46 protein-coding genes, 1 tRNA gene, 7 pseudogenes, 1 riboswitch and 1 other annotated feature (1 of these 56 only partly in view) are annotated in these 57,671 nt (G+C 44.1%); of the genes and pseudogenes, 3 read left to right on the top strand and 51 right to left on the bottom strand.

Features of this window, described 5'->3' with window-relative positions; genetic code table 11:
* Nucleotide 1: 1 nt before the first annotated feature.
* From hslO to DXA18_RS07355, 5 genes are all read right to left on the bottom strand, one after another.
* Entirely contained in the window at nucleotides 2-886 is an 885-nt protein-coding gene (gene hslO / locus DXA18_RS07375; protein WP_118383350.1) for an Hsp33 family molecular chaperone HslO, read from the bottom strand.
* A gap of 61 nt (nucleotides 887-947) precedes the next feature.
* Nucleotides 948-1,715, bottom strand: coding sequence for a class I SAM-dependent DNA methyltransferase (locus DXA18_RS07370; protein WP_118383349.1), 768 nt, complete (start codon nucleotides 1,713-1,715; stop codon nucleotides 948-950).
* A gap of 59 nt (nucleotides 1,716-1,774) precedes the next feature.
* Complete coding sequence (locus DXA18_RS07365; protein WP_118383348.1) at nucleotides 1,775-2,104, bottom strand: cupin domain-containing protein; 330 nt, start codon at nucleotides 2,102-2,104, stop codon at nucleotides 1,775-1,777.
* A 291-nt stretch (nucleotides 2,105-2,395) separates the two neighbouring features.
* Nucleotides 2,396-4,672, bottom strand: a complete 2,277-nt coding sequence (locus DXA18_RS07360; protein ID WP_118383347.1) for a hypothetical protein — start codon at nucleotides 4,670-4,672, stop codon at nucleotides 2,396-2,398.
* A 53-nt stretch (nucleotides 4,673-4,725) separates the two neighbouring features.
* Entirely contained in the window at nucleotides 4,726-6,867 is a 2,142-nt protein-coding gene (locus tag DXA18_RS07355; protein WP_118383346.1) for an efflux RND transporter permease subunit, read from the bottom strand.
* 177 nt (nucleotides 6,868-7,044) lie between these two features.
* Between DXA18_RS07355 and DXA18_RS07350 the strand changes: the two genes are divergently transcribed.
* Entirely contained in the window at nucleotides 7,045-7,665 is a 621-nt protein-coding gene (locus DXA18_RS07350; RefSeq protein ID WP_118383345.1) for a TetR/AcrR family transcriptional regulator, read from the top strand.
* A 41-nt stretch (nucleotides 7,666-7,706) separates the two neighbouring features.
* Here the strand turns inward: DXA18_RS07350 and DXA18_RS07345 are convergent, their stop codons facing one another.
* From DXA18_RS07345 to DXA18_RS07160, 38 genes and pseudogenes are all read right to left on the bottom strand, one after another.
* Complete coding sequence (locus DXA18_RS07345; RefSeq protein WP_118383344.1) at nucleotides 7,707-8,363, bottom strand: ABC-2 transporter permease; 657 nt, start codon at nucleotides 8,361-8,363, stop codon at nucleotides 7,707-7,709.
* A gap of 2 nt (nucleotides 8,364-8,365) precedes the next feature.
* Complete coding sequence (locus tag DXA18_RS07340; protein WP_118383343.1) at nucleotides 8,366-9,208, bottom strand: ABC transporter ATP-binding protein; 843 nt, start codon at nucleotides 9,206-9,208, stop codon at nucleotides 8,366-8,368.
* Nucleotides 9,208-9,585, bottom strand: a complete 378-nt coding sequence (locus tag DXA18_RS07335; protein ID WP_118383342.1) for a GntR family transcriptional regulator — start codon at nucleotides 9,583-9,585, stop codon at nucleotides 9,208-9,210. Before DXA18_RS07335 ends, DXA18_RS07340 begins: the two co-directional genes overlap by 1 nt.
* A 137-nt stretch (nucleotides 9,586-9,722) precedes the next feature.
* The gene (locus DXA18_RS07330) at nucleotides 9,723-10,748 is read right to left on the bottom strand and encodes a branched-chain amino acid aminotransferase (RefSeq protein ID WP_118383341.1); all 1,026 of its coding nucleotides are present in this window, start codon (nucleotides 10,746-10,748) and stop codon (nucleotides 9,723-9,725) included.
* Nucleotides 10,749-11,051: 303 nt separating this feature from the next.
* Entirely contained in the window at nucleotides 11,052-11,564 is a 513-nt protein-coding gene (gene ilvN / locus DXA18_RS07325; protein WP_118383340.1) for an acetolactate synthase small subunit, read from the bottom strand.
* Between the two features lie 40 nt (nucleotides 11,565-11,604).
* Nucleotides 11,605-13,326, bottom strand: a complete 1,722-nt coding sequence (gene ilvB / locus DXA18_RS07320) for a biosynthetic-type acetolactate synthase large subunit (protein ID WP_118383339.1) — start codon at nucleotides 13,324-13,326, stop codon at nucleotides 11,605-11,607.
* Between the two features lie 78 nt (nucleotides 13,327-13,404).
* Nucleotides 13,405-13,674: a binding site (T-box leader), on the bottom strand.
* 84 nt (nucleotides 13,675-13,758) lie between these two features.
* Nucleotides 13,759-14,964 (bottom strand): glycosyltransferase family 4 protein, encoded by a 1,206-nt coding sequence (locus DXA18_RS07310; protein ID WP_118383337.1) that lies wholly within the window; start codon nucleotides 14,962-14,964, stop codon nucleotides 13,759-13,761.
* Nucleotides 14,965-14,969: 5 nt separating this feature from the next.
* On the bottom strand, nucleotides 14,970-15,458 hold the full coding sequence (locus DXA18_RS07305) for a dihydrofolate reductase (protein ID WP_118383336.1): 489 nt from the start codon (nucleotides 15,456-15,458) through the stop codon (nucleotides 14,970-14,972).
* 37 nt (nucleotides 15,459-15,495) lie between these two features.
* A complete protein-coding gene (thyA, locus tag DXA18_RS07300; RefSeq protein ID WP_118383335.1) occupies nucleotides 15,496-16,344 on the bottom strand; it encodes a thymidylate synthase in 849 nt (282 codons plus the stop codon).
* 176 nt (nucleotides 16,345-16,520) lie between these two features.
* Nucleotides 16,521-16,808: a DUF2325 domain-containing protein gene (locus tag DXA18_RS07295; RefSeq protein ID WP_118383334.1), complete on the bottom strand. Its 288-nt coding sequence runs from the start codon at nucleotides 16,806-16,808 to the stop codon at nucleotides 16,521-16,523.
* A gap of 373 nt (nucleotides 16,809-17,181) precedes the next feature.
* Nucleotides 17,182-17,613, bottom strand: coding sequence for a MarR family winged helix-turn-helix transcriptional regulator (locus DXA18_RS07290; protein WP_118383333.1), 432 nt, complete (start codon nucleotides 17,611-17,613; stop codon nucleotides 17,182-17,184).
* 123 nt (nucleotides 17,614-17,736) lie between these two features.
* Nucleotides 17,737-18,297, bottom strand: coding sequence for a folate family ECF transporter S component (locus DXA18_RS07285; protein WP_118383332.1), 561 nt, complete (start codon nucleotides 18,295-18,297; stop codon nucleotides 17,737-17,739).
* A 64-nt stretch (nucleotides 18,298-18,361) separates the two neighbouring features.
* Nucleotides 18,362-18,465, bottom strand: a riboswitch (THF riboswitch).
* Nucleotides 18,466-18,492: 27 nt separating this feature from the next.
* On the bottom strand, nucleotides 18,493-19,878 hold the full coding sequence (locus DXA18_RS07280; protein WP_199665557.1) for an MATE family efflux transporter: 1,386 nt from the start codon (nucleotides 19,876-19,878) through the stop codon (nucleotides 18,493-18,495).
* Nucleotides 19,859-21,136 (bottom strand): homoserine dehydrogenase, encoded by a 1,278-nt coding sequence (locus tag DXA18_RS07275; protein WP_118383331.1) that lies wholly within the window; start codon nucleotides 21,134-21,136, stop codon nucleotides 19,859-19,861. Before DXA18_RS07275 ends, DXA18_RS07280 begins: the two co-directional genes overlap by 20 nt.
* A gap of 30 nt (nucleotides 21,137-21,166) precedes the next feature.
* Complete coding sequence (locus tag DXA18_RS07270; RefSeq protein WP_118383330.1) at nucleotides 21,167-21,889, bottom strand: hypothetical protein; 723 nt, start codon at nucleotides 21,887-21,889, stop codon at nucleotides 21,167-21,169.
* 78 nt (nucleotides 21,890-21,967) lie between these two features.
* Nucleotides 21,968-22,040: transfer RNA gene (locus DXA18_RS07265), tRNA-Gly, on the bottom strand.
* Nucleotides 22,041-22,254: 214 nt separating this feature from the next.
* Nucleotides 22,255-22,425, bottom strand: a pseudogene (locus tag DXA18_RS07260) (DeoR family transcriptional regulator); the annotation flags it as partial.
* Between the two features lie 74 nt (nucleotides 22,426-22,499).
* Nucleotides 22,500-22,972, bottom strand: a pseudogene (locus tag DXA18_RS17365) (PTS fructose transporter subunit IIC); the annotation flags it as partial.
* 31 nt (nucleotides 22,973-23,003) lie between these two features.
* A pseudogene (locus DXA18_RS17605) lies at nucleotides 23,004-23,117 on the bottom strand (hypothetical protein); the annotation flags it as partial.
* 31 nt (nucleotides 23,118-23,148) lie between these two features.
* Nucleotides 23,149-24,069, bottom strand: a complete 921-nt coding sequence (pfkB, locus tag DXA18_RS07245; RefSeq protein ID WP_118383327.1) for a 1-phosphofructokinase — start codon at nucleotides 24,067-24,069, stop codon at nucleotides 23,149-23,151.
* A 227-nt stretch (nucleotides 24,070-24,296) separates the two neighbouring features.
* On the bottom strand, nucleotides 24,297-24,728 hold the full coding sequence (locus DXA18_RS07240; RefSeq protein WP_118383326.1) for an NUDIX hydrolase: 432 nt from the start codon (nucleotides 24,726-24,728) through the stop codon (nucleotides 24,297-24,299).
* Nucleotide 24,729: 1 nt separating this feature from the next.
* The gene (locus DXA18_RS07235) at nucleotides 24,730-25,830 is read right to left on the bottom strand and encodes a PD-(D/E)XK nuclease family transposase (RefSeq protein ID WP_118383358.1); all 1,101 of its coding nucleotides are present in this window, start codon (nucleotides 25,828-25,830) and stop codon (nucleotides 24,730-24,732) included.
* A 93-nt stretch (nucleotides 25,831-25,923) separates the two neighbouring features.
* A complete protein-coding gene (gene aspS / locus DXA18_RS07230; RefSeq protein WP_118383325.1) occupies nucleotides 25,924-27,717 on the bottom strand; it encodes an aspartate--tRNA ligase in 1,794 nt (597 codons plus the stop codon).
* 63 nt (nucleotides 27,718-27,780) lie between these two features.
* Complete coding sequence (gene hisS, locus DXA18_RS07225; protein ID WP_118383324.1) at nucleotides 27,781-29,052, bottom strand: histidine--tRNA ligase; 1,272 nt, start codon at nucleotides 29,050-29,052, stop codon at nucleotides 27,781-27,783.
* A pseudogene (gene hemZ, locus DXA18_RS17360) lies at nucleotides 29,037-30,511 on the bottom strand (coproporphyrinogen dehydrogenase HemZ). Before hemZ ends, hisS begins: the two are co-directional and overlap by 16 nt.
* Nucleotides 30,512-30,596: 85 nt before the next feature.
* Nucleotides 30,597-31,106 (bottom strand): MBL fold metallo-hydrolase, encoded by a 510-nt coding sequence (locus DXA18_RS07215; protein WP_334294371.1) that lies wholly within the window; start codon nucleotides 31,104-31,106, stop codon nucleotides 30,597-30,599.
* A 149-nt stretch (nucleotides 31,107-31,255) separates the two neighbouring features.
* The gene (locus DXA18_RS16770; RefSeq protein WP_330424457.1) at nucleotides 31,256-31,402 is read right to left on the bottom strand and encodes a hypothetical protein; all 147 of its coding nucleotides are present in this window, start codon (nucleotides 31,400-31,402) and stop codon (nucleotides 31,256-31,258) included.
* Nucleotides 31,399-32,244 carry a Gfo/Idh/MocA family protein gene (locus DXA18_RS07210; RefSeq protein ID WP_330424456.1) on the bottom strand — a complete coding sequence of 282 codons (846 nt, stop codon included), beginning with the start codon at nucleotides 32,242-32,244 and terminating at the stop codon, nucleotides 31,399-31,401. The genes DXA18_RS16770 and DXA18_RS07210 overlap by 4 nt, the downstream gene beginning before the upstream one ends.
* A gap of 19 nt (nucleotides 32,245-32,263) precedes the next feature.
* The gene (locus DXA18_RS07205; protein WP_118383357.1) at nucleotides 32,264-34,588 is read right to left on the bottom strand and encodes a RelA/SpoT family protein; all 2,325 of its coding nucleotides are present in this window, start codon (nucleotides 34,586-34,588) and stop codon (nucleotides 32,264-32,266) included.
* A gap of 132 nt (nucleotides 34,589-34,720) precedes the next feature.
* Nucleotides 34,721-36,480 (bottom strand): annotated as a pseudogene (gene recJ, locus DXA18_RS17355) (single-stranded-DNA-specific exonuclease RecJ).
* Between the two features lie 90 nt (nucleotides 36,481-36,570).
* Nucleotides 36,571-38,715, bottom strand: a complete 2,145-nt coding sequence (secD, locus tag DXA18_RS07195) for a protein translocase subunit SecD (protein WP_118383323.1) — start codon at nucleotides 38,713-38,715, stop codon at nucleotides 36,571-36,573.
* Nucleotides 38,716-38,734: 19 nt separating this feature from the next.
* On the bottom strand, nucleotides 38,735-40,129 hold the full coding sequence (scfB, locus tag DXA18_RS07190; RefSeq protein WP_118383322.1) for a thioether cross-link-forming SCIFF peptide maturase: 1,395 nt from the start codon (nucleotides 40,127-40,129) through the stop codon (nucleotides 38,735-38,737).
* A 137-nt stretch (nucleotides 40,130-40,266) separates the two neighbouring features.
* Nucleotides 40,267-40,407: a six-cysteine ranthipeptide SCIFF gene (gene scfA, locus DXA18_RS07185; RefSeq protein ID WP_118383321.1), complete on the bottom strand. Its 141-nt coding sequence runs from the start codon at nucleotides 40,405-40,407 to the stop codon at nucleotides 40,267-40,269.
* A gap of 73 nt (nucleotides 40,408-40,480) precedes the next feature.
* Nucleotides 40,481-40,855, bottom strand: a complete 375-nt coding sequence (locus DXA18_RS07180) for a TIGR04086 family membrane protein (RefSeq protein WP_118383320.1) — start codon at nucleotides 40,853-40,855, stop codon at nucleotides 40,481-40,483.
* Nucleotides 40,856-40,927: 72 nt separating this feature from the next.
* Complete coding sequence (gene spoVT / locus DXA18_RS07175; protein ID WP_118383319.1) at nucleotides 40,928-41,473, bottom strand: stage V sporulation protein T; 546 nt, start codon at nucleotides 41,471-41,473, stop codon at nucleotides 40,928-40,930.
* A gap of 85 nt (nucleotides 41,474-41,558) precedes the next feature.
* The gene (locus DXA18_RS07170; protein WP_243007065.1) at nucleotides 41,559-42,275 is read right to left on the bottom strand and encodes a sulfite exporter TauE/SafE family protein; all 717 of its coding nucleotides are present in this window, start codon (nucleotides 42,273-42,275) and stop codon (nucleotides 41,559-41,561) included.
* 145 nt (nucleotides 42,276-42,420) lie between these two features.
* Nucleotides 42,421-43,467 (bottom strand): glycerol-3-phosphate dehydrogenase, encoded by a 1,047-nt coding sequence (locus DXA18_RS07165; RefSeq protein ID WP_118383318.1) that lies wholly within the window; start codon nucleotides 43,465-43,467, stop codon nucleotides 42,421-42,423.
* A 294-nt stretch (nucleotides 43,468-43,761) separates the two neighbouring features.
* Nucleotides 43,762-44,415 carry an HAD family hydrolase gene (locus DXA18_RS07160; RefSeq protein WP_118383317.1) on the bottom strand — a complete coding sequence of 218 codons (654 nt, stop codon included), beginning with the start codon at nucleotides 44,413-44,415 and terminating at the stop codon, nucleotides 43,762-43,764.
* 114 nt (nucleotides 44,416-44,529) lie between these two features.
* Between DXA18_RS07160 and DXA18_RS07155 the strand changes: the two genes are divergently transcribed.
* Nucleotides 44,530-44,976: a GatB/YqeY domain-containing protein gene (locus tag DXA18_RS07155; protein ID WP_118383316.1), complete on the top strand. Its 447-nt coding sequence runs from the start codon at nucleotides 44,530-44,532 to the stop codon at nucleotides 44,974-44,976.
* Nucleotides 44,977-45,099: 123 nt separating this feature from the next.
* On the opposite strand, the gene DXA18_RS07150 is transcribed toward DXA18_RS07155, so the two are convergent.
* From DXA18_RS07150 to pth, 4 genes are all read right to left on the bottom strand, one after another.
* Nucleotides 45,100-48,705: an ABC transporter ATP-binding protein/permease gene (locus tag DXA18_RS07150; RefSeq protein WP_118383315.1), complete on the bottom strand. Its 3,606-nt coding sequence runs from the start codon at nucleotides 48,703-48,705 to the stop codon at nucleotides 45,100-45,102.
* A gap of 118 nt (nucleotides 48,706-48,823) precedes the next feature.
* On the bottom strand, nucleotides 48,824-49,858 hold the full coding sequence (locus DXA18_RS07145; RefSeq protein WP_118383314.1) for a peptidylprolyl isomerase: 1,035 nt from the start codon (nucleotides 49,856-49,858) through the stop codon (nucleotides 48,824-48,826).
* A gap of 74 nt (nucleotides 49,859-49,932) precedes the next feature.
* Nucleotides 49,933-53,274, bottom strand: a complete 3,342-nt coding sequence (gene mfd / locus DXA18_RS07140) for a transcription-repair coupling factor (protein WP_118383313.1) — start codon at nucleotides 53,272-53,274, stop codon at nucleotides 49,933-49,935.
* A 6-nt stretch (nucleotides 53,275-53,280) separates the two neighbouring features.
* Entirely contained in the window at nucleotides 53,281-53,862 is a 582-nt protein-coding gene (gene pth / locus DXA18_RS07135; RefSeq protein WP_118383312.1) for an aminoacyl-tRNA hydrolase, read from the bottom strand.
* A gap of 117 nt (nucleotides 53,863-53,979) precedes the next feature.
* On the opposite strand from pth, the gene DXA18_RS07130 reads away from it, so the two are divergent.
* Nucleotides 53,980-54,411 carry an FMN-binding protein gene (locus DXA18_RS07130; RefSeq protein WP_118383311.1) on the top strand — a complete coding sequence of 144 codons (432 nt, stop codon included), beginning with the start codon at nucleotides 53,980-53,982 and terminating at the stop codon, nucleotides 54,409-54,411.
* 52 nt (nucleotides 54,412-54,463) lie between these two features.
* On the opposite strand, the gene DXA18_RS07125 is transcribed toward DXA18_RS07130, so the two are convergent.
* The 4 genes and pseudogenes from DXA18_RS07125 to DXA18_RS17350 all read right to left on the bottom strand — a co-directional run.
* Nucleotides 54,464-54,727 (bottom strand): glyoxalase, encoded by a 264-nt coding sequence (locus DXA18_RS07125; protein ID WP_118383310.1) that lies wholly within the window; start codon nucleotides 54,725-54,727, stop codon nucleotides 54,464-54,466.
* Nucleotides 54,728-54,748: 21 nt separating this feature from the next.
* Nucleotides 54,749-55,401, bottom strand: a pseudogene (locus DXA18_RS07120) (HAD family hydrolase).
* Between the two features lie 54 nt (nucleotides 55,402-55,455).
* Nucleotides 55,456-56,232, bottom strand: a complete 777-nt coding sequence (gene sigG / locus DXA18_RS07115; RefSeq protein ID WP_118383309.1) for an RNA polymerase sporulation sigma factor SigG — start codon at nucleotides 56,230-56,232, stop codon at nucleotides 55,456-55,458.
* 120 nt (nucleotides 56,233-56,352) lie between these two features.
* Nucleotides 56,353-57,671: pseudogene (locus DXA18_RS17350) on the bottom strand (MBL fold metallo-hydrolase RNA specificity domain-containing protein); it runs 288 nt beyond the window's last position.

The following is a 57,671-nucleotide window of genomic DNA, read 5'->3' as shown; positions in this document are numbered from 1 at the left end:
TTTACTCTTCTTCGTTGCTCTCTTTCAGAATCTCTTTCAGCTCATCCACTGTATATTTGTAAGTGCTGTTACAGAAATCGCACTTCACTTCAATATCTTCACCATCATCGATCATTGCCTGGAGATCCTCACGTCCAACACTGGCAACCGCCTTTTCCACACGCTCTTTTGAACAGTTGCAGTGGAACTGTGTCGGAAGTGTATCCAGAACTTCAATTCCAAGATTGCCAAGAAGTGCTTCCAGCAGTCCTTCCGGTGTACATCCATGATCCAGCAGCTCTGTAACAGATGTTACATTCTTCAGGTTCTCTTCCAGCTTATCGATCGTTGCATCTTCTGCAAATGGCATCAGCTGAATGATAAATCCACCTGCACATTTTACTGTGTTATCTTTGTTCATCAACACGCCAAGTCCTACAGAAGATGGAACCTGCTCTGAATTCATGTAATAATATGTCAGATCCTTTGCGATCTCACTGGTCTCCAGAATGGTCTGTCCCACGTATGGCTCTTTCAGTCCCATATCTTTAATAACATTCAGCACACCAAGATCCAATGCATCAGCCACATTGATCTGTCCATTCTTTACCGGTACATCCACATCCGGATGAACTGCATATCCTTTGACATTACCCTGATTATCAGCTGTTACGGTAAGACCTCCTAATGGTCCGTCGCAGCGGATCTGCAATGTAAGAATATCGGTATCATTCTTCATCATAGCTCCCATCATTGTACCAGCTGTCAGCAACTGTCCCAATGCTACCGTCGCAGTAGGACTGGTATTATGACGCCTTCTCGCTTCCTCTACTACATCTTTTGTATAAGCTGCAAATGCACGGATCTGTCCATCTGCCGCTGTCGCTCTGACAATATAATCTGTCATATAAAAAACTCCTTTCTCTTCTGTCCTTGATCTAATCTATCTTTAAATTATACCTGCACATCTAATTCGGAACACCCTTCCCATGTTCTCTTGCTACCACACAGATACGTTCACTGGTCTCTGTCGGCGCCTTTCTCGTATAGGCATCATAAGCAGTCACAAATTCCAGTCCTGACCACTCTACAAGCTCCCGCATTGCATCCAATGTATAGGCTTTTTGATAATGCATTTCCTGGTATTTGCGGTACAGGTTGCTGTCCTGCTCTTTAATAAAGAGTGTCAGCTCGTACTCATTCATGCTTTCGTCTTCATAATAATAATTATCCCAGATAAAACTACAATCCTCACGATCTTCCGCGATGGTTTGTTCACCCAGAATCTCTTTGTATTTGTACTCTGTATTAAAATCGAAAATAAATATACCTTCCGGATCCAGATAATTATTCACCAGACGGAATACCTGCTCCAGTTCTTTCTCATCTGTAATATAATTCACACAATCACAGACACTTACCACAGCACGTACCGTACCATAAAGTTCAAATTCTCGCATATCCTGCAACAAATACAAGATGTCATGACCACTCTGTGCTTTCTTCTCCATGGCAATTTCCAACATCTCTGCTGATCCATCTGCGCCAATCATGTCATACCCCTTTGTAGCCAGGATCTCAGTAAGACTTCCGGTTCCACATCCAAGATCCAATACCAGTCCATCTTCAATATCATATTCCTGAAGCAGTTCTGCCAGGTATTCTGCCCATTCTTCATAAGGTACATTATCCATGAAAGTATCATAAACTTCCGCAAAGCTTGTATATGCTTCCATATTATTTCCTCACTCGTATAATATCTATACTATCTGTTCTGTCATTCATAATCAATCCGCTAGAATACAACAGTAAGAATCATCTTAAAGCGCTCTTCTCCGTATACTGCATGCGGTTTCTTTGCAGGCATGATGATCGTCTCACCCTCATGAAGGATAAATACATCTCCTTCAATCGTGAATCTTCCTGTTCCCTCCAGTACGGTTACCATCGCATCTCCGCCAGACTCATGTGTGCTGATCTCTTCGTCCTTCTCAAATGCAAATAATGTCACGCTGACTGCATCATTCTGTACCAGAGTCTTGCTGACTACCTGTCCCTGCTGATAAGTCAGCTGATCTCTTAATTCTAATTTCGCTTTTTTATCAATATTCTTATATCCAACCATAATTATAATTTCCTCCTAATATTGATTATTCCACGTGTTTTTTATCTTAACACAGAATAAATTCATATATCAACTCTATTAGTTAAGAAATATATAACCAGAACAAAGAATGTGCCTTGGCACATTCTCGCGCCTGCGGCGGTCGCTTGCGACATCTACCTTATCCGCCGCAGTGCGCATCCTCGCGGAGCGGTTTTTTCTTTACAGGAAAGCAATTTCCTGTAAAGTAAAACATCGGGAAACCATTGCTGATTTCCCGACATCTCCATGTGCCATATATTTTCGATGATATTAGTCGTCAATTCCCTCTGTCTCGATGATGAACTTTGTGCGTCCGCTCATATCAGACTTAATTCCTGCGAATGATTTGTAACCCTTACCTGCATCTGTAATAGCTTTCAGTCTGGTTGTCACATTTGCAATATCTCCATCAAAGAGTGATGTCAGCTTATCAATCGCCTCTGCCTTATACTCAGCCATACCTTCTGCCAATGTCTCATTGCCAGCCGCAAGTGCGCCTGCACCAGTCTTCAATGTGCCTGTTCCCTCATCCAGTGCTGTTGCTCCTGAGCCAAGCTGTGTAGCTCCGCTTGCAAGAACGCTTGCTCCGGCTGCAAGAGTACTTGTTCCGGCTTTCAGCTCATCAGATCCAGCTGCTAACTCAGCAACACCTGCGGATACCTTCTGTGATCCTACAGATAATGCTGCTGCTCCGGTCTGAAGCTTTGTATTATTAGATGTTAATAATCCCAGATTCGTATTTACACTCTGAAGTCCACCATTAACTGTTGCCGCTCCATCTGCCACTGCTTTTGAAGATTTCACAAGTCCTACTGGATTTTTCTCTGTTCCATCGCCCTTGTCTACAGCTGTCTGGATTCCTTTTGCCGTTCCATCTGCATAAGCAGCATCTGTTGCTGCATTTCCAGCCACCTGTGCAGTCTCATTTGCCAATTCCGTTGCGCCTGCAAGTCCATTTACGGATGCTGTTACTTTACCATCCAAATCAGCTTTTGTAACAGTAACCGTTGCTCCCACTTTCTTTACAGCATTCACTGCTGCGTCAATATTCTCATCTGCAACTCCCTCATTTTTCAACGCTGTTCTCAACTCACCGTCATCGAACGTTGCTGTCTTGGTCACATTAATATCTGCCACATTCGCTGTAGCCGTAAGTCCTGCTACAGTGTTTGCAAGAGTTGCTGCCTTAGTTGCTGTTGTTGATGCATTCTTATTCGCACTGTCTGTATACCCTGTCAATGTTCCTAAATTAGTACTTAATGTTTCAACACCAGCCTGCAGTGCTTTTGCGCCTGCTGCCAGTTCACTTCCACCCTGCATCAATGACTTAGGCTGTTTTTCACTCGTTGCTTCCATTCCGGCTTTCAGTGCTGCCACGTTATTCGTATAATCATTCACACCTGTGCTCAAATCTGCTGCACCTTCTACCAGTCCAGACTGATCTTTCGGATTGGTTACATCTTTCTTATGATCTACAGATGCCTGTAATGTCTTCAGACCTCCCTGGATATCGCTTGCACCATTATCCAGTGCTGTCACGCCCTGTACCAGTGTTGGGACTTTTGCTACCAATGTATTAGCACCTGTTGCAAGTGCTGCTGTACCGTTCTTCAGTGTTCCGGCTCCGTCTGCCAGCTGGCTTGCACCATCTGCAGCTTCTTTCGATCCATCTACCAGCTGATTAGTTGCATCTTTCAACTCATCGATAGAATTGCTCAGGTCGCTGAAATCATCAATATTATCTGTATCCAGATCCTGTAAGAAGTCTGTAGTAGCGACTGTGATAGATGGCTCTACCGTTGCATTCTTAACATCTGCTGTAATCGTTACTTCTTCCGGAAGCTCCAGATCACTGTCTTCCAGTTTCAGGTTATCATTCAGTCCCGGGAATCCCAGTCCTACTACAATCTGACGTTCTGCATCAGAGATGACTTTACCATTGTCGATCTGTACATTCTCGTACTGATCTGCTGGCAGCAACATTGCTGTGATCATGGTAAATGGTGTAAATACTTCCTCACTTGCTCCATTTACATCCTGTGTAGACTTGGATGTGTTAGAGTACTTGATATGGATCTCTACCTTACCATCTTTGCCCTGCAGATCCTCGGCGCTGATGTCTTTTCCATCCAGCTTGTAGCTGATCTTTACACCTACCGGGAGTTCCTTGTCTGTAGTTCCCTGATAGTAAATGTCATCGCCGACTGCTTCCCAGCTCAGTTCGTCGCCAGACTCTTTGTATTCCTCATCACCTTTGATATTCTTGATATCACTCAGATCAGAAGTATCTGACAATTTACCATTTCCTGTATTCTTCAGCCATTCTGTTACGGTTGTCTTCTTTACTTTACCGGATGGATCGGCTTTTACATATACAGATTCTTCCTTTGTTGTTCCTGTTTCTTCTGTATCATCACTCTTGGTGGACAGTGCGTTTTCTGCTACCTGTTCCAGCTTTTCAGTATCTACCTCAGCTGCCTTTGCAGTAATCGCACTTCTCTGATATCCACAAGTTCCAGCTGCACCGGCAGCTACTACAACTGCCATGCTCCAGCCATTCTTCTCATATTTTTCTTCTTGTTCATATCCGTAACCTCCTGTTATGCCTGTGCTCCATCTGTAAGAGCATCATTACTGTTATCATTATTATTCTGATTCTTCTTATTATCATCGCCAGACTGTGGAAGAAATCCCTTACTGGTCTTTACGATGACTTTATCAAATACCATGAACATAGATGGCAAGATGAATACTACTACAATCATACTGATGATTGCGCCTCGTGCCATCAATACACACAATGAACTAATCATATCAATGTTAGAGTACATACCTACACCAAACGTTGCTGCGAAGAAACTCAGCGCACTGACGATAATAGACTGTGCCGATACCTTATGTGCTGTAGTGATCGCATCATGTTTGCTTGCGCCGCGGCTTCGCTCTCTGCGATATCTGGTCGTCATCAGAATTGCGTAGTCAACGGTTGCTCCCAGCTGAATGGTACCGATTACAATGGAAGCTACAAATGGAAGCTGTGTGCCTGTGTAATAAGGAATACCCATATTTACGAATATTGCAAATTCGATAACACCTACCAGAATAATCGGAAGGCTGATGGACTTAAACAGTAACAGGATAATCACAAAAATTACACCAATAGATACTGCACTTACCATCTTAAAGTCTGTATCTGTAATATCAATCAGGTCCTTCGTCAAAGGTGCCTCACCTACCAGCAATGCTCCCTTATCGTATTTCTTTACGATCTTATTGATCTCATCTACCTGGTTATTAACTTCATCCGATGCTGTCTTATATACAGAATTAATCATGATCATCTGATATTTATCCGTCTTCAGCATACTGGTCAATTTGCTTGGAATCATATCTGATGGAATACCAGCTCCAACGATATTGTCAAGTCCAAGACTCCACTTTACACCGTCAACTTTATCAATCTCTTTCAGCATCTTATTAACACTTGTTGAATCTACAGAACTGTCTACCAGAAGGATATGGGTAGAGTTCATATCATAATCGTCTTTCAATTTCTCATTAGCAACGATACTCGGCAGATTCTTAGGCAGTGTCTCATCCAGATTGTAGTATACGCCCGTGTGGTTATTGCCATAAATAGCAGGGAGTAACAATATGAGGAATAATAATACATATACTTTATAGTGCTTTGTCACCTTATCTGACAGCCGGTTAATGTTCGGGATCAGCGGCTTATGGCTGGTCTTCTCGATCAGTTTGTCACAGCACAGGATCATAGATGGAAGAATCGTTACACATGCAAGCACTCCAAGTACAACGCCTTTTGCCATTACAATACCAATATCTTTTCCCAAAGTAAAACTCATAAAGCATAATGCGAAAAATCCTGCAATAGTGGTAACGGAACTACCGATTACAGATGAAAATGTCTGTGAAATAGCATGTGCCATTGCACGCTCTTTATCGCCATTATATCTCACCTGCTGTTCCTGATAACTGTGCATCAGGAAGATGGAATAATCCATCGTAACACCCAACTGCAAAACCGCTGCAAGTGCCTTTGTAATATATGATATTTCTCCAAAGAAATAGTTACTTCCCAGGTTATACACAATCGCCATTCCGATACTCAAAAGGAATAACACCGGGATTACAAAAGAATCCATTGTAATACTGAGGACAATAATTGACAGAACTACCGCAATCAATACATACAGCGGTGTCTCTTTCTCAGCTAAGTCTCTGGTATCTGTAACGATTGCTGACATACCACTGATAAAGCACTGCTTACCCGCAATCTTGCGGATCTGTGTAATGGCATCCATCGTACTGTCCGCTGATGTGGATTCATCAAAGAACACTGCCATCATCGTACCTGTCTCGGAATTAAATGCCTTATAGAACTTATCTGGCAGCATGCTCTCTGGGATTGATATATCCGATACGGAATCGTACCACAATACTTTTGTTACATGGTCGACATCTTCAACCTTCTCTTTTAACTTTGCAACATCCTTATCTTCCATGCCATCCACGATCAACATGGAAAATGCACCTGTTCCAAAGTCATTAACCATAATGTCCTGCCCTTTCATCGTCTCAATATTCTCAGGCAGATAGGTAAGTACATCGTAATTAATCCTTGTTCCAAAATATCCCATTGCAGATGGGATAAGCAGGAGAACAGACAGGATCAGAATAACGACTCTGTACTTAACAATTTTCTTCCCAACTTTAACCATTCTCTGACTTCCTTTCGTTTTATGACCATCAGTCATTTATTCAATTAGCACTATATCTTAAAAATGACCATCAGTCAATACTTTCTTCAAAAAAATATGACTTTTAGTCATTTTTATCCAAAACCACTTGCAATCCGAATCTGATTGGTTATAATTATCGTTAAGAGGTAATTTATTATGGGAAAAGTGGATGAGAACAAGAAACACAAAAGAGAAGCTCTTTTGAACACTGCATATGAGCTCTTTACCACAAAGGGCACCAATGCAACTGCCATCTCTGATATTGTCAGACAGGCAGGCGTGGCAAAGGGGACATTTTATCTGTATTTTAAAGACAAATACGATATCAAGAACAAATTAGTAGCACATAAGACCAGCGATTTATTTCAAAAGGCAGGCAGAGCCATGCGAGAAGCTCAGGTAAATGGTCTGGAGAATCAGCTGATCTTTATCATTGATCACATTATCAATACATTGGTAAAGGATCTGCCACTTATGAACTTCATATCTAAGAATCTGGTTATGGGTGCTCTGCGTAATACTCTCCTCACCGGAGAGTCCGATAACAGCGAGATTTATGACGAATTTATAGAACTGGTGGAAGAGGATGATTACAGTTATGACAATGTAGATGTTATGCTCTTTACCATTGTTGAGCTTGCCGGTTCTGCCGGATACAACTCTATTCTGTATCAGGAGCCATTGCCAATTGAAGAATATAAGACTTTCCTTTATCGAACTGTGCGATTGATTATTGAAAGTCACAGAATAACAACGAAAGAGGAAGCTATATCTTGACCAGCTTCCTCTTTCGTTGTACATTGTTAAATCAAACATATCTAAAATTCTCGTTTTTCCATCACATGAACAGAGATAAATATTGATATTAGCAGTACTGCCAGACATATCACGACTGCACCGACCGCTACCACCCCTTCTGACAGATTGTTAAAGTTCTGAAGAACATTTTCCATATCTGTACCCATTCTTTTACCAATCCACACCATGACATATACGATTGCAAAAAATGCAGCTCCCATTACTGCCATAGCAATTCGACTTTTCTCCGGTCCGAATTTGAGTTGTATTGGAAGCATAAAGCCACATATCAAAGCACCCATTCCCAGGGCTGCTGCCGCACTGATCACCAGATCTTCTGATGTTGCATTGGTTGACCGGACAATTCCAATGCCCAGAGTAACAATCAGAGACACTGCTGACACTATCAAAGATGTCAGTAAACAAAATAAGTATTTCTCCTCTACATATTTCCTGCGGCTGATCGGAAGTGCTAATAAATATACCATCCCATTATTATATTCATCATAGCTGATTGTTGATATACTAAATATCGTAGCCATCAATGTCATATAAGAAATCAGAAATCCGAGATTATTACTGGTTGCTCCAAACACAGCCAGAAATATACATAAGATATATATAAACTGCTTCTGCCCTTTCATTAACTTCCAATCTTTAATCAGCATTGCTTTCATATCTATTTCTCCTTCTTTTCCATAAGAATCAATTCATCAATACCACTTTTTTCTATAACAATGTCCGGATAATTTTCAAGATAAAACTGTTTTTCATTGGTGAGGCATCGATATCCGTATTCTTCCTTTCTGACCGCAATCATATATTTCCGATCAATTTTCCAATATTGTTCTTCCGTCACTTTCAATACCCCATATTTACCAAGTAATACATCCGTGTCTTCATGAAGTACAATCTTGCCATCATTGATCAGATAAATATCATCACAGAACCCTTCCAGGTCTGTTGCAATATGAGAACTGATCAGAATCGAACGATCTCCTGGCTCCATATATTCGCGCAGCATATCCAGAAGTTCTTCCCTGGCACTCACATCCAACCCGGCTGTCGGTTCATCCAGAATCAATAATTTTGCTTCATGGGAAAGTGCCAGATTAATCTGGAGTTTTCGCTTCATTCCGGTCGAAAAATCCTTAATCTTTTTATGACATGGAAGATTAAAACGCTCACATCGTTCACGAAATGATTTCTCATCAAACTTTGTATACAGATTCTTCATAACCGGTATCAAATCCTCCACGGTCAAGTATTCACTAATTCCAGAATCTGAAAGAACAACGCCCATCTGTTCCCGGTCTTTCTTTCCAAGATCCGCTACTTTCTTTCCAAAAACCTCTACTTCACCGCCATCTGCACGAATTAATCCCAGTATTGCTTTAAATGTCGTACTTTTTCCTGCCCCATTCTTCCCTGCTAATCCAGTGATCATACCATCTTCCACCCGCAACGAGCAATCCAGGTGAAAATCCTGATAATTCTTCTGCAACTGTCTAATCTCTATCATTATCCCTGATCCTCCAATATAATCTGAAATACTTCCATAATCTCCCGGTTACTCATGCCACAGCTTCTTCCCTTGCGAATTGCCTGTTCCAGATCACTCTCCACTTCTTTGCGCCGTTCCTCCAGCATAATCTCCTGCCCTGCGCAGGACACATAGCTTCCTTTCCCATGAACAGTAACGACAAAGCCTTCTGCTTCCAGTTCATCGTATGCTTTCTTCACCGTCAACGCACTGACTTTCAGTTCTCTCGCCAATGCACGGACTGATGGAAGTGCTGTATCTTCCTTCAGTGCTCCCTTCATGATCTCTGCCTTGATCTGCGAAACGATCTGTTCATAAATAGGCTGCATGGAGGAGTTATTTATAATCAACTTCACTGTATCGCCTCCTTGTATAAACAGTATATAACAGCAACCAACTGTTGTCAACTGTTATATGCTGTTTGTTTTCAGAAAAAAATAAGAAGAAAATACATTTCTGTACTTTCTTCTTATTAGCAATCAAATCATATATCTTACAGAATTCTGTGAATCCATCCTTCGGGAGCCTCGATTCTGCCCATCTGGATACCTGTCAGTGTCTCATACAGCTTCTTGGTAACAGGTCCCATCTCTTCCATACCGCTTGGGAAACAGATCTCTTTACCGTGATCTACGATCTTGCCTACCGGTGAAATAACCGCTGCTGTACCACACAGTCCGCATTCTGCGAAGTCTTTTACTTCATCCAGATATACTTCTCTCTGCTCTACTTCCAGACCAAGATAGTGCTCTGCGACATACATCAGAGAACGTCTCGTAATAGATGGAAGAATAGAATCAGACTTTGGTGTAACTACTTTATTATCTTTTGTTACGAAGATAATATTAGCTCCGCCCGTCTCTTCAATCTTAGTTCTTGTAGCAGCATCCAGGTATACATTCTCATCATATCCCTGCTGATGTGCATCTACGATAGCATGAAGGCTCATTGCATAGTTAAGTCCGGCCTTAACATGTCCGGTACCATGCGGTGCCGCACGGTCAAAATCACTTACTCTGATTGTGATCGGCTTAGCGCCACCCTTGAAGTATGGACCTACCGGAGTACAGAACATACGGAACTGATACTCATCTGCCGGCTTCACACCGATAACAGGGTTAATACCAAACATATATGGGCGAATATACAAGGTAGCTCCTGATCCATACGGTGGTACATATCCGGCATTAGCCTTAACCACCTGATCAACCGCATCAATAAACTGCTCTTTTGGAAGTTGCGGCATCTCAAGACGTGCTGCAGAATCCATCAGACGCTCAGCATTCAGATCCGGACGGAATGTAACAATGTGTCCATCCTCTGTCGTATATGCCTTCAGACCTTCAAAACATGTCTGTGCGTACTGAAGTACACCGGCACATTCATTCATTACAATGTTAGGATCATCTGTAAGAGCACCTTTGTCCCATGCTCCATCTTTATAATTTGCAACATATCTCTTATCTGTCTGCACATAACCAAAACCAATATTAGACCAGTCAATATTCTTCTTTTCCATGATTATCATTCCTCCGTTCTGTAACTAGTCATTTCATTTAATAAAGTCATTATAATACCATTAATAGCAAAATTCAAGAGTGCGCTCGGTTTTATTTATAACAGGTCAGCTATTCAGAACTACTGGTATAAAATGAATCCGATTGTGCTTGCACAAAAATGGATTCATTTTATACCATGTACAGCTCTGGATAGAGCTGCCGCCACACAAATGAGCAAAATAGCAAGCAACTCTGTTGCGTCTGGCATCAACGATGACAGATTTTGCGAATTGGCGTGGCGAGTTCTGAATTTCCTCACCACACTATTTCTCCATCATACTGATAGACTCGATTCCGACACTTCCACCGCGTACGACTTCGATACTGTTAAACTCTTCTTTCATCAGATTCACTACTGCATCATTCTTCGTAAAGCTCTGAACAAATTCCAGCAATACACTGTCTTTTCCATAGTCTACCACTCTGCCCTTGAAAGTCTCAGCGATCTGAAACAATTCTGCCTTATCGGCAGTGTCACATCTGCGCACCTTGACGTACATGATCTCTTTCATCCATACGAATGTATCTGTAAAATCAATCACCTTGATTACTTCGATCATACGATTGAGCTGTTTTTTAATCTGTTCGTAAGTCTCATCGTCTGCAATGGTCACGATGGTCATACGCGATACCGTAGGGTCTTCCGTTGTACCTACAGTCAGACTGTCCAGGTTATAGGCTTTACCTGAAAACAGTCCGGAAATCTTGGAAAGTACACCTGCCTGATTCTCTACGAACAGGGATATCCATCTTTTCTTCATTGTATTATGTGTCATACCGTTTATCTCCCTTCCACTACTGATTTACCGTCATACATTAGCAATCCATAATCAGGTCGCGAAGTGTACCGCCCGGCTCTACCATCGGATACACCAGATCTTCCGGATCAATCTCAAATTCGATAATATATGGTGTCTTTTTACTCTTCATTGCTTCGCGGAACGCCGGTTCAATATCCTCTTTCTTCGTTACACGGATTCCCTTTGCACCATAGCTCTCTGCCAGCCTGATAAAATCAGGTGTATACGGTGGGCATTCCACCTCTCCGCATTTACCGCGGCAGGCTGCTCCGGAATGAAGACAGGTCATGGAATATCTCTTTCCATAGAATAACTTCTGCCACTGGCGTACCATGCCCAGATTATTATTATTGAAAATGCAGGAAATAATCGGTAATTCTTCCAGTACAGCTGTTGCTAACTCCTGGATATTCATCTGCATACCACCGTCTCCGGAAATGGATACGACCGGAGTATCAGGATTACCGATTTTTGCTCCAATAGCACCTGGGAGACCGTATCCCATAGTTCCAAGTCCACCGGACATCAAGAGCTGTTTCTTTTCTGTAATCTCCGCAAACTGCGCTGTAAACATCTGATGCTGTCCCACATCCGTTACCAGGATCAGCTCATCAAATACCCGGTTAATAGTCTCGATAATATCCTTCGGAGTCATGATCGGCTTCTCTTTTGCAGCCAGCGGATGTTCTTCCTTCCATGCCCCAATCTGCTCTATCCACTGTTTTGTCTCACAAGGTTCTACATATTCCAGCATTCTGGTCAGTGCATCTCTTGCATCTGCAACGATCGGTACATCGACTTTTACGTTCTTAGAAATTGCTGCTGTGTCAATATCAATATGAATGATCTGCGCTTTCGGTGCAAAAGAATGCAGCTTACCGGTAATTCGGTCATTGAATCTGGTTCCGATTGAAAACAACAGATCACATTCACTGACCGCCATATTACAGGCATACGCACCGTGCATACCAAGATTTCCTATATATAATGGATGATTTGTCGGAATCGCACCTCTTCCCATGACCGTTGTAACAACCGGAACATTGGTAATATTCACCAGTTCCGTAAATTCTTCGGAAGCATGTGAAATCTTCACACCGCCACCTACCAGGAATAATGGGCGTTTCGCTTTATTCAACATCTTCATCGCACGTTTTAACTGTCCCACATGCGCCATCGTATTCGGCTTATAACCGCGGATATTAACTTCTGACGGATACTCCGGATCACCAAGTTCAGCCATTACATCCTTTGGAAGATCAATAACAACCGGTCCCGGTCTTCCGGATCTCGCAATGTAAAATGCCTCTTTGATAATCCGTCCCAGATCATCACGATTCTTAACCATGACTCCATACTTGGTAATACTTCTGGTTATACCAACAATGTCTACTTCCTGAAATGCATCATTACCGATCAAAGGTCTTGATACCTGTCCGGTAAAACATACCAACGGTACACTGTCATAATAAGCGGTAGCAAGTCCTGTCACCAGATTCGTTGCGCCAGGCCCGCTGGTCACCAGACACACGCCCACCTTTCCTGTCGATCTTGCATAAGCATCTGCCTCATGAACCAGTGCTACCTCCTGTCTTGGAAGAATCACTTTCGTGTAATCCTGCTTATATAATTCATCACTGATATCAATAGTACAGGCTCCCGGATATCCAAATAATGTATCCACACCCTCTTCTCTCAGTGCCTTTACAAGCAGCTTATTTCCACTGATTTTTCTCATATACGTATACCTCCTTATCTCTGTATCCTGCCTCTCATAACCGGTAAATATTACGAAAAAGAAACGCCCTAAGCTAACGCTTAGGGCGAATATACTATCCGTGTTACCACCTAATTTCAGAGATATCATCTCTGCTCTCTGTCAGTACAGAATGCCCCCGGCATCCGATACCGCTCCCCATAACGCTGGAACTGCGTTGAAACCTACTAACCGTCTTATTATAATTATGACAGCGTTCAATCCACTGCTCAAGGGCTACTTCCATAAGTCCATCTTGAAGATTCACACCACCCATCTTCTCTCTTGGCTTCTGGCTACTTATGTACTCCTCCCTGTCATAGCATTTATCAATGATTCAGAACCTTAATCGCTCCGAACTGTTATTGAAATTATTATATCTCGATGCCCTCTGTATTGTCAACCTTCGTTTTATTAATAACACAGCACCTTGCGACAAATATTCTCCCATGAAATCCGACTCAGATCCGGAACTCCCTGATATGGCATCTTTCTGCTCTCTTCAATCAACTGCGCCAGTCGTTTTTCAAACTTCTCCAGGCTGTCTGAAATCGGATCATCTGTATTCACCATCTCCGGCGGCTCCAGATATAATATCGGAGCATTCTCCACATTTGCGCTTACCCAGGGACGGATGCCCGGAAGATCCGTTACGATCACCTTACAGCCACACGCCATTGCTTCTATTATAGTAAGCGGCAGTCCTTCGCTGTAGGATGCCAGCACAAACAAATCACTTCGATTATAAGATGCTACCAGATCAGCCTGCGAAAGTCTTCCCAGCAAATGCACAGGATACCTGGATTCTTCCGCGAGCCTCAATATCCGTTGATACTCTTCATGATTGCCGGCACCTCCCACCAGATCCACTTCCAGTTCGTCTGCATTCATATGCAGATACCGAAGACTTCGCACCAGACTTTCCACGCCTTTCTTTTCCGCAATCTTACCAACATAAATAATGCGATATGAATGCTTGTCGTTCTTTTCTTCCGAAACTTCCGGCTGACTGAGCCTGTGAAATACGGATGCATTATATCCACTGCCCACAACTGTGATCTTCGTTTCCTCTACCGGATATATCTCCATAATCTCTTTCTTCTGCTCCTCATGCAGTGCATAGACCGCATCCAGTTTCGGAATCTGTGTTCGGATATATTCCCGTTCCAGTGGAATCTTTTTCATCTGTCTGAGATCCGTATTATGGCAGAATCCACATACCCGGCATTCCGGCAGCACCTCTCTGGCAATGGATGTCACCAGATACAGATGATGACAAATCACCAGATCCGGTCGGAACTCCTCTGCCGCCTTTCGAATTGAAGATGCAAAAGAAGCTTTGAACCGTTCCACCATTTCTTCGTTCATCTGACCATATATGGTGCTTTCATAAGGCATCTCATCCGACATTCCCGCAATAGGAAATGGGAGTTCTTCTGTTTTAAAATGTACCGGATAAAACACTGTTCCAGCCGGAAAATCCACCGTATCTTCCCTGTATACGCCTGCCAATACCGCCTGCTCATGTCCGAGAGCCGCAAAACCTTTTACCATTTCTGTAAGGTAAAAACCGCTGCCCGTGCTATGTGGTTTCTGTGCCGTAATCGTCAAAATCTTCATATTCTCTATACCCGTTCGTAAATTGTAAATACATATTCCAGATCAAAATAGGTCTGCTCGTCGCTGACTTTAGTCATTTTCCATTCCGGATCTTCATCCAGATTTGGAAAATACGTATCTGCAAGATATGCATGATCGATCCTTGTCACATATGCCTTATCGCAATACGGAAGCAAGGCCCGATACACACTCTCGCCGCCGATCACGTAAACATCTTCTGCCGGATACTGCTTTAATTCCTCCAGAAGGGAATCAATATCATGCACTACCACTGCATCTTTCACCTCATAATTTGGATTCCCAGTCAGTACAATATTGGTGCGTTTCTTAAGTGGCTGTCCTCCCGGGAAACTTTCCAGAGTCTTTCTTCCCATTACAACCACTTTACCGCTTGTGGTCTCACGGAAAAACTTCATGTCCTGCGGAATGCTTACCAACAGCTTGTTACCATATCCAATTGCCCAGTTCTTATCTACTGCTACGATCAAATTCATTTCTCGTCATCCTTTCTTATCTATTCTATGTTGCATCTTATACTGCTACCGGAATATTCTTAATCTGTTCATGCGTCTCATAATCAATCAATGCTACATCATCCCTTGTAAACTGATAAAAGTCTTTAATGTCCGGGTTCAGCCAGAACTTCGGTGCCGGCAGCGGTTCTCTGCTGATTAATTCCTCAACCATCGGAATGTGTCTGTCATAAATATGTGCGTCAGCAATCATGTGCACCAGTTCGCCTGCCTTCATATCACATACCTGCGCCAGCATATGCAGCAATACCGCATACTGGCATACATTCCAGTTATTGGCAGTCAGCACGTCACTGGAGCGCTGGTTCAGCACCGCATTCAGCGTCAGCTTATCGCTGTCTTTATCCTTGGTCACATTAAATGTCATACTGTAAGCACATGGATAGAGTGCCATCTCATGCAGATCCTGATGTACATACATATTAGTCATAATACGACGGCTGTATGGATTATTCTTCAGATCATAGATTACACGGTCAACCTGATCCATCATACCTTCCTTGTACTGATGCTTCACACCAAGCTGATATCCGTACGCTTTGCCAATAGAACCATTCTCATCTGCCCAGCTGTCCCAGACATGCGAATGCAGATCATGGATATTGTTCGACTTCTGCTGCCAGATCCAGAGCATCTCATCCGTACAGCTCTTAATCGCAGTTCTTCGAAGTGTCAACGCCGGAAATTCCTTAGACAGATCATAACGGTTCACCACACCAAACTTCTTGACCGTATAAGCACTGGTACCATCCTCCCACACCGGGCGCACCTTTTCACCTTCCGTACTGGTGCCGTTGTCAATAATGTCACGGCACATATCTATAAACACTCTATCAGCATAACTCATGTATCTATGTCCTCCTTGAATATTAATATGGCGTTTGAGGCAAAAGCCCCAACTATGATGCCTGCGGATCGCTTTATGCTACGCACTCCCACTGGCATTTTAATTATTGTAACATAAAAAGAACACATCCAAAAGCGGATATGTCCTTTTCATAATGATTTATCACAAAGGAGTAATTAATTAGCTGCTACACATTCTGCCAGCACACCTTCCAGTGCACTTGCACTGCTGCTGTGGATTCTCTCAATTCTTGATCCGGAACGCTGTGCTTCTTTGATCGCGCATTTTACCATTTTGTGCGCCGCGGTTGCCGTGAACAGGATCACAAGATCCGGCTGTCCGATCTGCGTCTTCAGATTACCTTTCATTCTGGTAAATACTTTTGCCTTACATTTATGCTTTTCGCAGATCTTCTTATACTGTCTTTCCATACATTCATTTCCACCAATAATTACAACGCTCATATATCAACCTCTATTCTTTAATATTGAAATCGATTCTCATTTACATTTAAAAGTTTATCATAGGAATGCATGTATTGCAATATGCTTAATGATAGTGTTTTCTCACTTCTGTACTTTAACATGATTAATTTGCAAGCTCATGTGGATAGAACTGTTGCTTCCATATGATGCCAACGGATTGTTCTGTGTTACACACTCCCACAATCCTATCCGCTATTCGCATATCGCGGGATTATCATCCCGCTTTTAAGCTCATATCGGGGCGAGTCCCAAGGTCTCATCCACTTATGAGCAAGCTCATGTGGATGAAAGACCTTTTGACTCTGGCATCATAAAAAAGAGGCTTCGCCCTCTTGGACAAAACCTCTTGTCATTACACATCACTTACATTATATAATACGCGATTCAGCATCTTCTGGAGTGCCTGCACTTCCCTTCTGGTCATTCCCAGCGTCAGGTTCTTATCGATCCGTCTCCGGTCTGCTTCCATTCTTCGCTGAATATCATATGCCTTTTCTGTGAGATACACGTTCTTCTTTCTCTTATCCTTAGCATTCGGTACGATCAGTACATACCCCTTCTCATCCAGCCTCTGTAAGAGTCCGGTCACGGTAGGATTCTTCAGGTTCAACGCTTTCTCAATGTCTCTTTGATTCACTTCTTCCTTATCACAATGGAACAGATAATCCAATACCTCACACTGAGAAGATGTAATTCCAATTCCCTTAAGCTGGTTATTGATATCTTTCTCGTATACGGTATTAATCTGCTTGAAAAGGAAGCCTACAGGTAATCTCTCCTGCATACTATCACCCTTTCTTAATTAAAAATTATACACCCTATAGATAGTATGCTATATTTTTTTCTGAAAATCAAGAACATCTTTCAGAATTCTTCACACCTGCAATTTTATACATCTGTAAAAGCTTTATGCACGTTCTCCTTTTACCATAGTAAAGAGATGCGCTTTTCCCATAATCTTACTTACACCATAAAATAATGCCACATAGATTGGGAATAATACAATCTGCTTAATCACGCGCGCCGGAAGAATTGCCATAAATGCCTGACCGTATAATAATGTCAGCCAGTATGTATTCAGGCAGATATTTACAAAGATCATTACCAGTCCATTCGCCAATGCGATTCGCTTAATGCTAAGTGGTTTCTTGTACAGAATCACTCCGTAGATCACACCACTCAGTGCTCCGCTGATGGTAAAGCCAGGGAAAAATGCTCCCGTCGGACGTACCAGATATTTCACGATATCCGCTGCAGCTCCCATCAGTCCACCGACTACAGGTCCAAACATCATGCCGGTCATCTCATCTGCAATAAATGCAAAACCAATCTTAATGAAATCCGTCACCTGAAGGGTGTAGAACCCTAACACGACAGCAATTGCAAGAAGCATTGCTGTCGTTGCCAACGCCTTTACGTCTTTCAGCTCATGAAAGGAGTCTCGAAATAATTTGGTCAAATTGCTCATAAAAAAATACCTCCTTTGCAGTAGCCCGTAAAACTACTCATAGCAGGTATTTACCGTTATGTGTAGCAGCGGGATGCGGAATGTGCACCGCAAGTGATTCTTTCACTTTTCGTCCTACCGACAACTCCCCGTCCGGCTGGCACTTGACGCGCATATTCCTACTCTGCGTTTCTTAATTCTATTTTGTTTCGGGTATCATTCTAGCACAACGTTACCCTGCTGTAAAGCCTTCATTTCTCGTTCTGCAAATATAATTGCTACAAGAGCTGCTGCGCCGTCCGCAATCGGTCCCGCATACATTACTCCATCGATTCCCATGAATAACGGAAAAATCAGAATCAATGGCAACAGGAAAATGATCTGCCTGGTCAGGGATACTACGATACCAAGCTTCGATTTTCCGATGGATGTAAAGAATCCTGAAGACATCGGTTGAATGCCATTCAAAAACGTAACAAACATAAAAATTCGGAAATACCGTTCCGCAAAATGGAAATACGCCTCGCTCCCCGAACCGAAAATACTGACAATCTGTCTTGGAAACAACTGAAAACATCCAAAAAACACTACGCCAAGCACAATACAGATGGCAAATGCCTTCTTATAAGCTTCCCTTACCCTATCATAATTATGGGCTCCGTAATTAAATCCCCAAATCGGTTGACACCCCTGGGCAATGCCGATTGCAATTGCCATAAAGACCATATTCACCTTGGAAATAACTCCCACGCAGGCAAGCGGAATCTCCGATCCATACATGGACTGTGCTCCATAATACCGCAAAGTATTATTCATGGTAATCTGCACAATTGCCATGGCAATCTGATTAATGCAGGACGCCATCCCAAGCGATACGATCATCTTCAGATACCCCGCCTTTGGTACAAACATACTTCGTTTCAGATCCATCTTCCGTTTTTTGCTAAAATAATAGATTACCATCAGGCCGGATACCACCTGACCGATCACAGTTGCCGCTGCTGCACCTTTGATGCCCCAGTGACACACAAAGATAAACAGCGGATCCAGTATTGTATTCAGGATCGCTCCTGTTAACATGCAGGTCATAGAATACGTCGGACTTCTGTCCGCACGGATCAGATGATTACCGCCGGTAGTGAGGATCAGAAACGGAATACCAATTGCCGTAATTCCTGTATAATCCTGCGCATATGGCAGGATCTCTTTCGTCACACCAAACAGGTGCAGCAATGGATTCAGAAAAATCAATACAACTGCACCGATTACCACACCACAGATTACCAGCATAGCAAGTCCGTTGCCTGCGATCCCTGCTGCACGGTCATTTCTTCCCGCCCCTGCTTCCAGGTTATAATTCGATGCACTTCCGATTCCCAGCAGAAGTGCCGTAGCTGTACATATAATAGATACCGGAAAAGCAATATTGGTCGCCGCATTGCCAAGCATTCCTACACCCTGTCCGATAAATATCTGGTCTACAATATTATATAGCGAACTGACCAGCATACTGATGATCGCCGGCACAGCAAACCGGGCGATCAAACGCCCGATCTTTTCCTCTGCAAGAGGATTCCCCTGTTTAATATTCTCTGATGACACTGCTGATCTCCTTCACTATAGGCATACGAAGGAGTTCTTCCTGCGCATCCTGCATATGATATTCCTTAACAGCATCCGTAACGATTACGACCTCTGCCATACCGTCTGTAATAATCTTCTGAACCACCTTGTTGATGCTGACCTTATGCTCCCCAAATACACTTGCAATCGAAGCCAGTACGCCAGGACGGTTCTCCACCTGCATACGAAGGAAGAATTTGCTTCTGATATCTCTGCACTTTTTCACCGGGAGTTCTCTGTAGCAGGTATTACTGATACGTCCGGTACATCCATTTACCATATCACGGATCACATCGATAATATCTCCCATCACAGCACTGGCTGTCGGAAATTCTCCCGCACCTCGGCCGTAAAACATAACATCGTCCACTGCATCACCATGTACAAATACCGCATTAAAGGAATTGCGCACAGATGCTAATGGATGCTCAGATGAAAGCAACATCGGATATACGCATGCCTCAATACCACTCTCCGTATTACGGGCAATACCGATCAACTTGATCACACTGTCAAATTCTTTTGCATACTTGATATCCTGGGCTGTAATTTTAGTAATACCCTCGATATGCACATCATCAAATACGACCTTGCTGTGAAATGCGGAAGTAGCCATAATTGCCACTTTGCGTCCGGCATCCAGGCCTTCAATATCTGCTGTCGGATCCGCTTCCGCATAACCAAGCTCCGTTGCTTTGGCGAGGGCTTCCTCAAAGCTCATCCCCAGCTCAAACATTTTCGTCAGAATATAGTTCGTCGTACCATTGACAATACCGGTAACCTCTGTAATCTCATTACCGGCCAGACACTGACGAAGCGGACGCATAATCGGGATTCCGCCAGCTACTGCTGCCTCAAACATCAGATCCACATGATGTGCTGCTGCAATCTCCAGCAGATCTTCACCACATACCGCCAACAGATCTTTATTAGCAGTTACTACATTCTTGCCGGCTTTCAGCGCTTCTGTGATGATCGTCTTTGCGGGTTCAATACCGCCCATTACTTCAACTACAATGTCAATCTCTTTATCTTCTATAATGTCTTTCCACTGATCCGTCAGCAAACTTTCATCAATGCCTTCACGCTTTTTATTCCGGTTGTGAACCAGAATCTTAGCAATCTCCACATCTGCTCCGGTCTTGCTGACCATCTCACTCTTTTGTCTCTCGACCAATTTGTAGACACCTCCGCCTACTGTTCCAAGTCCAAGTAATCCAATTTTCACTGTCTTCATACCTTGTCTCCTTTTATCTCATCCTCTGTATTAACTATCTATAAAGCTGTCCGATGCGATCACCTTCACCGGAAGCCCTTCTGCTTTGCACTGCCTGCATTTCTGCTCTGCAAGATTACAAAAATGATATCTGTCATCCTCCGGATAAGGAAGATGGTACAGACAGATCTGTTCCGGTGCAAGTTTTTTCAGGAAAGCTTTTCCACTTTCACTGCTGATCTGATAGACCATTACAAACGCTTTCCAGACATTGTCCTGCCCCGTATATGTTCGTATCCTGTCTGCAAGCTCTGGTACAAGGATTGCATCTCCACTGACCCAGATCCAGCGGTTCTTCCAACGGATCAGATACGAACAATGCGGTTCGTCTTCATAAATCTTCCCGTCATGTACCGTAGTAAATGCATAAACCTCATATTCTTCAATCTGCATTCTGGCAATGCCATGTTCTAATACTACTGGCTGAATATTATCTTTGTCAAGTCCCGGAGCATAGACAATACGTCCCGGATACCTTTGCTGAAACTCGTCCACCAGTGCCTGATTATAATGATCCTCATGAATATGGGTAAAAAGCAGGTCATTAGGTTTGGCAAAAAAACTCCTTCCCTGACGCATCATACAAATATACTGCTCCGATGTATCAGAAAATCCTATTTCCCTTCCCCGATGCAGTCCGTCAATCAACAGCCCACTCGTCCCATTCCACAGGTATAAACCTTCATTTACCGAATGATAAATCTGAAGCTCCATGCAGTTCTCCCCTCCTTGAATTGTTGCAGTACAAAAAATAAGAGATCTCCGAAGCAAATCGAAAATCTCTTTATCAAGAGCGACAGACGGGGTTCGAACCCGCGACCCCAACCTTGGCAAGGTTGTACTCTACCAACTGAGCCACTGTCGCATATTGAATTGTTCCGCATCAGAACAACAATTATTCTACTACGGCATTTGCGATTTGTCAACAACTTTTTTAAGGAACTTTTACAATATGCTGCATGTCTTCATAGCCGCTTACAATCCGGTCAGTCAGAATCGTGCCCCCATAAAACGTCGAAAAACTTACCGGACTGATTAGATCAAATTTGGATGAGTCCATCACAATATAACATTCTTTGCACTGCTCCATCGAATACTTTTGTCAGCTTACCTGCCTTATCCAGTGCCGTAATATCTCTTCTTACGGTAGACTCCGAGGTTCGGAGAAGATCCCGAACCTCAGCTACTGTTATACTTTTTTTATCTTCTAATAATAGTAATATCAGTTCATATCTCTGTTCTGTAAGCATATGCGTTCTCCTTACATGTCCTGTAATCAGCATACCGCATTCACATTTGCCAGTCAAGAATACATCAGCCTTAATTATGCAACCTTTTTCTTCAGAACACCGAGAAGGATTGCGCTTATAACTGTTCCAACTACCAGTGCCAGCAGGTACATCAGCGGATTACCAACTACCGGAAATACGAAGATTCCGCCATGCGGTGCCATCAATGTACACTGGAATGCCATAGATAATGCTCCTGCTGCTGCCGAACCGATGATACATGCCGGAAGTACATGGATCGGATCTGCTGCCGCAAATGGGATTGAACCCTCTGTAATAAATGCCAGACCCATAATAAAGTTGCCATCATTCCTCCGAGAATCATGCCAAAAATGATCTTGCTGGAACCGCTCATACTCATAAGTCCGCTGTTCATTGCTCCGTTAATCGCTCCCATGACAGGCTCGATAACGAAGTTCATCAGAAGCCCAATGATCAGAATGCCAAATAACGGATACAGAAGTACCGGTGCAATCTTCTCCAGTGCTTCCGGAAGCTTCTCGCTTATATACCTGTTTTCGATAAGCTTCCTGATCATCGATCTTATCACTGCCCTTCATCAAATCAATTGCCATATCCAGGGCTTCCTGCTTATTCTTCAGGGCTCCATCCAGAGAAATGCTTCTCTTATCCAGCAAATCTGTGATTCTCATTCTTCCTTCCTCCTGACTCCTCTTATACCTTTTATAGATTACTTATTACCCGTACCTGTTGATACACTGTTTCTATCTCAGCCTTTGTTGCCAAATGTTCTGAAAAAGCACTGGCGCTTCCTGCGGACACTCCCATGCAAAATGCATGTTCATAATCCTGCTTTTCCAACCATCCTGCCATAAATCCTGCCACCATGGAATCTCCCGCACCAACGCCATTAACCAGCGTTCCCCTCGGTGCCGGAGCCATATGTACGTCTCCATTTGCATCAATAAACACCGCCCCTTCACCGGCCATGGAAACCAACACATTAACTGCGCCTTTTTCCTGCAGCTTCTTCGCATACGGAATAACCTCTTCTCTGGTCCTAAGTTCCACGTCAAAGATTTCTCCAAGCTCATGGTTATTCGGCTTGATCAAAAATGGATGATATTCCAACACTTTCATAAGCAGATCTTTGGTCGCATCTACAATGATCTGTACTCCTCTTCCATCCAGCCGTTCCATGATCTTCTGATATGCATCATCTGGCATGGATGCCGGAATACTTCCTGAAAGGAATAACACATCCCCTTCTCCCAGTCTGTCAAGCCGCTTCATCAGTTCTTCTACATGCTTCGGACTGATCACAGGACCCTGTCCGTTAATCTCCGTTCCATCGATAGACTTTAACTTCAGATTGATTCGGGACACTCCTTCTTCAATCCGGATGAATCCATTCTGTACACCCATCTCTTCCATCTGTCTGACAATCTCATCTCCAACAAAGCCTGCCGCAAATCCAAGTGCTGTGTTCTCAATTCCCAGATTCATAAGAACGGTCGACACATTGACACCCTTGCCTCCCGGAAGCATCAGTTCCGAACTGGTACGGTTGGTAAGACCCAGCTGGAAATTCTCTACCGATACAATGTAGTCCAGAGACGGATTAAATGTAACCGTGTAAATCATCATTTTCCCTCCTGTTCTCTTTCTGATATCAATATATCGCCAAACTCAGTCAAGGTCAATCAAACCATTTCACAAATATCCACAACTGTTTTTTTGTATCGTTTGCACGAGTTTGATTGAGTTTGGCTATTTATGGTGCAATAAAAGAGCCTGTCAAATGACAGACTCTTTCACGATCAACCACATTTGTAACCATTTATGTTCGTCGCAAAATACTACACATATTCTTATAGTTTACATTCTACAACTTTTGCAATCAGTTTGGGCTGTATTAGCGGATAAGTCCAATTATCCGGAAGCTCTTCCAACATCACAACCTTTTCTATCTCACTGTCCAATGTTCCGGAAAATTCTTCTATATCTGCATAGCACAATAATCCAAATGTTTCTTCTCCGGTATCATTGACCCGGTTCTTACCGGTCACAGAATACACGCATACAGGTTCTACAGAAAACTTAACTGCTCCCGTCTCTTCCTGCAGTTCTCTCTTTGCAGTATCAAAGATAGCTTCGCCCTCTTCTCTGTGTCCGCCTGGTGCTTCATAAGTATCTCTTTCTTTATGTTTGCAAAACACCCACTTTCCATCATATCTTGAAATAATCACTGCGAACTTTAACAGTCCATCCGTAACTGAATCATAGAACTTCACTTCCAGCATCTTACTTATTCTCCTCGTACAACTTCTTCATATTTTCCAATTCTTTCTTTAACAACTCTATTTCTTTTCTCGTATCCATCAGCTGGAGATTCTGTGTCTCTATTTTTTCATTCTTCTTTACCAGTTCCTGATTTTGTATCTCTACTTTCTTTCTCGTCTCAACCAGTTTCTCTCTGGTCTTATCCAGATCTTTCTGCATCTCATCTACCATCAGCTCTACACTGTTGCGATCCAGTTCCTGCAATTCTTTTGAAAACATTCTCATCACTCCATCCAGATTCCGGCAGATATCATAAATTTGCTCGTACATTTCCTTAAAGTCCGGACAACTCTCTATAATTCTCAGTATATCATCCGGATCATCCATACACATAAAAGCAAGCCATGCTTCTAACCGATTATTTATCACCATTTTGCTACTTTCATTGTGCTTAATACTCCGGAAATTGTCAAGCGCTACAAAAAGATATTTCTGTAAAAGATTCATTTTTGCTCCACTATCTGAGGTCTGCTCAAAGTGATGCAGATACCGGTCTCGGAATCTATGTAACTCTGATGGACTTGTCTCAAATAATACAATCGTATATACATCCTTTATATCACGGTAGCAGGACTTCTTTTTCTGTCCTTCTTCTTTATTTCTCATCCGCACGCGCCTGTACTGTCTCAGCAATAGATCCGCCGAATAACAAGCGCTTCGTTCTCCCGGAAACATATATCCATTTTTTTGAATTTCCAGATTCACGATACTTCCGTTTTCTAATTCCACGACGATATCCATAATCAAAATAGAATACCCATCAGATAGCCCTGTCTCTTCATTCGGCAGCACTTCCAGTATTTTCACATTCTGACCCAGAAGCAAGGATATAAATTCTTCTACCCTTTCTTTATATATCTCCGGATTCAAAATTTCTTTGCTGATGAAATCATACATCATTTTGACACCTTTGGCTCCTGTAACAAAATCCAGAAATCCCCTTTGTTCCTCTCCTTCCCATTCTTCATACATTTGTTTCAGATGTGAGCGGCTGTTAATTTCACTCAGAACTTCTTCTTCCGTTCGAATCATTGGAAAATACTGTTGTAGCTTATTGGTCATAGACACTTCCTCCTGGTAAATCATCACTGTAAAATAATCCATAAAAAAATACCCGTTCAGATCTTGTCCAAACGGGTATCTCATTATTTTCTTTTATTCTTCTGTCTCTGCGGTAATTGCAAGCCCCAGTTCATCCAACTGCTCCTGTGCAACTCTTGTCGGAGCTTCTGTCATCAGGTCGGATGCATCCTTTACCTTCGGGAATGCGATCACGTCACGGATGCTGTCTTCTTTTGCCATCAGCATTACCAGACGATCCAGTCCGTATGCAAGTCCTGCGTGCGGCGGTACTCCGTACTTGAATGCTGTCAGCAGGAATCCGAACTGTTCCTGTGCCTGTTCCGGTGTAAATCCAAGTACCTCGAACATCTTGCTCTGGATCTCAGGATTGAAGATACGCACACTTCCTCCGCCAATCTCGTTACCATTCAGCACGATATCGTATGCTTTCGCACGAACGCGTCCCGGATCACTGTCGATGTACTGCAGGTCTTCTTCCATCGGCATGGTAAATGGATGATGCATTGCTGTGAAACGGTTCTGCTCATCATTCCACTCAAGCAGTGGGAACTCTGTTACCCACAGGAATTTGTATTCATTCTTATCTAACAGATCCATCTGTGCAGCCAGCTCCAGGCGCAGTGCGCCAAGTACTGCCCATACGACTTTATTCTTATCTGCCGCAAAGAGAAGCAGGTCTCCGTTCTCTCCGCCCATCGCATCGATCAGGGCTTTCATCTGCTCGTCTGTCATGAATTTGGCAAATGAAGACTTGACTGTACCATCTTCCTGGATTGCAATATATGCCAGCCCCTTTGCACCGTAATCCTTAGCAAATGCAACAAGCTTATCAATCTTCTTTCTCGGCATACCGCCCTGTCCTTTGGCATTGATACCGCGAACAGTTCCGCCATTTTCAATCGCATTCTTAAATACGACAAACTCGCAGTCACGTACAACGTCTGTAACGTCATTCAGTTCCATACCAAAACGGATATCCGGCTTGTCAGAACCGAAGCGATCCATCGCTTCCTGCCATGTCATACGCTGAATTGGCAGAGATACCTCTACGCCAAGCACTTCTTTGAACAGTTTGGCAAGCAGTCTCTCATTGACTTCAATTACATCGTCAACATCTACGAAAGACAGCTCCATATCGATCTGTGTAAATTCCGGCTGTCTGTCCGCACGAAGGTCTTCGTCACGGAAACATTTGGCAAGCTGGAAATACCGGTCACAGCCTGAGCACATCAGAAGCTGTTTAAACAGCTGTGGTGACTGTGGCAGCGCATAAAAATGTCCCTGATGGATACGGCTTGGCACCAGATAATCTCTGGCTCCTTCCGGTGTACTTCCGATCAGTACCGGAGTTTCAATCTCAAGGAATCCTTCTTCTGCTAAGAACTGACGGGTGAGGGTCGCTACTTTACTTCTCATCATCAGGTTTCTCTGCATATCCGGTCTTCTCAGATCCAGATAACGGTACTTCAGACGGATTTCTTCTTTTGTCTTAGAATTCTCTTCAATGTGGAACGGAGGTGTCTCAGCCTCTGCCAGAATCCGAAGTTCTGTCGGCAATACTTCGATCTCTCCTGTTGCCAGGTTCTCATTCACTGCACCGGAACGTTTTGCAACCGTACCAACTACAGCTACTACATATTCAGAACGCAGCTTTGTCGCCTTTTCGATTACTGCGGCATCCGTCTTTCCTTCCTCACACACGATCTGGATGATACCGGAACGATCTCTCACGTCCACAAACACTAGTCCACCTTTATTTCTGTTCTTCTGCACCCATCCCATAATTGTAACTGTCTCGCCGATATTAGCTGCTGACAGCTCCGCACATCTGTGCGTTCTCTTAAGTCCTTTCATTGACTCAGCCATGATAATCCTCCTCGATTGTTCTCTTCTATATTAACTTCTATATTGATTGTATAGCTATCAATCTTACAGCTCCATTATGGAATCACGGTAGCAGTCCACGATTTCTTCGTAACCGTCTGCTGCCAGCTGTTCCTTCTGGAACTTTTTATTCTTTTTCATATTCACGATCAACACCTGCTTGCCTGCCGCACGATCTGCTTTGGCAAGATTCAGCACTTTCAGGATGCCTTCCTGCGGCATCTTCTTCTCCAGCAGATATGCTTTTTTTGCACGCTTAGACGGAATCTGATATCCATTTTCCAGAAGCAGCATAACAATACGCTCGAATCCGATAGAGAATCCACATGCCGGTGTGTCCTGTCCGGTAAATTTACCGATCATCTTATCATATCTTCCACCTCCGGCAACAGAGCCGCCGAAGTCATCCATCGTCACCTCGAAAATGGTTCCTGTGTAGTATGACTGTCCACGCACCAGTGTCGGATCAAACTGTAACTTGAAGTCACATTCCTTTGCGGCTTCTACGCTGGAAATAATCTGTCCCATACCGTCTGCCGTCTCATCTTTCAGGCAATCGCCAAGCTTCTCTTTCAGATAGCGGATACCGGATACGTCTGGTGTGATCTCATCAAACAATCCAAGATACTGATCAACAGCTGATCTGTCATAACCCATCTCACAGAGTTCTTCTGCTACGCCATCTTTACCGATCTTGTCCATCTTATCCAAGATAATAAATACTTCATCATAATCTTCTTCCTTAAATCCACAGTAAGCCGCCATGGCTTTCAGGATATTACGGTCATTGATCTTAACTGTAAAATTCGTAAAATCAAGCTTACCAAGCATTGCTGTCGTTGCAAGGATCAGCTCGATCTCTGCGAGGTTCGATGCCTCACCGAGAATGTCAATATCACACTGCATGAACTGACGGAAACGTCCTCTCTGCGGACGGTCTGCACGCCATACATTACCGATCTGCAATGCCTTGAACGGTGACGGCAGATCGTTAGCATGATTTGCATAGTATCTTGCAAGCGGTACAGTCAGATCATAACGAAGTCCTCCGTCTACCAGATCTGCCTCATCCTTTGCAGTCTCAAGCTTCAGCTTCTCGCCACGCTTCAGGATCTTAAAGATCAGCTTCTCATTATCTCCCCCCTGCTTGCTGCACAGGTTCTCAATATGCTCTACACATGGTGTCTCCATCGAGGTAAATCCATATGTCTTATAAGTCTCTTTGATCAGGTGGATCACGTAATCACGGATCTCCATCTCGTCCGGCATCATGTCCTTCATACCGGTGACTGGTTTCTTCTTTAATGCCATAACCATTCTCCTTTTCGCTCTATCATTTCATCAATCCGGGCAATGTAATCCCGAATGCTTTTTACATTTTCCACACGAATCAATGTCGTGGTTTTTCCATTCCTGCTGCCTGGTACAGGAACAGGCACTGGCAGTACGATCTTGGTTGATGCACCTGCACCTGCCGCAATAATCGACTGTTTTTCTTCCATAATAAGTATATTGTATATTCCGGCTTTGTCAACCTTTGCATAACCAACATTTTCAAAATTACCCGCAATATTCTTCTGCCGGTACAGATAATATGGCACTAGTTCCATCTCATAGGCCGTCTCATGCGCACATTCGATCATCGCTGATAATGTCTCTGCCATTCTTTCCGGATGCTCCGTCTGTTCCTCCAGATCCCGCACATAGCCAAGAGTACTCTTCTCCTGCCCCATCTGCGCCGCACGCTTGATTGCAAGTGAATGCACAGTCAGGCTGTCCGGCGCAAGCTCCTGGATCTGCGCAAGCGTATCCTTCATATCTTCCAGACCCTCTCCTGGGAGCCCGGCGATCAGATCCATATTGATATTGGCAAATCCAAGTTTCCGCGCCATCCGGTAAATGTCTTTTACTTCCTGCACACTGTGCTTTCTTCCAATCCGATCCAATGTCTTCTGCTGCATAGTCTGTGGATTAATAGAAATACGTGTAACTCCATGCCGTTTTATCACCTGAAGTTTCTTTTCCGTAATACTGTCTGGTCTTCCGGCTTCCACCGTATATTCCAGCAGATGCTCTCTGGAAAATGACTGATCAATACAGGTCAGAATCTGATCCAGCTGCTCTGCATCCAGCTGGTAGGTGTACCGCCTCCGATGTAAATAGTATTCAGTTTCTTCTCTGAGGATACTTTTCCGATATATGTAAGTTCTTTGCAAAGCGCATCCAGATATGCCGGAATCTGATCTCGCCATTTATCTATCGGTCCAGAACTGAACGAACAGTAACTACACACACTTGGACAGAACGGAATGCCTACATACAGACTGTAGCCATCCTTATAATCGAGTTCTGATAATACATCCCGCTCCCGCACTGCAATGTCATATGCAAGTCCTGCCTTTTCCGCTGACACCAGATATTCTTCCTGAAATTGCTTTATAAACTCTGTTTTCTCTACACCTTGCTCTACCGCTTTTGTAGCAAGCTTAGCAGGTCGGACTCCGGTCAGCATCCCCCACGCAAGTTCTTTACCTGTTCGATGAACCAGATACTGATATACCTTTCTGTCAAGCTCTCGCCGGATATCGTTCACACAATGGATATGGTCTGTATCTATTGTAAAAATCTGTGATGTTCCGTCTGTCTCCGTCAGTTTCAGATCTTCCTTCTGATTCTTCTTGCAGCACTGTTCGACCTCTTCCGATGCATAAAAGGCCTTGATCATATGATAGGCATTATACAGATACCGTTCTTCTTTTGCTTCTATCTTTATCATAATAGTTCCTTTACTTGAACAGGCATCTGAAATCACATCAGATGCCCGGCTCTTTCTCTTCTTACTATACTAAATGATCCATTCACTACAAAAATGGATTCATTCTCTTTTCATCTGCGATTGTGGTCGTTCCCATATGTCCGGGATATACCACGGTATCCTCCGGAAGTATCATCAGCTTCTCTTTCACTGCACGGACAAGATCACTCATGCTTCCTCCAGGGAAATCCGTTCTTCCGATGGACTGCTGGAACAGCGTATCTCCACTGATCAGCACATGCTCCGATGCAATATAATAACAGCATCCTCCCGGTGTATGTCCCGGTGTATGAAGAACTTTGAATTCATAACCGATCAGTGACAACACCTGACCATCCTGCACTGCCTGTGCCCCTTTGTAAGCATAAGGAAAGCCACAGGACATCGTCATATTCTGCTGTGGATCCTCCAGCATCGGCTTATCTGCCTCATGCACATATACCGGCATCTTACCATATTTGTTAAGAACATCATCAATTCCCATAATATGGTCAAAATGCGCATGTGTAAGCAGAACTGCTTTCAATTTAATCTCTTCCGCCTTGATATAATTCATCATATAATCCGGACAGGACGCCGGATCTACGATAACCGCTTCTTTTGTTTTTCATTGATCAATAAATAGCAGTTTGTCCCGATCGGGCCTGCCAGAAATTGTTTTACTGTCATATTCTATCCCTCTGCCTATATTATACCTATACGCTCTTATCCTCTGTCAGCCGGAAATACAATTCCCATCTGACGGCGCGCTTCATCCATGACCTGCATCTCCCATACCGAATATTGGTTATGTGTTTCAGCGGATCCATTCGCTTCCGCAATGCGCATAAATTCTGCAATCTCATAATTCATATTATTACCAGGATCTTCCAGTTCAAATGAAATATCTTCCCTGCTCTTATCCCGGTATCTGATCCATACCTCGTTAGGATAGGCAGGCTTTCCATATACATCGTGCCATCTTCTCCCTGAATCTGGCTTGGAACCGGCGAATCTGTGATCTTAGAATAGATCAGTTCTGCCTGTGCTCCCTGTTCATCATAGGATGCAAGGATCGTCCCCATGCCATCCACACCGTTATGCAGTTTCACACAGGATGCCATCACACGGTCTGGTTTTCCAAGGATCTTTACCATCGGATGTACACAGTAGACACCGATATCCATCAGGCTTCCATTGGATAATTCCGGGCGGAATGCATTTTCAATGATTCCATTCTTAAACTTATCATATCTGCTGGAATACTGGCACATCTGAAATGTTACTCTTCGGATCTTACCAATCTTTGGCAAATTCTCCATAATAGCATCAAATGCCGGATTGATCACCAGTTTCATTGCCTCCATAAAGACCACACCATGTTCCTTTGCTGCTGCAAGCATTGCCCGGAGCTCCTTCTCGTTAGACGCTACCGGTTTCTCACAGAGTACATGTTTCCCTGCATTCAGCATCTGGATACTCTGTGCTGCATGACAGGCTGTCGGGCTTGCAATATACACTGCATCCACATTATCTGCTGATGCAAGTGCTTCCAGTGAATCATAGCAATCTGGAATTCCATGCTTATCTGCGAAAGTTCTTCCCTTCTCCATGGTGCGGGAATACACTGCCTGTACACAGAATCCTTCGCAGTGTCTTCCTGCATTTACAAACCAGTCAGAAATAAAATTCGTTCCAACAATTCCAAAATTCATACATTATCCTCCCGTCGGATTAGCCAGCTGTACGTTCAATATCGATCACACCTGATAACTGCTGCAGTTTCTTAACTACACGCTCCAGTTCCTCTCTGCCGTGTACGATAAATCCAACTTCAATCGTGGCTGTATTCTTCTTACTTGTGCGCACATTCATAGTCTTAACGTCTATCTTCTCTTCCGTAAATACACGAGACATCTCCATCAAAAGTCCCTGTCTGTCCTCAGCATACATCTTGATATCTGTCAGATACTGACCGCCTTCTTTGCCGGTAACAGTGCTTTCCCACTCTGCATTGATCAGTCGGGCTCTTTCAGCATCCGTCAGATTTAATATATTCACGCAGTCCGTACGGTGAATAGAAAGTCCTCTTCCGCGGGTTACAAATCCCACGATCTCGTCACCCGGCACCGGATTACAGCAACGTGAGAAACGAACAGCCACATCATCAATACCTTTGACCACGATACCACTCTTAGACTTCGCAATGTGCACCTTATTCTTGGTCGCTTCTGCTACCTTTTCAAGAACAGCCTCATTGGTAATCTCTTTCTTGTGCTCCTTGCTGTATTCCTCCACAAGTCGGTTCACTACCTGACCTTCTTTTAAGCCGCCATGTCCAACCGCCGCAAGTACAGACTCCCAATCTCTGAATCCGTATTTTCTCTGCACAATCTCCTGATACTTCGGCTTGGTAATATTCGTAATCTCAATACTCTTAGACCGGCAGTAAACTGCCATCAGTTCCTTACCGCGTATAATATTCTCTTCTTTAAACTGCTTTTTAAACCACTGATTGATCTTAGACTTCGCCTGTGAACTCGCCACGATGTTCAACCAGTCACGGCTTGGTCCTTTGGAATTCTGCGAAGTCAGGATCTCGATTCTGTCTCCGTTCTGAATCTTGTAATCAATAGTTACAAGCTTACCGTTCACTCTGGCACCGACCATCTTATTACCTACCGCACTGTGGATCGCGTAGGCAAAATCAATCGGAGTAGAGCCATTCGGCAAACGCTTTACTTCTCCGTTTGGCGTAAAGCAATATACATCTTCTTTAAACAGATCCAGATCTCCTTTCAGCATAGAAAGGAACTCCTTGTTATCAGACATGTCCCTCTGCCACTCCAGGATCTGCCTGAGCCAGTTCAGCTTCTCTTCTTCCTGAACTTTCACACTCTTCTTGCCATCATTGGACTCTTTGTATTTCCAGTGTGCTGCAATACCATATTCTGCAGTCTTATGCATCTCATGAGTGCGGATCTGCACCTCAAACGGCTGTCCCGCAGAACTCATCAGTGTCGTATGCAGAGATTGGTACATATTCGCCTTTGGCATAGCGATATAATCCTTAAATCTGCCCGGAATCGGTGTATACATCTCGTGGATCACACCCAACGCCGCATAACAGTCCTTGACGGAATCTACTACAATACGTACAGCAAACAGGTCATAAATCTGGTCAACTGTTTTATCCTGATTCACCATTTTCTTATAGATACTGAAGAAATGCTTTACCCTTCCGTAAACATCCGCATCAATATTCGCATTCTTAATATGATTAGATACTTCCTCAACAATCTGTTGGATAAATTCTTCTCGTTCTGTCTTACGTGCATTGATCTGATCTACCAGATCATAAAACACCTCTGGCTTCAGATATTTTAAAGACAGATCATCCAACTCCGTCTTAATCCTGGAGATACCAAGTCTCTGCGCGATTGGTGCATAAATGTCCATCGTCTCTCTTGCTTTTTCTTTCTGCTTCTCCGGGCGCATAAACTGCAGCGTCCGCATATTATGCAGGCGGTCAGCCAGCTTAATAATGACAACACGGATATCCTTTGCCATAGCCAGGAACATCTTTCTCAGGTTCTCTGCCTGTACTTCCAGCTTATCTGCAGAATAAGACAACTGTCCCAACTTGGTAACACCATCTACCAGAAGTGCTACCTCATCTCCAAATTCTTTTCGTATCTCTTCATCTGTCATAACCGTATCCTCTACCACATCGTGGAGTATTCCGGCTACGATTGTCTCCTTATCCAGTTCCAGATTCGCCAGTATAATAGCTACCCACAGGGGATGAATGATGTATGCTTCCCCAGATTTACGGAATTGTCCTTTGTGAGCTTCCTTTGCAAGCTTATATGCTTTCTCGATCATGGACACATCTTCTGACGGATGATACGTTTTCACTTTGTTAATCAGAATCTGATATAATTCCTCAGGGTCTTGATAATCTGCAGGTGCTTTCACTGCATGACCATCTACAACTTCCAGACCAATTGCCTGGTTCTCTGTAATAACTTCCGGTCTGATACTGCTGCTCGGCTCCATCTGTTTCTTCACATCTGCCATATCAATGCCCTCCTTCCTTTCAGTATCGAATATACTATCTTATAGTATAGCATTTGGATACAATGTTTTCAAACTCTTTTACATATTATACCTATTTATAGGTAATTATAATTACATATAATGGGTAATGATAATTTGCATACTTCGGTTACCCATGTATTCATTAATACCCGGATAAAAAGTAAATGACATCCGAATACCGGATGATTTACCTGCAAGCAACCGTTCTGCGCAGTCTCTTCCATATCTGGCAGTCACTGTTTCCATAAATACAGGCGCATCTCCGAAGTATAATGCTTCCATCGTCACACGGCTGTCATCCCGAATCTGAAACTTCAGCATGTTACGCTCTTTGCCAATTATTCTGGCAGATAAGAGTTCTGCATTTCGCACTGCAAATACCGGCTTGGTATTGCCTTTTCCAAATGGTTCTAACAGTTCCAGCTCTTCGATAAACTGTTCTGTAATGTTGGAAAATGGAAGTTCCATATCTATTGAGACCTTCTCCTGCAGATCTTTTTCTGTGAGTGTGCAGTTCTCATTTAATCTTCTGCGAAATGCGTCTACTTTTCCCGGCTCCATTGAAAGTCCTGCTGCCTGTCTGTGTCCGCCAAACTTTGTCAGCAGATCACTGCACTTAATCAGTTCTTCAAACATATGATATGCTTCAATGGATCTGCCTGATCCTTTAACGCCATCCTCGCTGTCAGTCAGCACATATACCGGACGGTAATACCGCTCTCTGATCCTTCCTGCTACAATTCCGGCAATGCTTTCATGACAATCCGGTAAATAAATCACTAATACACGATCATCCAGATATCCTTTTTCCTCCACTATATGGACAGCTTCTTCTACTGCCCACTCGGTCAGTTCCTTTCTACTGTCATTCAATGCCTTCAAGTCGCCGGCAAGTACCATGGCATCCCGTTCATTTTTTGCTCTGAGAAGTGCCAGTGCACGTTTTGCCGTATCCATCTGCCTCCCGCATTGATACATGGGCCAAGCACAAACCCGACATGATAGGCACGCACCTGATCTATCGGTACCCCCGTACACTGCATCAGTGCACGAAGTCCTGGATTAGAGCTGTGTCCCATCATTTCCAGTGCCTGTTTTACAAAGATTCTGTTCTCATCTGTCAGATCCATCACATCTCCAATGGTTGCAATGCCAACTGGTTCCAGCAGATAATCCAGGTCTGTCGAATCCTCTCCCATGGCTTCATACAGACATTCCATGCATTTATACGCTACCGCGGCTCCACAAAGTCCTTTAAATGGATATTCACATCCCGGCTGCTTTGGATCGACCACTGCATCTGCTGGCGGTAAATGATAAATCCGCTCTTCTCCTTCATCTGTATACGGCACTTCATGATGATCCGTAACGATCACAGTCATTCCCATTTCTTTTGCATATGCAATCTCTGATTCCGCCGCAATTCCATTATCGCAGGTAATGATCGTATCAATACCATCGTCAAATGCCCGGTCAATGAGATTGCGGTTCAGACCATATCCATCCGTAATCCGATCCGGAATATCCATATCTACCTCTCCACGCAGTCCTTCCAGTGCCTCCAGCAGAATATAGGTTGCATTCACGCCATCGATATCATAATCTCCGATCACACGTATCCTTGCACCTTCCCGAATCTTTTCCATCAGAATATCCACCGCCTGATCCATACCTTTCATCAGCATACCATCATGCAGATCTGCAATCGTGCCATTCAGATACTGATCAATGGCTTCATCTCCGATCACTTCCCGATTGCGGATCAGGCATGCGATTCTCGGCGCAATATGAAATTTTTTCCCGATTGCCTGATAGTCTGCGCCTTTTCTGAGCAATACCCAGCGTTCCATAATATTCTCCATTTCATACTTTCATTATACAAAGACAGCCACGCCTAAACCGGCATGGCTGTCTGTAACCGTCACTTCTAACAATTACTTTTATTTCTTTTTCTTTGATTTGCCCTTCAATGTATACCACAGTGTACCAGTGATACATACAGAAGAATATGCTCCTGCCAGAATACCTACCATCAGTGGTAATGCAAATTCTCTCATAGAACTTACGCCCATAATAAACAGACAGAATACCATGATAAAGGTTGTCAGTGATGTATAGATACTTCTGGTAAGTGTCTGCGTAATACTATCGTTAACGATCTCTTTCAGGTCTGCATTCTTCGTCTTTGTCTTCAACTGCTCACGGATACGGTCAAAGATAACGATGGTTGCGTTGATAGAGTAACCAACGATTGTCAACATACATGCGATAAAGGTATTACCCACAGAAATTCTGGATACCGCATAGAATGCGATAACCACCAGTACGTCATGGATCAACGCCAGTACCGCACTTCCCGCAAAGCGGATATCCTTAAATCGTAACCAGATGTAGATCAGCATACAGATAGTAGCAACGATAACCGCAATAACGGCATCCTGACGCATCTCTTTACTTGTAGTAGAACTGATATTCTCAGCTGTGATCGTAGAAGCATCTACGCCAAAGTTATCAGCCATAGCCTGATTCAGCTTCTCACGAGTATCCAGATCCAGAGTCTTGGTCTTAATGATAACCTGGTTGCCTCCGGCAACTTTCTGTGTCTGTACGTTCTTATCTCCTGTAACCTCTTCTACTACAGGAACGACCTTTTCATCCAGCTCGTCAATGCTGTAGTCCTTGTCGAATTCTACCGTTGTAGAAGTACCGCCTTCAAACTCCAGACTGTATGCAAATGCACCCCTTCCTGATGCAGAGCCTGCTCCCATTACAACAAATCCTGCAATGATTACTGCTGCCGCGATCGGATAGAATACTTTTCTCTTTGCCACGAAGTCAAATGGCTTGCGTTCTTTCTTCGGTCTATAATACAGTTTCTCACTGTGGATACCGACTGCATAGAACGCATATACGATCATACGTGTGATCACCAGTGCCGTAAACATAGACACGATGATACCGATTGCCAGTGTCTGGGCAAATCCCTTAACACTACCGGAACCCTTCAGCCACAGTACCGCTGCTGCGATCAGGGTAGTTACATTGCCATCTACGATGGCTGACATTGCCTTGTGGAAACCTTCTTTCAAAGAATTGCGCACGCTTCTGCCTTTACTCATCTCTTCCTTCACACGGGCGAAGATGATAACATTGGCGTCTACTGCCATACCAATACCAAGAATAATACCCGCAAGACCCGGTAAGGTCAATGTAATATCAAAGGCATTCAGGATAACCAGTACCAGTCCTGTATAAATAACCAATGCCAGGCTGGATGCAAGTCCAGGCAGAAGATACAGGAAACACATCAGCAGGAATACCAGTACCAGACCTGCGATACCTGCCTTTACACTGGTGCTGATTGCCTGCGCGCCAAGCTGAGCACCTACTACGTTAGAACGAAGTTCTTCCAATTCCAACTTCAAACCTCCGATACGGATCGTAGAGGCAAGATTCTCCGCTTCTTCATATGTAAAGTTACCGGTGATATATGCCTGTCCGCCGGTAATAGCCTGTTTTACGTTAGGTGCACTAATAGTCTCACCATCATATATGATTGAAATCTTCTGACCCACAAACTCCGTTGTAGCATCTGCAAACTTCTTTGTTCCGTCATCGTTCAATGTTAACTCTACTGAATACTCTTTGTTATTCAGATCGTCCTGACCTGTCTTAACAGTCGCTGTCTTGACATCAGATCCGGTAATTACTGTCTCACCATTCGGATCCTGAAATTCCAGAGAACCCGGCTTGCCAAGCTCGTCAAGAATCTTATTTGCATCTGTTACACCCGGAATCTCGATATTGATCCGGTCGTCTCCCTCCTGATATACAGATGCCTCGGTACTGTACTGTTCTACACGCCTCTGCAGCTTGTAGATCGTATCGCTCATTTCTTCACTCGTAGGATTGTCATTCTTAACCTGATAAGTGATGCTTACACCACCTGCCAGATCCAGACCAAGTTTGATATTCTTAGAAGTTCCGATATGGGCATCGCCGAATCCCACGATTGTCGTGAATCCCAGCAATCCAATCAGAACAACTGTGAGAATGAGACTGATAATGCCTTTCTTTTTGTTCATGTCTTATATTCCTTTCTCTTTATTGCTCCGCAAGTGCAGCTTTCATCATGATCGCACATTCCACACGCTTCCGCTGCATCTCACATCCAATGTCATATGCATCATGGATCGTGCCATGGAAATTATATGCGTTAGCCATGCAGCCACCGCTGCAGTAAAACTTAGCGAAACAGTTCCTGCATTTATCTTTGGAATATACACTACAGCTTCTGAATTCATCTGCGATCTCAGGCTTCGTAATACCTTCGTCCACATTACCCATCAGAAATTCATCCTGTCCTACAAACTGATGACATGGATACAGATCTCCCCATGGAGTTACAGATAAATATTCCGTACCGGAACCACATCCGGACAAACGTTTGTAAATGCAAGGTCCACCTTCTAAGTCTATCATAAAATGGAAGAAGTTGAAACCTTTTCCTTCTTTTTCACGCTCAATCATAACCTTTGCCAGCTTGTCGTATTCTTCAAAGATCTGTGGCAGATCTTCCTCACGGATCGCATATGGGTCTGTCTCTTCTCCAACCACCGGCTCAATGGACATCTGCTTGAATCCAAGGTCAGCATAATGCAGGATATCGTTGGAAAAATCCAGGTTGTTGCGGGTAAAGGTACCTCTTATATAATAACGCTCCTGATTTCTGCTGTCCGCAAGCTTCTGGAACTTCGGCACAATCAGATCATAACTTCCCTTACCGTTACGGAATGGACGCATCTTGTCATTGATCTCTTTTCTGCCGTCCAGTGACAGTACTACATTATCCATTTCCTTATTAATGAAGTCCTGGATCTCGTCATTCAGCAGAACACCATTGGTTGTAACTGTAAATCGGAAGTGCTTGTTGAACTTTTTCTCCTGCTCTCTTCCGTATGCAACCAGATCCTTTACTACCTGCCAGTTCATCAGCGGTTCGCCGCCAAAGAAATCTACTTCCAGATTCCGTCTGCTACCAGAATTAGCGATCAGAAAATCCAACGCTTTTTTACCTACTTCATAACTCATCATGGCTCTTCGTCCATGATATTCGCCTTCCTCTGCAAAGCAGTATCTGCACGCCAGGTTACAGTCGTGGGCAATGTGCATACACAATGCCTTTACCACGGTCTTACGTTCCTTAACAACCTCAACCATACCTTCGTATATATCTTTCATAAATAACTGATTGCCTTCTGTCAGTTCGATCACGTCTGACAGGGCATCTTCAATATCTGCCGCCTCATAGCGACCACCAAGCTTCGCAAGAAGTCCTGCCTTCACCTCCGGAGTCTTCAGGCTTTCTGCTGTCGGTTCTTCCTCTGCCCGGTTCACCTCAGCGATCACATCATAACAGACATCATCTACCACGTGAACTGCTCCACTATAGACATCCATCACGATATTGTATCCATTATTACGGTACTGATGAATCATATCGTACCCCTTTCTATTATAATTATATTTCTTTTTTATTTATCTCATTTATTTCATCATGGGAAATAAAGATTCCTATACAACAAGAAACAGCGACCCAAAAGACCGCTGTCCCGAGTATTCATATTATTTCAGAACTATTTGCTCTGCTCGCAAGTCTGATTTCCTACTGTGCAGGATGTCTTACATGCTGACTGGCAAGATGTCTGACACTCACCGCATCCCTTTTTCTCCAGGTTGCTGTTCATGGGTTTGTTCAATGATTTTACATGTTTCATGACCGTATCCCTCCTTACTTTTGCTTAACTTACGTCATTATAACATTTTGACATGAGTTTCGCAATCTTTTTCTTAGGATATCATACCTCCAAACATTCCTCCTCCGGCACACAGGAAAAATGTACTGGCAAAGCCTGCCACCGCTCCATCGAGTGTCCGATACACACCCAGTGTAATGATTAAAAGTAACAGGAAATAGCTAACTCCCAGTAGCAGTCCCCAGAAAAATCTCCTCACCTTCGCCATCTTTCCAATAATCAATCCTCCGAAAAATGTAGATGTCACATAGATTCCGATAATCCCGGCAGACACCACACTCTCTTCCACATTTAATTTATACAGAATCATCGCCAGGCCAAGCAGCAGAATCCCGGTCAGTGCATATGCCGCCAACAGTGATTTCAACAACCAGCCAATCTTTCCCGATACTGCTCCGTTTGCTTTCATCGTACCCCTCCTGTCATTCATCCAGTCTACTTATCCTTATGACAGGCTTTGGAAATATATTCGCAAAATAATCTATTCCATCTGACGCCCCAGAAATCCTGCCGCGCATAATGCAGCCTTCTTTTCCGGCTCTCCAAATCCTTTCTTACTATCCTGGTTCAGGAGTACCACTGCTCCTATGCTGTCCCCTACGCAAATAATCGGTGCAATCACCTCTTCTGCATACACTGCCTCCTGTTCTGCCACAATCCTTACATAGTCCCGGCTGCCTTCGGAAGCAAGCACCGTCTTTCTTCCATCCATGACCTTCCGCAATGCACTGCTGATATACTTATCCTGCAGCTCCTTCCTGCCATTTCCCGATGCTGTGATCACCTGATCGGTATCACAGATACACACAAGACACCCCAATACCTGCGCAATGCTCTCTGCATACTGCCCGGCGAAATTCGCCAGCTCTCCGATCGGCGAATATTTCTTCAGGATCACTTCCCCTTCCCGGTCTGTAAATATCTCTAACGGATCGCCCTCTCGAATGCGGAGCGTCCTTCGTATCTCCTTCGGTATCACCACCCGCCCCAGATCATCGATCCGGCGGACAATTCCTGTGGCTTTCATATAATTAATCCTCCTGTTTTCTACATATTTTTCCATATTGTAATGTATGGATAGTATGTGGAAATCCAGGAGGATTATGTATAAATTATATATTTTGAATGATCAGTGATATTCCCGATAAAATCAGTAGTATAATAACTATCTTTTTAACTGTAGTATCTTTCATGAATTTACTGCACTGCATACCCGTAAACATACCGATCAGTGCAATTACGATCAGAATCATGGCCGTGCGGATTGCCGACATCGTAAAAAGTCCCAACACAGCATATGTAATCAGGCGGATCGTGTTTTCCACTGCAAACACCATACTCACATTGCCCTTGAATTCAGTCATCGTATCTGTCATACGCGTCACGCATACACCCAGCATGGCTCCAACTCCAAAAAGTCCACAAAGCATTCCGCCAACTATTCCCATGATCAGCATTGTTATTTTTGATGGTTTGGATGTCTTATGCTGATATTCCTGCAGAAACATCTGAACTCCCAGCACCGACACTACAATCCCGAAAAATACTTTTATAATGCCCGCATCTACGTTCTTCAAAATAAAAGCTCCCGGAATACTGCCAAACAATACGAGTAAAGATAACGGCAGCCAGACTTTTGTCTTTAATTCCTTTCGATTATTCCATGTCATCAGCAGATTCATCGGATATCCGATCAGAAGCTCCGTCGGTGATATATTTGCATTCGCTGTCCCATAGCTAAGAATCGATGTAAATACCAGTGTGTTCGCAAATCCACAGACACCTTTCACAAAAAATGCAACAAACGTTGCGATTACCCACATTGTCATTCGCTCACTCCATCATCATAAAACTCTAAAACAATAAACTTTGAACAAAGGAACGGCTCCAGAATATCATAGAAGCATAGCGTTGACAAGCGGCCGACCCAAAAGTCAGCCGCACTTCTGATTAATATAAGGACTTTGTATTATTCTAATCCAGATCATCCCATGTAAATGCATCCCACGGGATATCCACTTCTGCGCCCTGATTGAGAATTGCATCGATATGCATCAGAAGTGGATATTCCTTCAGATCTACTTTACCTCTCTCCGCAAGCTTCTTCACTGCTCTTGCCGTTCTGGTAGCGATCACGATAGATTCCAGTGTTACACCTTTCAAATCTTCCATTGCCTGCTCAAAAGTCAGTCCTCGTCCAAGCAGAGTTCCGATCATTCTTGTTCTTCCGCCGAATACCGTCACATACAGGTCTCCCACACCGTGCACCAGATGTTCCGGCTTTCCGCCGACAAGATTCAGGAGTTTACCCATTTCTTTCATACTCTGACCAAACAGAGCTGCCTGTGAATTGTAGTGCTGTGCACCGATCTTACCATCTTTCTTTTCAGCCAGTCCTACCGCCAGAGTAACTCCCAGAGCATAAGCATTCTTCAGTGCAACCGCACACTCTACACCTACCACATCGGTAGAAATACTGATATGGTAATAATCTGTTGCCATCAATGAACGGATATATTTTAATGTCTCCGGATCTTTACCGCAAAATGCCACATGACTGTTATCATGATCTGCCAGTTCATAGCTAGTACAAGGACCTCCGATCGCATTAAAGTTCAGATGTTTTCCTTCCGGCTGACGCTCTTCAAAAATGTATGGATAAGGTACCATCGTTCCGTCTTCCCGGTCTACCATTCCTTTGGTCACGGTAAGAAGCGGCACTTCTTCCGGAAGCACCGGCAGAATCTCATCGCAGAACCAGTCCAGTCCAAAACTGCTGACACCGCCAATGATCAAATCCGCGCCTTCCAGTGCTTCTTCAAGTTCCTCAATCTGATAATACTTAATACCATCATGAAGTGTTCTTTTTAATGTGATATGATAATTGTCTTTTCTCAGTCCGTTGATGATTTCGCGATCCAACGGCGAGCCAACCAGACGTACCTCGTGTCCGTTTTCAAATGCCGGGAATGTCAGTGCTGATGCCATCTGTCCTGCACATACAAATGTAATTACGCTCATGTTTAATCTCCTCTCCAATTTCGTTCCGTTCTTATTACGCTGTGATTAAATCACGTTTTTTTCTCTCTGTCAAATGCTCCAGGCAGCAGTTTCCGTCATTTTCTTATATTTGCTACTAATCATTCGTTTTGATTAATTAGCATTTTTCTCTGCTTTCTCACTGCTCTTTTCCTCACGATTCATTTTCCCTTTGATTTATAGTACTGTTCTTGACTCCATGATTAATCAAACATATAATATTAATAATCAAAAGTCACTTTGATTAATAGCTGTTTATTAATCAATATTCCTCTATTAATTATTCGCCAATATATCTTCCACCGTCACATCCCGATAGGATGTAATCACATCATCTGCCAGACTGACATCCTGTCGGTATGCCTGCGGTGGCACATATGCATGACAATACATACCCGCTGTCTTTGCTGCGATTACGCCATTATATGCGTCCTCAATCACCACACACTCCTCTGGTTTCATGCTTATCTCTTTTGCCGCTTTCAAATACACATCCGGCGCCGGTTTCCCATGTTCACATTCCGCACCGCTGACCAACGCCTTAAAACATCCTTTAATCCCCAATGTCTCCATATTATGAACAATATTATCCATCGTCGAACTGGATGCCACAGCCATTTTTACATCCGCATCGTGCAATTCACGGATCAATTCCAGCACGCCGTCCATCGGCTGCAGACCACCTATCTGAATCTGCTGATCTCTGTAGGTAACCACTTCATCCATACACTCCTGCGGTGTCTTCGCCAGATGATAACGCGCCTGCAACACCGTACAATTATGAAGTAATGGACTGCCAAAGAACTCCTGCAGATCTGTTGGCTCCAGATGAATCCCATTTCTCTTCAACAAATCCAGCATGCCATCTACATAAAAACGTTCCGTATCCGTGATCACGCCATCCATATCAAATAATACTGCTTTTCTCATATTTTCCTCCCCATCGTTCAATTACTTTTATCATACATGGTCGGTTCCGCAATTGCAATCCTTCTGCACATCTGTTAATATATAAACATATTCGTAAACAAGGAGGACAAGCACATGAGTAAAATTGATGAAGTAAGAGCCGATATGGTCAAGGCAATGAAAGCCGGAGAAAAGGAAAAGAAAGACACCTTATCCCTTCTGCTTGCAGCACTGAAAAACAAAGCCATTGACAAACGTGCTGACCTGACTCCGGAAGAAGAGACTCAGGTTATCATGAAAGAGATCAAACAGACAAAGGAAACTCTGGAACTGACTCCTGCTGACCGTACCGATATTATTGAGGAATGCAAGAAGAGACTGGCTGTTCTGGAAGCCTATGCTCCTAAGATGATGGATGAAGACGAGATCGAAGCTGTCATTCAGGCAACACTTGCCGAGCTTGGCATTGATGCTCCTACCGGCAAGGACAAAGGCCGCATCATGAAGACTCTGATGCCTAAGGTAAAGGGCAAAGCCGACGGCAAACTGGTCAATCAGTTACTGATGAAACATATGCAGTAGGTCTGACCGATATTTGTCTGACGTACTGGAATTAAAAATCCGCTTATAGGAACCTATATACGAATGCGTATCCCGATTCCTGCAAGCGGATTTTTTTATTATTCTATTCTGTTATGAACTTTTCTACTCCGTACGGAGCGCCGTTACCGGATCGCTCTTCGCCGCTTTCTTTGACGGAATCAGTCCGCCGATCAGCGTCAGCACTACACTAAGTGCAATCAGGATTACCGCCGGCACCGGAGGCAGCACCGCATTGACACTTGTATTATCTGCCACATGGTGAATGATCATGTTGCCCGGTATCAGAAGCAATAACGAAAGTCCGATACCGATCAGGCCTGCACACAGACCGATGATAAAGGTCTCTGCATTAAACACCTGTGAGATATTCCTCTTAGATGCTCCGATTGCCCTGAGAATACCGATCTCTTTCTTACGCTCCAACACGCTGATGTACGTAATGACACCGATCATAATGGAAGAAACCACCAGCGAAATGGCTACAAATGCAATCAGTACATAGCTGATCGTATCCACTATATCGGTTACAGAAGACATGAGTGTTCCTACCACATCGGTATAGGAAATCACCTGTTCATCCTTTCCTTCTTTTTCCATTCTCTGGTTATAATCATCCAGAAGTTTTACCACTTTTTCTTTATTATCAAAGTCTTTCGGGTAAATAGAAATCTGTCCCGGTTCATCAAAGTCCACATAGCCAAGCTTCTCTAAGTTGCTGTCGTAGTTCGCGCTCTGGGTATTACTCATGGACATCATAAGCTCTGACAGATCCTGTTCCGTCATATGGAACTGGAATGCATCTGCAAATGCATCCGCATCAATCTGCATCGCACTTCCTAACGCGTTCTGCAGATTACTTCCGATCTGCGCCATCGTCTGTTGCATACCGGTCTGAAGTCCGGCTGCAAGCTGAGTCATAATCTGCTGCATTGCCGATGTGATCTGTGTCTGTAGTGCTTCTGACAACGCACCTGTATAAGCACCCATCACCTGCTTCATATAATCATTCATAGCAGCTGTAAGCTGGCTTTGCAGACTGTCCATATCGATGGCTTCTGACATCCCCTGCATCAATCGTTTCTGTCCGTCTTCGGTCTGCATATATTTCACAAAATGCTGTCCCATCTGCGCCGGATCCGGATAGCCGTTAGCATTCGCATATGTTGAATAGCCCTGTGCAAGTTCCCTCGCCATTCCCTGAAGGTCTGCATCCGAAATGTCAAACGTAGCTGCTCCAAACACCTCATTCGCCCAGTTTGTCATAATCTGCTTCGCTTCCGAGGTCTGCAGATACTCCTGCATATATTCTCCAAAGTAGTCAGCACTTGTCTCTGCCTTTCCCTGTACATAGCTCTGCATACCAGTCATGACACGAGTGATCAGATTCTGCATCTGTGCTGTTGTGATCACCACATCCCCATTCTGCTGCAGGATGGATCCCAGATATTTGCGGATAATATTCTTCGCATCATCCGTTGTCAGATACTCCGAAAAATGTTCTCCCAGTGTAGAATAATCTGCCTCCGGATGGCTTTTCACATATTCACTGTATCCTTCATTCAGAATCTGGATCATTTTCTCCATGCCACCTGGCTTCATCGTAATATCGAGATGTGACAGCATATCTCCAAGATTAAACTCCGGCATATCCGATACATCCAGATTAATCTGGCTGAGATCCACCATGCCAGACAGATTCATAGAACCGCCATCCAGTGTAAATGTATCCTGCAGATTCATAGACGACGGAAGCGCCAACACATCGCTCAATCCATTCAATGAACTTCCATCCATGCCAAATGCTTTCTGCAGTGCTGATTCATCGACGGTAAACAGAGAATTCATATCGAATCCACTGTCACTGTCTTCTCCAAAGGTCTCTCCGGTAAATACATTCGTACCGGAATCAGCTAACTGCGTCTTTACGATCTCACTGTCCGCTGCATTCTCTGCCACATGACGCACCAGAGATGCCGGATAATTAATACCCGGTGTCAGTGCCGATGCCTTGGCATCCTCACCCGGCTGTACAATTCCTACAATCTCCAGATCCTCGCCCTGATTCACCAGATTCTTCATGTATTCTTCATTGCCCGTCTTATCCTTCCAGACATTATACTGACTATCATATTCATAATAGTCTGCGCTGTTCACCAGTTTGAACTTCTTACCCAGAATATCATCATAGGTATATTCTCCCAGATCTGTCGGTGTCTGGATATCTTCCTCATTTGCAAACTCCCGAATCATATCATCCAGTTCCATCTGGTCTCTGAGTCCCAATGTATACAGCATAAAGTCACTGATACTTCCGTTGGAAGTAAGCACTAGCACACATTCATGATAATTCTCCGGCCAGCGTCCTGCCTTCACTTCATATTGATTCTTATAGAGCCTCGCATTCTCCGGCATCTCATAGAACACATTGGTGCTCATCATCGAAGACATCATACTGTTCGTTCCCGCAGTCGATCCAAGTCCAAGTGCCGCAAATGACTGATCCGGATTCACCTGACGCACACTGTCTGCATCCTGTCTGCAGATCTGCGGTGTCACTCCATACGTATACTCTACTGCAGTCGTATACTTTTCAATCCCGGACTCGTCACTGTCCAGATATTTTTTCAGAGATTTCAGATCATTGGAATTCATCTGGGAAAACATATTCGTCACCATCTCCATGACCTTGACTTTACCATCCGACTTCTTACCACTGTTATCCTTATCCGATGCCGCCGCTGCATTTCCTACCATCATAGATGATATGTCAAATCCCGTACTCTGGATCTGCAACGGGTATTCAGATAATGTATCCTCTTCCACGGATTTAATATAGCCATTAACACCATTGGACAGTGCAAGGATCAGTGCAATGCCAATAATACCGATAGATCCTGCAAATGATGTCAGCAACGTACGCGCTTTTTTCGTCCACAGATTGTGAAAACTCAGGGACAGTGCTGTCAGAAATGACATGGATGACTTGCCCATATTCTTATGCTCCGGTTCTTTCATAGCCGGTTCATTTAGCATATATTCATCCGTATCGGAACAGATCTTTCCATCTTTTAAGTTCACAATTCGGGTAGCGTACTGTTCTGCAAGTTCCGGATTATGGGTAACCATAACTACTAACTTGTCCTTCGCCACATCCCTTAAAAGATCCATCACCTGTACGCTGGTATCACTGTCCAGTGCTCCGGCCGGCTCATCCGCAAGAAGGATATCCGGGTCATTAACCAGCGCTCTCGCGATCGCCACTCGCTGCATCTGTCCACCGGACATCTGACTCGGCTTCTTGTGGAGCTGATTGCCAAGTCCCACCTTCTCCAACGCATCCACTGCACGCTTTCTGCGCTCATCCTTACCGACACCTGAAATGGTCAACGCCAGTTCCACATTGGCAAGTACCGTCTGATGCGGAATCAGATTATAACTCTGGAATACGAATCCGATGGTATGATTCCGATAAGAATCCCAGTCTCTGTCCTTGTATTTCTTCGTGGATATTCCATTGATGATTAGGTCACCGCTGTCGTACCGGTCCAGTCCACCGATCACATTCAACAGCGTCGTCTTACCAGAACCGCTGGGACCTAAGATTGCCACGAACTCATTATCCCGCAGATTCAGACTTACATCATCCAGTGCCTTCTGTACCAGATTCCCCGTCCGATACTCTTTACAGATATGTTGTATCTGAAGCATGTATTTCCTCCTTTAACGTTTTAGCGCTTTAATATAATGTCCCTGACATTATTAAAAAGACCTCCGAACCGTCTGCCATCTGGCATTAGCGACTCAGAGGTCATGTCTTTATTAGCTTTTAGTTGGCTGAATCCGTGCTTTCCTCGCTGTCTTCTGTATGCAGAGTAACCTTCAGATCATTAAAATCTACTTTCTTCCACACACTCTTCTTCACACTGATATCGCCTTTCTTTCTCCAGCCCTTAATCACTTCATCATACTTGTCCTGTTTTCTCTGGGAAATGATCGTCTGTTTCTTTTCTTCGGTCGCTTCCTGATCAAACAGGCTGGTAACCTTCGCTACATAATAGCCATTATCTGTCTCGATGCAGTCTGTCACGCCGCCTTCATCCAGTGCATCTGCTGCCTTCGCAAGTGCCTCTGGTACGGATGCAGATCCCTCTCCGTCAAAGCTTGCTTCCGATACCGTATATCCCTGTGTCTGTGCAAAGCCTTCAAAATCACTTGTCTCTTTCGCACCTTCCGCAAATGCCTCTGCATTCGCCTTTACATTGGCTTTTTCTTCATCGCTGAGTGACTGATAGACACCATTGGCATCTGTCGTGTTAATCGAGAACAGTACATACTGCATGGCTTTCTGCTTCGCCTCATCATCTGTTACGTTCGTATCTGCCTCTGCTTCGATGGCATCCGTCATCTTCTGCTTGATCGTAGCCAGTGTCAGATAACGCTCTACATACTCAGTATCTCCGGATACCTTTTCCTTATCGTCTTTGTCGTTATCCTTGCTGAATTCCTTGGCAGCATCTTTAATCGCTTTCTTCTCATCATCAGAAAGACTAATCTTATAATCATCCATATGATCTTCCAAGAGATACATATTCTCCAGATCCTTCAACACCTCATCCTTTACAAGCTTCTCATAAGTCTTGCCTTCGGATGCTTCCGTCGTCCACATATTATCTCCCAGATAGCTGGAATACATACTCTCATACTGTGCCTGTGTCATTCTTGCATAGAAATTCGCAAGTCCTGCCGGAATCTCATCTCCTGCTACCGTCGCCACTGTGGCACTATCTTTCAGCCCGCATCCTGTCAGTGATGACGTTACCATCGCACCTGCCAGTACAAGCATTGCCAGTCTTTTTTTCATATTGCATTTCCTCCTGCTTCTCATGTGGATGCTTCATTATATCACCCACAACATCTATTAATTTTAGCATTATTTTAAGTATCAAGCAATGCTTTCATGGCATTTAAGACATTTTTCACAACTACCAGAGCATCCACAGCCTTCGCCTTCCGGTTCTTCTTCTTTTCTTCATAAATAAACACCGGCGGTTCCTCTGGTTTAAAGGTCAGATCCCCTTTGTACTGCTGGATCAGCTCCGGTATCTTCTCCGGACGCACCTTCGCTTTCTCATACATGGTAAATATATACTGCTCACCTTTCTGCTCCACTGCTGTCACATAAACACTATGCGCCAATGCCTTCAGCGTTGCCACTTCCAGAAGCTTCATAACCTTTCGAGGAATATCACCATAACGGTCGATCAGCTCTTCCGTCATATCTTCCATCTCTTCTTCATTCTCAATCGCCGCGATCCGTTTGTAGATATCCAACTTCTGATACTCATTCGGAATATATGAATCCGGAATAAATGCATCTACATTCAGATCCATTGTAGTCGTAAAGCCCTCATCCTCCGCTTCACCTTTCAGCGTACGCACTGCCTCGTTCAACATTTTGCAGTACATATCATATCCAACCGCTTCCATATGTCCATGCTGCTCTGCTCCCAGTAGGTTACCTGCGCCCCGGATCTCCAGATCCCTCATGGCGATCTTAAATCCAGACCCAAGATCTGTAAATTCACGGATTGCTGCCAGACGCTTCTCTGCTTCTTCCCGCAGTAATTTATTTCTCTGATACATTAAGAACGCATATGCCATACGGTTGGATCGTCCCACACGTCCACGGAGCTGATACAACTGCGACAGTCCCAACCGGTCTGCATCGTGGATGATCATAGTATTAGCATTGGAAATATCCAGTCCTGTCTCAATGATCGTGGTCGATACCAGCACGTCAATCTCGCCATTGATGAAGTCCAGCATGATCTTCTCAAGCTGATGTTCCCGCATCTGTCCATGGGCATAGGCTACCACAGCTTCCGGTACCAGCTTCTGAATATGCGCACTGACTTCCGCAATATTATCTACCCGGTTATATACATAATAAACCTGTCCCTGGCGGGCGCACTCCCTCTGGATAGCTTCCCGCACCATCTCGTCATTATATTCCATCACATACGTCTGAATCGGCATACGCTCTTCCGGTGCTTCTTCCAGCACACTCATATCACGGATTCCGATCAGGCTCATATGAAGGGTACGCGGGATTGGTGTTGCCGTAAGCGCCAGCACATCTACATTTTCCTTCAGCTTCTTGATCTTCTCCTTATGCTGGACACCAAAACGCTGTTCCTCGTCAATGATCAAAAGCCCCAGATCTTTGAATTCCAGATCATCACTGAGCACCCGGTGGGTACCGATAATAATATCTACCAGGCCTTTTTTCGTATCCTCGATAGTCTTCTTCTGCTGGGCTGCCGTCCGGAATCTGCACATCAGATCCACCCGCACTGGAAATTCCTTCATACGCTGGGCAAAGGTATTGTAATGCTGCTGGGCAAGAATCGTCGTCGGCACCAGATATACGACCTGCTTATTCTCCTGCACTGCCTTAAATGCCGCACGGATTGCAACTTCCGTCTTGCCATAGCCCACATCCCCACAGATCAGACGATCCATGATCTTAGTGCTCTCCATATCCTGTTTTACCGCATCAATGGCAAGCATCTGATCTTCTGTCTCCTCAAACGGAAACATCTCTTCAAATTCCCACTGCCATACGGTATCCTCGCCATATACGAAACCTTCCTGCTCCTGTCTTGCCGCATACAACTTCACCAGATCTTTTGCAATTAATTGTACCGCACTTTTGACGCGTTTTCTCGTTCTGGTCCAGTCCTGCGTGCCAAGACGGTTCAGCTTTGGCTTCCTGGCATCGGCGCTGGCGTATTTCTGGATCAGATCCAGCTGCGTTGCCGGAATGTACAGATTACCGCCTGCTGCATATGAAATCTTCATATAATCCTTGGCAATCTTATCCGATTCAATCTTCTCAATCCCCTGGTAAATGCCGACACCGTGATTCTCATGCACCACATAGTCGCCCACCTTCAGTTCCGTAAAGTCACGGATCTTGCGACCTTCGTATTTTTTACGCTTGCGTTTCTTACGCACTTTACCGAAAATGTCTGTTTCCGAGATCACCGTAAACTTCAGCATCGGATACTCATAGCCCTCTGCCACATGACCATAAGCTGTCATAATCTCACCAGGCTGCACTTCTCTGTCCTGCTCTTCACTGTAATAACTGCTCAGATTATAATCTCGCAGATCCTCCGCCAGACGCTTCGCCCTGGTTCTGGAACCGGACAACAATATCACTCTGTAATCATTCCGTTTCAGACGCTTCAGGTCTCTCGTCAGCATCTCAAAACTGTTATTATACGGATTCACACTCTTCGTATTAATGCTGAATTTATTCCGGAATCTAAAACCATTGCCATGAGTATCAAGCGCAGACAATCCAATGCAGTAATAGGTATTCATCCGCTTTACGATCTCTGCCGTCTCATACAGCTCCATCTCATCATCCGATACTTCATAACCACTTTCCACGCGTTTTGCCTGCGCTTCTACAAATTCCTGTTCTACTGCCTCGCCCTTTTCTACCAGCCTGGTCGGTTCATCCAAAAATACCAACGTATCTTCCGGCGGAAAATATTCCAGAAATGACACTCGTTTTCCCGGCCTTCCCGGAAGCTCATCTGCCGGATAGATCACTGCCTCATCCAGATTCTGCACGGAACGCTGACTGTCTGTATCGAAGCTTCGAATAGAATCCACTTCATCTCCCCACAGCTCAATACGCACAGGAAGCTCCCCGGTCAACGGATAAATATCCAGGATACCACCGCGGATCGCAAACTGTCCCGGTCCGTCGACCTGTTCTTCCCTGTCATAGCCATTCTCCGTCAACGCTTTCCGGATCTCATCAAAGTCCAGTGTCTGTCCGTTTTCAATCCGGATCACTCGGTCTTTCATAGCACCTTTCACTGGAAGTGCATCCATAAATGCATCAAAAGACACCACTACAGTCAACGGTTTTTCCTCCAGAATTGCCTGTACTACTGTCATGCGGGATTCCTGAAGTTCCTTGCTGCGGATATCTGCCTGATAAAAAAGGAAATCCTTTGCCGGATAAAAATAAGTCTCCGGATCCAGCATATGATATTCCTCATATACCTGTCTTGCTTTTGACTCACTGGAACAAGCGATGACTCTGTATTTACAGCCATCGCCCAGTGCGTACATCATATGCGTTTTCTGAGAATTTACACAGCCGGATATCTGCAGTACTCCGGCTTCTTTCTGTTTTTCTTTCTGAATTGCTTCAAATTCAGCCAGTTCCTGCAACGGCCCTATCAGCGCCTGCATCTGCCTCTACGCCTCCTGTTTTGCTTTTTTATTATATTCGTTCATGGCCTGCTCTACATCACCCGCCACAAGCATCTCTGCTGCGTGCATGGCTCTGGTATAGCCTTCCTGCATCTTTGCTCTGTCATCCTTAGAAAAATGTCCCAGCACATAATCTGCCAGATCATAGCCGGACGGTTTCTCACCGACACCTACTTTGATCCTTGGAAATACATTCGTACCCAAATGGCTGATAATGCTTTTGATTCCGTTATGACCTCCGGCACTTCCTTTCTTACGGATCCGGAGCTGTCCCACATCCAGACTGATATCATCATAGATCACAAGAAGTTCTGTCTCTACATCGATCTTATAAAAATCTGTCAGTGCCCGGAGACTCTCTCCGCTGAGATTCATATAAGTCTGCGGCTTTGCCAGAAGGACTTTGCGTCCCGCAATGATCCCGGTGCCCGTCAGTGCTTTTCCTTTCCGTGTCTCTACAGAAATATTATATTCATCCGCAATGCGGTCTATCACATCAAATCCTACATTATGTCTTGTACCTTCGTACTGTTTCGTAGGATTACCAAGTCCTGCAATAATATACATCGTTCTTACCTCCGTTCCTTATTCTACAAGAGAAGCTCTCATTTGTCACGCATAAATCCCTTCCTCCCTGCATACATTTATAGAAATAATACCAGGACCACTGATAAGGAGGCCATTATGAGTTCCAAAACCAGAATCGTTGTCTTACACATGAAAGAAATCATTTATACAGCGATCTTTGCTGTCTTAGCCATAGTACTGATCCTGCTGCTTATTTTCATGTTTCTGCCTAAAGTACGGGGCAGTCATAACAAAACAGCCAAATATAATCCAGGCATCTATACTTCAGATCTGACGGTTGGAGATACCACGCTTTCGCTGGAAGTAACCGTCTCAGAAACCGAGATCACATCCATTCATTTCTCCAATCTGAATGAGACAGTCTCTGCCATGTATCCATTACTTCAACCGGCAGTTGAGGAGATTGCCGACCAGATCGTCGCCAACCAGTCTCTCGATGATATCCAGTACACAGAAGAGACCCATTATACCTCTCAGGCAATCATAAATGCTGTCGATGAGGCATTGAAAAAAGCCGCGGCTAATTAGCTGCGGCTTCTCAGTTCTTATTCTTCTTTTTCAATTTTTATCTCAGATTCTTCTATCCTTCTACAATCAGATACTGTCCGCTCGGCAGTGCAAATACTTCTGCGGCTTCCTCAATCTCTTCCATTGACATGCCATCTACATCCATGCCCTCTTCTTCCAGAAATCCCTTAACTTCTTCGATATTATTCACAACTGCTGCCATGCAATCTTCCAGAAATGCCTCTGCTTCTTCCAGCGTATCAGCTACCGGCTCATCAAAGAGCTTGCCCTGTTGTTCCAGAAACGCCTGCAGACATTCTTCATCGTATTCATACATATCTCTTATCCTCCCTCACGACTATGATACGAATTGTAATAACTGATCCGGTGTAGTGATAATATGCTCTGCTCCTGCAGCCTCAAGTGTCTTCCTGTCACGGAAGCCCCATTCTACGCCAACGCTCTTAACTCCTGCCGCACGTCCTGTGACAATGTCCACCTCAGAATCTCCCACATACAGGCACTCTGATTCAGGAATCTGCATATTCTTAAGAATGTAATGGATACCAGCCGGATCCGTTTGCGCGGAATTCCATCCATCTGTCCCTGTACATAATCAAACAACTCTTTTCCGAAAAAGGTCTCTACCACATCTAGGGTCTGTTGATGCGGCTTATTCGACAACACTGCAAGCCTTATTCCTTTGTCCTTCAGCTCTTCCAATGCTTCCGGAATCCCTGCATAAGGTGCTACATGGTACGTACAGTTCTCCCCGAAGACTCTGCCATATACCTGCATTCCCTCTTCAATCCGTGTCGCTCCTTTATCGCCTGTTGCATTCAACGCCTCTTCTATCAGCTTCCGTGCTCCATTCCCTACAAATCTTCGGCACTGATCTCTGCTGATCTCAGCAAGCCCCATCTCCTGCAAAGTCAGGTTCACTGAATATACCAGTGAATCAAGTGTGTCTGTCAATGTTCCGTCAAGGTCAAAAATGCATGCTTTCATAATCCGCTCCTTTCTGTATCTATCATAGTATGAAAGGAATGAAAAAGCAACCGCTAATTAACTCAGATACTGGCGCATACTTTTGAGGGCACATTTCTCCAGACGGCTCACCTGTGCCTGGGAAATGCAGATCATATCTGCCACTTCCATCTGTGTCTTTCCTTCAAAAAATCGAAGCTCTATGATATACCGTTCCCGCTCTCCAAGGCGGTCCAATGCCGCTTCCAGCGACAGATTCTCCACCCATTTTTCTTCTTTGTTCTTGCGGTCACTAATCTGATCCATCACGTACAGTGGATCCCCACCGTCATTATAGACCGGCTCCTGCAAACTCATAGGCACCTGTATGGCGTCCAGCGCATAGACAATATCTTCACCTGAGATACCTATCTCCTGCGCGATTTCTTCCACCGTAGGCTCCTTCTGATTACGCTTCACATAGGTTTCCCTGGCATAGATTGCCTTATATGCCGTATCCCGTAACGATCTGCTCACCCGTATGCTGTTGTTGTCCCGCATGTATCTTCGGATTTCCCCTATTATCATCGGTACAGCATAAGTGCTGAATTTCACATCCAGCTCCGTATTAAAATTATTGATTGCCTTGATCAGACCGATACATCCAATCTGAAACAGATCATCCGGGTTTTCATTGCTATTACCGAACCGTTTGATAACACTTAACACCAATCTCAGATTTCCCTTAATATACTGTTCTTTCGCCTCTTCATCCCCTGCCTTGATACGCGCAAACAAAGCTTCCTTCTCCTGATTACTCAGGATAGGAAGCTTTGCTGTATTCACTCCACATATTTCCACTTTTCCCTGTGCCATCACGAACCTCCACCAGATGTATATTGGCTGTATCCACAGCTCTATCTAGTAGAAATTCTCTCCATATGGTCAGGTGTTATTCTCCCTTGAGGAAAATAAAAAAATTTTTAGTCCTTGACATTAACGATCCCATTTGTCTGCCAGATTCTGAATCTGTGTCTCGAATTTGGCCAGATCTTTGTTCGCCAGTCCTTCATTCTTAAGAACCACCTGCAGCAGTCTCTTAGCAGCTGCAACCACACGTTCAAATGCAGCATTGGCACGTGCTCTTGCCGGCTTCTCAGCAGCCTTCTTCGGTACCGGTGTACCTGCCGTAATCACCGTATTCGTCGCCAGATCCACACAACCACCGGAATACGGTGCAAATGCCGGGCATCCGATCTCTTTGGATGCAAGCTCTGCAAAGCTGTCTGTCACATGATCCTCACCATGTACGACCATGATCCTCTCTGGCTTCTTCTCAAAACCATGCAGCCATGCCAGAAGTCCGTTCATATCTGCGTGACCACTGATCCCCTGCAGGCATTCAATCTTCGCATTGACCATAATACTCTCGCCAAAGATCTTAACGCACTCTGCACCTTCTACAAGCTTTCGTCCAAGAGTTCCCACTGCCTGATATCCTACAAAGCAAATGGTACATTCTTTACGCCAGAGATTGTGCTTCAGATGATGTCTGATACGTCCTGCATCACACATGCCGGAAGCTGAGATGATAACCTCGGCTTCTCATCAAAATTAATCTCCTTAGAGTCATCACTCGTGATAGACGTCTTTAATCCTGGAAATACCAGTGGGTTAATACCCTGTTCGATCAGCTTCATAGCATCCTCGTCAAAGCAGGACTTTACATTCTTATTGAACACTCTGGTAGCTTCAATCGCCAGTGGACTATCCACATAAACTTCAAAATCCGGATACTCCGGAATCCGGTTCTCTTCCTTAATCTCCCGGATAAAATACAGGATCTCCTGCGTCCTTCCTACGGCAAAGGATGGGATCACTACATTACCGCCCCTGTCAAATGTCTCTTTCAAAATACGGGTAAATTCGCCTACATAATCCGGAATCTTATCTCCGTGTGTCCGGTCCCCGTATGTAGATTCGATCACCACATAATCTGTCTCTTTTACACACTGAGGATCTTTGATGATCGGCTGGTTCAGATTGCCTACATCTCCGGAAAATACAATCTTTTTAGACACGCCATCCTCATTGATCCAGATCTCAATACAGGCTGATCCGAGCAAATGTCCCACATCAGTAAATCTTACCTCAATGCCTTCACACAGTGTGATCCTCTGATTATAATCACACGGAGCCAGCAGACGGATCGCTGCATCTGCATCCGCCATGGTATACATTGGTTCATAGATCTCTGCACCGCTTCGTCTTGCCTTTCGGTTGCGCCATTCTGCCTCAAATTCCTGGATGTGCGC

Origin of the sequence: Dorea sp. AM58-8 (assembly GCF_003464045.1) — a bacterium.
Classification (GTDB): Bacteria; Bacillota; Clostridia; order Lachnospirales; family Lachnospiraceae; genus Claveliimonas; species Claveliimonas ammoniilytica.
Note: the sequence above shows the minus strand (reverse complement) of the source record. Positions and strands in the feature narration are given on the sequence as shown.

What these genes read in the sequence shown, in the direction of transcription:
- hslO (WP_118383350.1), bottom strand. Translation starts at nt 886, where the DNA reads ATGACAGATTATATTGTCAGAGCGACAGCGGCAGATGGACAGATCCGT.
- DXA18_RS07370 (WP_118383349.1), bottom strand. Translation starts at nt 1,715, where the DNA reads ATGGAAGCATATACAAGCTTTGCGGAAGTTTATGATACTTTCATGGAT.
- DXA18_RS07365 (WP_118383348.1), bottom strand. Translation starts at nt 2,104, where the DNA reads ATGGTTGGATATAAGAATATTGATAAAAAAGCGAAATTAGAATTAAGA.
- DXA18_RS07360 (WP_118383347.1), bottom strand. Translation starts at nt 4,672, where the DNA reads ATGGCAGTTGTAGTAGCTGCCGGTGCAGCTGGAACTTGTGGATATCAG.
- DXA18_RS07355 (WP_118383346.1), bottom strand. Translation starts at nt 6,867, where the DNA reads ATGGTTAAAGTTGGGAAGAAAATTGTTAAGTACAGAGTCGTTATTCTG.
- DXA18_RS07350 (WP_118383345.1), top strand. Translation starts at nt 7,045, where the DNA reads ATGGGAAAAGTGGATGAGAACAAGAAACACAAAAGAGAAGCTCTTTTG.
- DXA18_RS07345 (WP_118383344.1), bottom strand. Translation starts at nt 8,363, where the DNA reads ATGAAAGCAATGCTGATTAAAGATTGGAAGTTAATGAAAGGGCAGAAG.
- DXA18_RS07340 (WP_118383343.1), bottom strand. Translation starts at nt 9,208, where the DNA reads ATGATAGAGATTAGACAGTTGCAGAAGAATTATCAGGATTTTCACCTG.
- DXA18_RS07330 (WP_118383341.1), bottom strand. Translation starts at nt 10,748, where the DNA reads ATGGAAAAGAAGAATATTGACTGGTCTAATATTGGTTTTGGTTATGTG.
- ilvN (WP_118383340.1), bottom strand. Translation starts at nt 11,564, where the DNA reads ATGACACATAATACAATGAAGAAAAGATGGATATCCCTGTTCGTAGAG.
- ilvB (WP_118383339.1), bottom strand. Translation starts at nt 13,326, where the DNA reads ATGAGAAAAATCAGTGGAAATAAGCTGCTTGTAAAGGCACTGAGAGAA.
- DXA18_RS07310 (WP_118383337.1), bottom strand. Translation starts at nt 14,964, where the DNA reads ATGAAGATTTTGACGATTACGGCACAGAAACCACATAGCACGGGCAGC.
- DXA18_RS07305 (WP_118383336.1), bottom strand. Translation starts at nt 15,458, where the DNA reads ATGAATTTGATCGTAGCAGTAGATAAGAACTGGGCAATTGGATATGGT.
- thyA (WP_118383335.1), bottom strand. Translation starts at nt 16,344, where the DNA reads ATGAGTTATGCTGATAGAGTGTTTATAGATATGTGCCGTGACATTATT.
- DXA18_RS07295 (WP_118383334.1), bottom strand. Translation starts at nt 16,808, where the DNA reads ATGAGCGTTGTAATTATTGGTGGAAATGAATGTATGGAAAGACAGTAT.
- DXA18_RS07290 (WP_118383333.1), bottom strand. Translation starts at nt 17,613, where the DNA reads ATGCAGGAGAGATTACCTGTAGGCTTCCTTTTCAAGCAGATTAATACC.
- DXA18_RS07285 (WP_118383332.1), bottom strand. Translation starts at nt 18,297, where the DNA reads ATGAGCAATTTGACCAAATTATTTCGAGACTCCTTTCATGAGCTGAAA.
- DXA18_RS07275 (WP_118383331.1), bottom strand. Translation starts at nt 21,136, where the DNA reads ATGAAGACAGTGAAAATTGGATTACTTGGACTTGGAACAGTAGGCGGA.
- DXA18_RS07270 (WP_118383330.1), bottom strand. Translation starts at nt 21,889, where the DNA reads ATGGAGCTTCAGATTTATCATTCGGTAAATGAAGGTTTATACCTGTGG.
- pfkB (WP_118383327.1), bottom strand. Translation starts at nt 24,069, where the DNA reads ATGATTTACACGGTTACATTTAATCCGTCTCTGGACTACATTGTATCG.
- DXA18_RS07240 (WP_118383326.1), bottom strand. Translation starts at nt 24,728, where the DNA reads ATGCTGGAAGTGAAGTTCTATGATTCAGTTACGGATGGACTGTTAAAG.
- DXA18_RS07235 (WP_118383358.1), bottom strand. Translation starts at nt 25,830, where the DNA reads ATGACCAATAAGCTACAACAGTATTTTCCAATGATTCGAACGGAAGAA.
- aspS (WP_118383325.1), bottom strand. Translation starts at nt 27,717, where the DNA reads ATGGCTGAGTCAATGAAAGGACTTAAGAGAACGCACAGATGTGCGGAG.
- hisS (WP_118383324.1), bottom strand. Translation starts at nt 29,052, where the DNA reads ATGGTTATGGCATTAAAGAAGAAACCAGTCACCGGTATGAAGGACATG.
- DXA18_RS07215 (WP_334294371.1), bottom strand. Translation starts at nt 31,106, where the DNA reads ATGAATTATATCAAGGCGGAAGAGATTAAATTGAAAGCAGTTCTGCTT.
- DXA18_RS16770 (WP_330424457.1), bottom strand. Translation starts at nt 31,402, where the DNA reads ATGAATTATGAGATTGCAGAATTTATGCGCATTGCGGAAGCGAATGGA.
- DXA18_RS07210 (WP_330424456.1), bottom strand. Translation starts at nt 32,244, where the DNA reads ATGAATTTTGGAATTGTTGGAACGAATTTTATTTCTGACTGGTTTGTA.
- DXA18_RS07205 (WP_118383357.1), bottom strand. Translation starts at nt 34,588, where the DNA reads ATGGAGCCGAGCAGCAGTATCAGACCGGAAGTTATTACAGAGAACCAG.
- secD (WP_118383323.1), bottom strand. Translation starts at nt 38,715, where the DNA reads ATGAACAAAAAGAAAGGCATTATCAGTCTCATTCTCACAGTTGTTCTG.
- scfB (WP_118383322.1), bottom strand. Translation starts at nt 40,129, where the DNA reads ATGATTCATCAGTACCGTAATAATGGATACAATATCGTGATGGATGTC.
- scfA (WP_118383321.1), bottom strand. Translation starts at nt 40,407, where the DNA reads ATGAAACATGTAAAATCATTGAACAAACCCATGAACAGCAACCTGGAG.
- DXA18_RS07180 (WP_118383320.1), bottom strand. Translation starts at nt 40,855, where the DNA reads ATGAAAGCAAACGGAGCAGTATCGGGAAAGATTGGCTGGTTGTTGAAA.
- spoVT (WP_118383319.1), bottom strand. Translation starts at nt 41,473, where the DNA reads ATGAAAGCCACAGGAATTGTCCGCCGGATCGATGATCTGGGGCGGGTG.
- DXA18_RS07170 (WP_243007065.1), bottom strand. Translation starts at nt 42,275, where the DNA reads ATGACAATGTGGGTAATCGCAACGTTTGTTGCATTTTTTGTGAAAGGT.
- DXA18_RS07165 (WP_118383318.1), bottom strand. Translation starts at nt 43,467, where the DNA reads ATGAGCGTAATTACATTTGTATGTGCAGGACAGATGGCATCAGCACTG.
- DXA18_RS07160 (WP_118383317.1), bottom strand. Translation starts at nt 44,415, where the DNA reads ATGAGAAAAGCAGTATTATTTGATATGGATGGCGTGATCACGGATACG.
- DXA18_RS07155 (WP_118383316.1), top strand. Translation starts at nt 44,530, where the DNA reads ATGAGTAAAATTGATGAAGTAAGAGCCGATATGGTCAAGGCAATGAAA.
- DXA18_RS07150 (WP_118383315.1), bottom strand. Translation starts at nt 48,705, where the DNA reads ATGCTTCAGATACAACATATCTGTAAAGAGTATCGGACGGGGAATCTG.
- DXA18_RS07145 (WP_118383314.1), bottom strand. Translation starts at nt 49,858, where the DNA reads ATGAAAAAAAGACTGGCAATGCTTGTACTGGCAGGTGCGATGGTAACG.
- mfd (WP_118383313.1), bottom strand. Translation starts at nt 53,274, where the DNA reads ATGCAGGCGCTGATAGGGCCGTTGCAGGAACTGGCTGAATTTGAAGCA.
- pth (WP_118383312.1), bottom strand. Translation starts at nt 53,862, where the DNA reads ATGTATATTATTGCAGGACTTGGTAATCCTACGAAACAGTACGAAGGT.
- DXA18_RS07130 (WP_118383311.1), top strand. Translation starts at nt 53,980, where the DNA reads ATGAGTTCCAAAACCAGAATCGTTGTCTTACACATGAAAGAAATCATT.
- DXA18_RS07125 (WP_118383310.1), bottom strand. Translation starts at nt 54,727, where the DNA reads ATGTATGAATACGATGAAGAATGTCTGCAGGCGTTTCTGGAACAACAG.
- sigG (WP_118383309.1), bottom strand. Translation starts at nt 56,232, where the DNA reads ATGGCACAGGGAAAAGTGGAAATATGTGGAGTGAATACAGCAAAGCTT.